We start from the raw sequence: 57,671 nt of genomic DNA, 5'->3' as shown, positions 1-57,671 counted from the left end.
AGGGTGTAGACCGGCAGGTACACCAGGTAGGTGTAGATCGGCCCAAGGTTGTCGAATGGCTGGAAGAACCGCACCACGTTCTCGCGCAGCACCAGCCCGAGTCCGCTTTCGCCATAGTTTGGCTCGCCGTATAGATGCGAGAGCACAAATGGCAGCATATAGAGTGCACCGGCCAACAGCAGCGCAGCCATCAGACGCAGGTTCAGGTGACGACGCCAGCGGCCCTCACGCAGCAAATGCGGCAGCAATACCAGGCCTGGCAGGATGAAGCCGATCAGGCCCTTGCATAGCGAGGTCAGCGCCAGCAGCCCGAAGAACCCGACGTAGCGCCAGAAGCGCGTATCGTCCGGCCCGCGGAAGTACCACCAGACCGCGGCCAGCACGCCGCACACGGTCAGGATGTCGGCGGTTGCGACCCGAGCCCAGAATACGAAGTAGAAGGTGGTGGCCAGCATCCAGCCAGCCACCAGCCCGGTACCCTTGCGCAGCAGGCGCTCGCCGAGCAGGTAGGTCAGCCAGACGCTCAGCCACGCGGCGACCACGGAGGACAGGCGCAGCGACCAAGGCCCCAGGCTACCGGTCAGCCAGGCGCTGGCCGTGATCAGCCAGTAGGACAGCAGTGGCTTGTCATAATAGGGCCCACCCTTGAGATAGGGGTCGAAGTAGTCTCCGCTTTGCAGCATCTGCAGGGAGATGTTGGCCCACCGGGTTTCTGCCCCCCACAACTCGCGACTGCCCAGGCCCAGCACCAATAACAAGGCGGTGACGGCCAGCAGCAACAGCAAGGCGCGTTGATCGGTTCTTTTCAGATTCATGACGGGCTCTAGGGGCAGGCTAATTGTCGGCGAATCCTAGGCAGGGAAAAGTGTGGGAGGCGTGAAGAATGGGTGAAAAAGTTGCGAGACAGTTGCCGTCACAGACTTGGGTAGAGGAGGCGGGGCCTCGGTGCCTTCCTCAGTTGGCAGTGTCCGGGCACTTGAAATTGTCGGAAGTAGGTACATTCAAGCCCTGCGAGCATATAACTAAACTAAATAGTCATTTAGTGTAGTTATAAAATCAAAGCATATATGTCAGCAGTGGCGGCGGGCGATCCATACTGTCTGGTTACCGCAGTCTGGGTCTTCAATGATGTGGTCCAATACCTCGAAACCGTGTTTGTGCAACTGTGCAGTGTATTCGTCTGAATCCAGGCTGGCGTGATACAAAGTCTCGCCCTGGAATGTTCCCAAGGCTTCACCCAACGACGGGCCGCTGGTGAACATCAGCAGCGCGCCGGGCGCAGCATGCAGCTGGAATACGGCGAACATCCTGCGCTGATCATCAGGCTTGAGATGAAAGAAACTGTTCCAGGCGAGGATGCCGGCGTACTGGCGATCAAGCGACAGCACACGCATATCTGCATGAATCCATGCGTGCTCAGAAAAACGGCTACGGCACAAGGAAAGCATCTGCTCAGAAGAATCCACACCGGTGACCGCCAGGCCAGCCTCGATCAAATAGCGCGCCACGGGCTGGCCAGAGCCACAGCCCAGGTCAAGTACAGTCGCAGCTGGCGACAGTAATGAATGGAAGCGTTCGATCCATTTACGTTCGGTCAGGCGATTGCCGCGTAATTCATTCCACGTGTGGGCGTGTCGGCTGTAGAGATCGATGATCTGGTCGGCCGAAGGATGGTAAGCCATGGTGCGTCCTTGAATCTGGAAATAGATCGTCCTCGGCGGTGCGCTTGGATGTCGGCATGAAGATAACGTGACCGACCAAGGTGAACAAGGATCGAGGAATGGGGGCTGGGCTGATTTGAAATCTGCCCAACCCACGGCACGGTAGCCGCATACGAATCTGCGCATAATGCATATTATGTTAAACGAGGTGCTATGTCAGAAATGTTCATTGACCTTGTAAGGCTCTGATTCGACGAACCAGCCTCTGACGTCCTGTAACCGTTGAAATCAAAGTGGAATCCGCTGAAGTGACCGGAATCTCAGTTCCCGTGCACCCTTACGTCCCGCGCTTAAGGTCAATTCTCCTTGAGGCCAGGTCAGCCGTTGAAATCAGATCGGACGGCAGATTTCGCTAACTCGTTGAACTGAGGACGCTTTTGCTGATTCCGTCGAAATTGCCGGATCCTGTGAGCGCCTTAACCTACCATTCGGAATAAAAACAGAAGAAAGATTCGTGGCGTCAGCCTACGGCCATCTAAACTGCTGAGTTTGCGGAATTCTTAGACGTAGCCATTCAATTCAAAAAAATCACCTGTCGGAATAAAATCGGAAAAATCATCGAACGTTCTTCGCGCCAGGCGGTGCTTACGCACTATTTGCAAGGCGGTGCCGATTTCGTTTGGATATGGCTCTTGCGCGGACTTGATTGCTGAGCTATTAATTCAAGTCTCCATCACTATTCCGCCTACGCATCTATTCTTATGAACCAGTCACCTAGATCGATCCTCAGCGAGTCTGGAGTTCCGTTTCAGTTCGCTTCTATAAATGCTAGCGATCCTGCTAGTGTCCTGGATGAGGAGCGGCTTGTGTGGGCGTATCTTGGCACTTTTCCCGAAGAAATTGATGCATTCGAGACCTATAGGCTGTTTGCCCAGCACATCAATCGTTTCTCACTCCATAACAGCGCCGGTGATGTAGCTGGTAGGTTCCTTGAAAAATACGTATTGTGGATATTATGCGTAGCGCAGAAATCCCTAAAAGAGTTAAGCCTATCCGATTTGAGAGAGTTTTCTGAATTTTGCAATTCCCCACCTCACGGTTGGTGTGGAGCGCGCGCCCCCAGGTTTACGGAAAGGCAATCAGCATTAGAGCACAACCCTGATTGGAGGCCATTTGTTCGACCGATAAACATCGCGTTAAGCAGTTATGTTTACAGGTTGAATAGATTCATGAGTGAAATTTCACCACAGCTAGAGTTTCAGCTGAGAATTAGTCCTTCCGAACACTGGGTAGAGTTACAGGATCCATATGTTGAGCAGGATGAGATAAATGCGGAGCGGTATTTAGAATATGTGGCCACCTTTCATAGGTCTAACGAGCGAATGGAACGAAGCCTGTTCCTTTATGCGACATGCTTCTATTTGAATATTCCCGCGCTGGAGCTTATTTCGAATTGCGAGATTTTTTGTATGGCCTGCTTCAGGTTTTCGGATACTGATAAAGCAAAATTCTTAATGCGAGGCGTTCAAAGCTCTTACAGCCTGGAAGTGCCGTCACCGCTAATATTCTATATAAAACGATATCGCACCTATATGCGACTTCCACTAATTCCATCATGCAGCGAGGTCGAGCCGCTGTGGTCAACTAATAATTTTAAGCGCTTCATTACAAGATTGCCTTGGATGCAAGAGTTACCTTACTCGCCAGCGATTATCCTTAAAAGAGCTATTAGATATCGGACAAATACCAACCCGCATGAGGCTCGGCGTAATCGTAATAGAGTCGAGGCGAATCGCTTGGGTAGAGTGCACTGGGAAAGAAAGTCGATTGCTCAAGCAAAGTTGCTGCCTGAATACTCAGGAGCCCGTGCATATCCTGAAAATGCGCCCTCACCTCCTCCCCTGTTCGCCTTGGACATACGTGAAACCCTGATAATATCGTCGGAACTCGCGGACAGCTATGTGGACAAAAACTTTCCATCTCACTTGAGGGGGCGGGCACTGGAGGCCTTAGATATGATCCGCTCGTACGCTCGATTGAATAAGGAGCGATTGAAGCTAGCCGCTCTGGAGAAGTGGCTACTTTGGGCGATTTACTTCACTGACAAACCTATTAGCGCTCTCACCAAGAATGATGCCAAAGACTTTTTGAGGTTCTGTATGAGTCCACCAGCATCATGGCGCGGCGGGAGTGCCCAACCCAGGTTTAACTCGATCTCACGATTGGCGATCAATAGTTATTGGACTCCCTTTCATGTGTTTGAGGATTCTTGGGAAAAGTCAATCTTACGAACAGCTAGAATAAGGGGCTGGTGTAAATCAGCTTACAGAAAATTGATTGAGAATAATCATAAGCTTCTTAATGTTTTCAATGATCACTAAATAAAGCGCGTGCGCACGTGTTTTTGCCCTTCGTCGAGTGGCTTGAGGTGATACTCAAGGATGGTCTTGGTGTACTTGTCAAAATAGAAGTAAATGTCAGGCAGTTTAAAGAAGCGGATAGACCAAGTGCCCCCTGCGACTTCCGTGCTGTCATGCAGTCCATATGCCGCAACGGTGCGTCGGCGATAGTACTGCAGTGAAAGCTGAAGTACAATCCGCTTTGGTGTTGTGCTGGCAAAACGAAATTCTTCACATTCTATAGTGGTTTTTTTCATTGATCGCTCTCTAAGTCGTTGAGAAAGAAATCAAAGCCCAAGTTCGAACTCGAGCGATGTTGCCGTCAGCGCCTCATCCGTAAGTCCGCGGGAAGTGATCAAAGCCAGCAATTCAAAAGTAAAACTCGACCAACTTACGCCTTGAGTAAAGTCGGGGATAGGCAAGGTGCCCTCGCGCTGGGCCAGCAACGTCTTGTGCAAAATTTCGCCTAAAATCCTAAAGGGGATGCACTTTTCTCCACCGTTCATCGTATCACGCTGACCCACCATGCTACGACCGGCCCATTCTAACCAACGTATGTCAGTGCGTATGGCCATGGAACTAAAAAGCTCGAAAAGCTTGACATTTTCAAGTTGGTCATCAGCCAATCGCCAAATACGGTCGATCTGCTCAAGCGAAACCCCTCTCTGATAAGCAGCATTGAACACGGCACTGCTAACGTTCGCAGTATCCAAAAGCGATATAAAGGTCGGTCGTAGTGCTACGGTTTCACATTCATCTATGACTAAACCTTTAACCTGTAATGAAGAAGCGATAGTTTTCAACATCAAAGAACTCCTCTTCTCGGCTTGACAGAATGACGCCCATTAACTTTATTCGGCTGGTGCATCGCTTTTGCCACCCTCCAACGCTCGAGGACTGTAGTGAATGGCACCCCGAAGTGGTCGGATCGTTTGCATGCTCGTAACAATCTACCTGGCCGGAGAACCACTCTAGAAACTCTTTCCGCGTCATCATTTTCATAATCCATCTCCTGTGTTTTTTTCGAGCGTAGTCATCCTCATTAATTTTGCTCGCAGCAAGCGACGAACGGTCGGCTCGCTTTACATATATATTGTTAAAAACCTTAGATTGCTTGCTCGTATTATTTTAAATGCTGGGCTAGAGAGCTAGAGAGCTAGAGGGCTAGGATGCGTGCGAATAATTAATATATCTTCTGCGGATGCGCCGAAATAAATTGATCAAGCATCGCATTTCCTGGTGGTGCATCGGCAGTAGATAAGGCATAGGGCTGCGAGTACTGCTGTTGTGTCGAGCTACACGACGGCTACAGCGCCTCGGGTCGGGGGCTGCAGCCCTACTGGAGTCGAGCTTTCTGGCGAGAATCACGCAGGGAGACCATCAAGTCCTCGGCAAATTATCAGCCTCGCTCTCGGTGACCAGCCCGACCCCATTCGAACAGCTCCTGGAAAACGGTTGCGGGCCGAGATTTTCACAACGCTGGCACGTCCGTGGAAGAGGTGCTTCCAAGGTGCTTCTAAGGTTAACCAAATAGTAGGAGTTGGCCCTGCGCACCCCCTCATCTTAGAAGCGCGCAGAGGCAACATTTGTACTCCTTTGACGTCCCCGCCCTCTCGCAAGCCGCTGGATCCCCCTTCCACTCGCAAGGGTTTACGGCTCGGTTCAGGCAGTAGCCTGGCTGGCAGTACATTTCTGCAGGTACCAGGTTGGCAACGGATGACGATGGATTCTGGCGGAGATAGCGATCAGCACATCCCACGGCGTGTTGTGCCACTCGAACTCATTGGGCGCCGCGCTGTGTGGCGGCAGGTGCAATGACGCGCTGACCTCCTCCTCCGGCGTATTGCGAAACTCTGAAATGGCCCGGGAAACGCCAACCGTATTTAGTGCCGTTCTTGAGCCTGTGAGTGTTTGCAATCCAATGCTTGGGTACCAGCGCTCCATGGTCACCCCCTTCAGTTGGGGAACAATTCGGGTCGACAGCTTGTGAAGGCTTTTCTGGTCGTCCAGCATTGCTGCAACGGTACCCAGAAGCGGTATCCAAGTCGTGGTTTTGAAGAAGCGACCGTGATGTCCTTCCTTACCATTGTGAAGCGCCATAGCGTCTTCCAGGTCATCAGTGTCGACCGGCATAAAGTGCCTCTCTCGGAGCGCCGCACTGAAGCGGTCGACGCATTCGCCCAAGACCGCTCTGATGTTTGCTGTATCGCCTTTAGCGAACAGAGCAGCCATTGCCAGTGACATGTCGATCGCCTGACCATCGTAGACCGGCATCCGACAGCCTTGATGTACGCTTATGAAGCTGATCAGTTGCGCATGAAGCAGGGCGCGCTCCGACTCGCCGGCATTAATCGCCTGGGCCAAGAGTGAGGCCGTACCCAAGCGCCCGAGCTCCTCGCACGCCAAATCCATGTACAGCACGTGATCTGGGCGGTACCGAAGAACCCTGCGAAGGTTGAGAAGCGAGGGGAATATGCGATCGTAATACCGATTCAGCGCGCTCAGGTGAAGCCTCGCAAGGGTCTCAAAGCGCTTGAGGAACTGTTTGTCCTGCTGGACATCGAGCGTTATCGCCTCGCTCCACAGCCGTAGCAGAAGATATTCGCCGGCGAGCACACCAGGCTTCTGATTATTTTCAGTCTGGCCCCACACCAGAAGCACAGCCCAGCCCATGGCCGCAGCGGCAGCGCGTTTCAGAAACCGTTTTTTTCGTGTGTTCGCTGAGCCCTCAGCGGCCCCCTCAGGCGCTGCTACACAGTCCTCAACAAACCTGATGAAGCGACTGAAGGACGCTTGCGTGTCTTCCAGACCAGCCAGGGCGGCTCTGAGATCGGATTTGCCCCTGTCTAGAAGCAAGGCATCATCAAACAGATGCTGCTCAATGAGCGGACTGAGTCGATTGATGCCCCAAAAATCCAGCGAGCACAGCGGGTTGATCTCGGCGACTTCTTTGGTGAGCGCGGCGTAGTCTGACTGTGCGTCTTGCTTAAGCTCACCATTGGACACAATGACGATCGTTTTCTTGCACCGTCGCAGTTTCGCCGGCAATCGATTCTGGATGTATTCCGAGGCAGCCTGGCGCACGCTGGGCTGGATCGCCTGTTGACCGCTGTAGAAGTCACTGCGGCTTACGTTGCCAAATTTGATCACGTACAGGAATGCTTCCACAGCTCCGTCAGCGTCGGTAAGGGTAGACAGAACATCGACCCCGCCCTGATTGACGCCAACCTGAGGGCTGCTTTCGACCCAGTGCCCCATGGCCATCAGTAGATCGGGCAGAAGCGCGTCCAGCTCTTCTCGCTCGCGAAGTCCAGAGAGGTAATGAGAGAGCACGAGCTGGATACTCATTCGTCAGATCCGTTCCAGAGAGCGTTCATCATCAGCGCGTAGCGCAGTGGGTCGGCGACCCATGTCTGCGGCAACTCGAAACTCATTTCGTGCGTGAACATTGGAATGGTCATGTCGCCAGCTTCGTCATTCCCTACGTACTCCATGGCGATCCTGGTTGCGTATTTGAAGTGTTTTGCTGTGACCGTGCCGAACAATGCATGCTCATGCGCCTGGTCTGTCACCGATCGGCTCTCGTCGCGGCGTAAATATCGGAAACTGCGCTCCATCGCAGGTGGCATCTCAAGCTCGGTCAGATAAGGAAGGTTATCCAGGGTGGCATCTGCAGCGACAAGCCGCTGCAAGGCTTCCTGCGCCACCCGTGACTGCGCGAACGGTGATTTTTCCGACTTAAGAAGGCGCATGCATGTGCCCGGATACTCAGAAGTCAGGAGCCCCACAACCATTCTGGTAATGCTGGTGAGCCGCGAACTGGCGGGTAGTTCTTCATTAAGGCTGAGAATCCAACCGAGGGATACAGGTACCGGCACACTCATTACGCACATGCGGCTGGCCGCCTTCAGGGCAGATTGCTCCGCCTCCTCAGGCAACAGAAACCTGAGCAATTCTGAGTGCTGCAGGTAGCGCACGCTCACATGATGAAGCAACGGCCTGCTGATGCCCTTATGCCCCAGCTCTCCGACCCACTTACAAACAGCTAACGGAAATAGCCGGGTTTCGGCGATACGATGGAAGCAGTCGTCGGCCTCTTCATTGAGGCTGTCCAGGTCAATCCCGCTCTCCTCTGCCTCGCTCCAAAGCGCAAAGAACTGGTCGAGCAATTCTTTGCCGTTAGCCTGAAGGTCTTCGGTGTACAGACGCAGATAAAGGTCGTGAAAACGCATCATATCCATCAGCCTTCATCTCCTGCGATATGGGCTCATAGTCCCTATAGGCTGCCCGGGGATTGATCGATGCGCTCATCCCGGGCGGCTCCCGGTTTGCTTACCCAAGCCTCCAATGGTGGCCAACCGCCTCATTTAACGACACAGGCTCAAGGTTCACTAGTGTAATGTAGTTCCGGTGGCTTTCTGGCTTTCCCGGCGGGCCGCCGAGACAGAGCTTGAATTTACCGCAACGTCCCACCCCGGTTGGCAGAAATCCAGACTAGGCCAATAGTTCTGGAAGGACTGGTAATCCAACGAGAGCGCCGCCTTCCTGGCATCCTCGTCCACAGCGTTCCATGCCGCGATCATCCGGTCTTCCCAGGTCTGAGCTCCGAGCACCAGGTCTATGACATCGTCCTCCCACCCTTCCCTGCTAAAAATTTCTCGGGCAACCACTACGGCTGAATGTTCGAGCCCCGCATCGAGCTGAGTGACTGAATCAATCATGTGATAAAGAAGACCTAAGGCCTGAAATTTGGAGAGCTCTTCAGTGTCGCGTTTCTCTATGGTATGCCGAACATTCAGCCTGTCACCGATAACTTCGATGAGGATTTTAAACTCGGGCATTTGGGCGCTCCTTTTTATTATTATTCTATTTCAGGATACTGTGGAGCTTGCGCCTGTACAACCGCATGACGATTGATATTGACCCATTACAGGTTAGAAACATTTACCGGGCTCGGACAACACAATCGCGCCTCGTTGTGTCTCCAAGTGCGTTAGAGGCTATCTTCTCGGCAACACGAATAAACCGCGCAGATCTCAAACCTGCCGAGATTGGCTAGCACCCTTTTCCAAGGCATCAGCCAGCTCATTAAGGGCTTGGCGCAAACGGATATCTTCCTGGGCGTCTCCAGAATGAGGCAGGAAGCTACGCGCATGCTTGAGAAGCGCCTCGAGATTTTTGCTACTGACTGCCAGCTCAAACGGCACGGGGAAGTCTAGTGCCAGCACACCAATACGATCAAAGAAAACAGGGACTACCCGAGTCTCAGTGTACCCTGCAATTTTTGGTGAACCTAACAGGTACCCATAGCAACAATCGCTTCTAACGGCCACTACCATCAGCAATTTATTGGATTCGCGGCTTTTCTCATCAACCCAATTCTCAAAGAAGCGGGGGCACCCGGTGGAATCAGAAATGAGCCCTTCTAGCTCCTGCAGTGACCTGGGCCACACATTGTCAGTCCATTCCATATCCTCAGATATAGGCACCAGCAAGCAATGCCCTCCCCTCAAATCCGCGATAGTCTTGCTCTGGGAAAATGTTACAGGGAGAGGATCGGCCACGCCCGGACGTACGAAAAACAGCGTACAACGCATTTGCTTGCCGCCAGTGAAACTGACCGCTACTCGAATTTGCGTAACCCCATCAACTTGGGGAAGCTCAGCATGGGTGCAGCCAATATCGAAGGCTTCTTCGATTCCCCGATGCCGCAAGCAAAATCGGGCCCAGTCATGGCTTCTAGCCCTGTCTTGCTCGTGAGAAAGCGTAACAAGGGCAGACTCAATAATTGGATCATTAGGCACGTCGGCTGGCCTCGTCTGCGAATTTTTCAATCCGTGGAAGTGTTACCTCATGGTGGATCATCGCGTGGCTCTGAGCCCAGCGGATCAAATAGCCCGAAAGCATCGTTTCCATCAGCAGCCATACCCGTGATCAATCCGGTCGAGCAAAGCCTTCACCTTCAGATATTCAGCCTCATTGCGTACATACTTCAGAGCTGTTAAACCACCGAATTCGACCCGTGGGTGAGTCAACCAAACGTCGGCTTTGGCTTTGCTACCAAGCACCTGCTCGGCTTGGTGTCGAATCATCTCCTCAAAATTCATTGCTGCTCCAAGGGCGCGTGCAGGCAAACAGTCGCTAGATCGTGAGCGCCCTAGTCTGCGCAACGAACCGGTTCCATCCAACCACGCCATCCCTATAAGTTCCACTCATTTGACTATACGATATCGTTTGGAACCTCGCAAACCTGGCCTAGAGTGGTTGAGTGGTTGAGCGCGTATCCACATTCAGCGTAGCGCTCATCGCTATGTAGATTCGCGCTCGCCAGTAACCCTAGGTATGGATCAGGCTGCTGTTCGGTGAACGGAGCGTCAGTACGAAACGTGGTGAACATCCCCTGTCAAAACTGCAACCTACCTACCCAGCACAGCAGCCAAGCTACCCAACAATGCAATCAAGCTACGCAACACTGCAACCAAGCTACGCAACCCGCGCGCGGGCCGTTAAAATGCCACCACCCTCATTGTCGCGAACCAGGTATGGCCAAGGCTCCAAGGAAACAGCCCGCAAGGGAAGCTGCCAGTGCACAGAAGACACAAGCCAAGGGGCGCCGTAAAAACGTGTCGAGCCCGGTCTCCTCGGGTGGCAGAGGCGATGCGTTCCAGTTACGTGTACAGGCGGTTCGCCTTCTATCGATGTGTCTGGGCCTCGAGTGCCCAGGTGCCCCCGCCGGCTTCTACATCACGCGCATGGTCTTTCAAGGGCGAGTATTCGGCCACAACACCGATGACCTCATCATCGACCTGATGAACCCGAAAACCGGCCAGACAGCCAAGCATCGCTTGCAGATGAAGCGGTCACTCAAACCTGGTGATAACGCGCAATTCAATGAATCCGTTGGCCTAGCCTGGGAGGATTTCAGCAAGCCTGATTTCCAGCGCGGACTGGATGAGTGCCAGATTGTCTTCAACAGCTCGTGCCATTCACAGATGCAAGGTGTAGTCGAGGTCGTTCGGTTCGCAATGGCCTCGGAAGCCGCGGCAGACTGGATCGTCCGGGTTTTTGAGGAGGGGTTTAGTAACGACAGCAACCGTAAAGCCTACGGAGCGCTGCGAAATGCTGTCGAGCTCCAAAAAGGATCGCCAGTGGACGCTGAGGAGCTCCATCTGTTTCTCTTGCATCTCAGGTTCATGTCGCACGACCTCGATTCCGACCATACCCAGGCAGTCGCGACCCAGAAACAGCTGATCAGTCAACGCTTGCCTAATCGCAAGAGCGCTGAGGTATGGGCATTACTGCAGGCAGCGTGCGTGGAGCTCAATAGCACTGCCGGCCAGATCACCCAGGAGAGCGCTGAGCGTCACTTGGGCGAGCTTGGTGCAGAGTTCAAGGAAACGCGTGAGCTCATGCGGGCGCTGCACGATCTACAGAGTGCCAGGCCTGGTGGCGTGAACCACCACGTGTCTGCTCAGCCGAACAGCGCCCTGCCCTTGAGTCCTGAAGCTCACGGCCATCTGCTGCCTCTGGCGCAGCTACTGCAACCGTTTTTCGCCTCGGCAGTGACACCACAGGGAGCCTCGATGACTGAGGCCCTCCCCGGCGCTCATTCGACCTCTACCAACTCGTTGGTAACTCGCCAGCTCGACCGCATCACTCAGATGCAAAAGGAGCATCGCTATCAGGAGTGCCTGAATCAGTTGGATCTCCTGCAGCCTGAGTTGGAGGATTTCGACGACCACCAAAAGGCTCGCTGGTACCTGCTTCATGGCTTATCGCTGTGGCATAGGGATGATGATGAGCTGGCCGCGAAGGACTTTGATACCGCAGCCAGTCTTTGCGACTCTGATGATCGGATCGCAGTGGCGTCGGTGCGTAGCCGCATCATCCGGGGCGACATAAAGGCCGCTGTTGAGGCCGGTCAAGCGCTGATGGTTCGATTCCCCGAGTCTTTCGCGGTGTGGGTAGCTCTCACGAACGCCAGAATCATCGCCGGCGAGCGCGTGGGTGAAGACGAGATCCCTGATGCATTCGCAGATAAGGCGCTCGCCTGGCAACTCGTGGCCAGCTCGCATGCGGCCTTCGACGACGACGAGAGCGCGGTTCGAGTCAACCGCATTGCGCTAGAGCAAGAAGACAGTTCAATTTTCATCTTCGAAAGCTATCTGCGCTTCGTGTTGCGATTGGTGACGCTGAACGCGGTTCGGGTGAATTGCAGGGCATTAGAAGCGGAACATGTGCAGCTTTTGACGGAAACAATGGCCCGCGACGAGATTCGAACGGGTTCGTTTTGGACGTGCCAGAGCCCGAAAACGTTGGGGGAGATCATCGCACACCTGGCTTACGGGATGATTTTGCTGGAGCGCACGGAGGCCGCATTAGAGCTGCTGCACCAAGCCAAGCTGAAGGGCGTCTACGAAAAGGCAGGCCTGATCCGCTTTGAAGTCGAAGCACTCTGCGACTTGAACAGATGGAGCGACTTGATTGCCCGCTTCGGGGAGTCGATCGGTACCTTGCCAGACGACTCACTACTTCGCTTCGGGCATGCATGCGTCCTACTGTCACGGGCAGATCTACTGCAGCGAGTTCGTGATGAAGCAGCACGGCGTCCGGAGTCCGATGTCATTTGCCATGTGTCCAGAAGGCTTCAGCACCTCCACTGGGATCAATTGCTCGATAAGGGTGAGCTGGTCATTGTGCAAAAAGAGTTGGAAGACGCAGGACTATCAGTGCGCAGCACATCATCACTTGTCGACCTGCAGTTTGTTGCACGAGCGTATGCGCAGGATAAGGTCGTAGCGAAGGCTGTAGAAGATCAGGTGGCCAAGCTTGCTCCTGACAGTACTGATCCCCACGAAATCGCGATGGGCGCGCGCGTGATGCTGCATGCCGAACGTTTCGACATTGGCGCTCAGCTTCTAGAAAGGCTGCTGCCGTTCGATATATACACGGAGCTGCATGATGAATTGCTGTACTGCTACATTCGAACAAGTCGACATGCAAAGGCCCGTGATCTGCTCGATGCCATGCCCATCGCCTGGTGTGACTCCGCCAAGGCACGTGAATTGGCGCTTTTCCTCTACGGCAACGCTGGAGACTGGGGGCGAATGCGCCCTATTGTTGAGCACCAGCTATCCCTGTCTCCGCAAAGCGCCAGCGAATGGATCAAGGTTATCCGGGTGGTCGCGTGTGAGGGCGCCGCAGATCTGAATGTGATCATCTCCTCGATGCCCGCCTGCCTCGAGGGCGCAGTGGAAGACTTGCTGCTCCTGGCCAACATTGAACTGCGGTACGGTCATATCGAGCGTGGATTGAATCGGGTTTGCGCTGCGATTCGCGCCAATCCAGGCAATTCGCAGGCAGCTGAGACGCACGTAAAAATGGTGCTGATGTTGCGCGAGGGATCCGACGTCTTTCAGCAGGAGCCTGCAGTCGTCGCACCTGGCACCTCAGTAGAGCTTGCCGATGCGCAGGGAGTGATCCGATACATCTCGATCGATGCTGAGGCAGGTGCCTTTGCGCCTGGCGCTGCGGAGTTCCTATCTCCTCAAGATGATTTTGCTCAGACGTTGATGGGGCTAGCCGTCGGCGAAAGCATCACTGTGCACGACATCTTTAATGCTCAGGTGTTCGAAGTGAAGCGGATCATCACCCTGCACCGCCGCTTGTTCGACCTCTCAAAAGCGCTGCTTTCGGAATCCATTGTCCCGGGCAAAACGCTCGTTTCGTTGAAATTCCCGCTAGATGCCAATGGCGAGATGGATTTCACGCGTCTTCAAGAGCAACACAATCTGTATCAGGCTCGCACGGCAGCGCTTTACGCGCTGTATGCACAGAAACCGGTACCTTTGGCCCTACTGGCGAAGCAGATGGGGCGAGATATCATCGACATGGTTCGCGATTGGCCCAGTGATGCTCCTTGCCTGGACGTGTCGATTGAAGATGACGACGCCGATAACAAACCAACGTTCTCGCTCGATGACCGGATCTGGGTGGTCGATCTCTCGATACTGGCTGAGCTCGCAACCCTTGGGTTGTTGGACATTCTTGAGCATTTGCCCAAGGTCTATATCAGCGCCGTATCGCGGCAGGCACTGGATGCCAAAATCGAGGTCTCTGCGTTCTTAGGCGGCGGCGTGGGGCTCTTGGAGGTTGGCCAGGAGAATGTGGTGTATGAAGATGAGCCGCCGATCGACCAGAGTGAGGGTTTCCTGGGCGCCATTGATATGGCGATTTCGAACTACTGCACCGTTGTCCCGGCGTACGGGTCACACGACCCCGGCCTTCCGCTTCAGCGATTCAACAAAATTCTAAGTGCTGAGGGTCGTGCGGCTCTGTCGCTGTGCCTAGAGTATCAGGCCAGCCTCATCTCTCTTGATGGGCGCCTGCTTCAGATCGCTCAAATGCACGACATACCATCCGCCACTGTGCAGATGCTTCTTACGGCAGTCACAAATAAGGGTGGCCTGAGGCCCGTTGAGGCGTCATGTGCACTCGTCAAGATGGTTATTGCGCGGCGCAGCTTCATTGCGATCCGCCCTGACGACCTTGTCGCGATGATGGATCAAGGGTTGCCTTTCGCGAATGTGGGCATCAACAGCCTTAGGCGCTACCTCGCAGATCCGAATTTAATCTTTGACTCCGCAGCGTCGACGGTCATCGACTTCATTTGCAAAATGTTCACCAGCGTTCGCTGTACGTTCAGCGTACTTTTGAAGCTGATCGAGCTTCTGCTGGAACCGCTATTCAGGCATGTGCACTGTCCTGGGGAGTGGGAAACAAAAGCGCTTCAAGCGTTTCGTCAACTGCAGCACCAGGGCGTCACTGAGAGCTATTTTACTTTCATAAGGCGCAGCGTTGCTGTTGCCAAGGACAATGCTCAGGGCCCTTGCATGCCGGCCTCCCTGGAGGCGCAGGTTACGTTCTCGCCAAGGACGCTGTTCTACTGGCGGTAAGCGCTCTTGATTAGGTGCTTCAAGGTGTTTTATTGCTGAGCGCGTCGCGCGACGCGGCAAGCGAGCCACCTTTGAGCAGGTTGGCGGCCTTGCGGCTGGCTTGGAGCTTCGCATGCTTTAAGTGATACGACACGAATGCATCTGTAACGCTGCAATCTACCAGCGCCAGCTTCATGCCGCTGCCGGTCGTCTGTAGCTGTGTCAGATCGACCTGGTGGTCTTTGCAGAAATGGGCGAGCAGCTTCCAGAATGGCGTTTCGTGATCCACATGCAGATCGTTGGGATGAACGATTGGCTCGCCGCTGATGGCGCAGTCGATTGGATAGGTCAGCTGCGCCCGGAATGCGTCGAGTTGAGGTCGGACAGCGAATCTAAGTGCTTCACACACCTTGCCGTGCGGCGACTGTGCGACGCCGGTAATGCACTTCCTGTAGGAGAAGCTTTCTTCAGTCCCATCCAGGCGCACCAAGTGAAACCCTCGACCTGATAGCTCATTTCTAGCCACCATGAAGTGGTCGACGCCGGCGCCGATCTTGCGCTTGGCGTCGGGGTGCAGCGCCAGCAACAAATGAAGCTTCTGAATCGCTACAGGATGGCTCACCCTTCCCATTGGCGCGGTGCGCAGGAAGGTCTTTAAGCCCTCTAGCAAGGCTTTCTTACTACGGTACTCAAATGGCCCTAGCCAGTACATACCACTCCCCTGTCCGTTCAAGTGGAGGCAGACCCTACGCCTTAACCCAGGGCTTTCAATTACGCGGTATGGGCACGAAGCGCAACGAGTACATTTGTACTCCATCCTTTCGTGCTCGCACCTTGTATCAGGTCACTCAGTCAAGCCACTCTAAAGTTTTCAAAGGCGGCATTTTGCAAGATAGCGGCGCCAGCGCGCCGGGCGGTCACACTAGCGTAGAGCGGCTTCAATGGGGTGCTTCCCCTGCTGCAAGTCTGGAGCGCAACGCTTCATTTTCAGCCTTGGCCTGATCTAACAACTGCTCCGTCTGCTTGTCGCGGATCTTCAGAGCGGTGAGGCTGGTGCGCAATTCATCTGAGGCAGCGGCAAGCGAAGCTACCTGCTGTTGAAGCAATTCCCGCGCGCCCTCGGCGCGAGCGGTTGCTGCATTGGCGATGCCAATATCTGTGCTCAGGCGCTCAATCTGATCCCTGTGCTGCGCCCTTTCCTTAAGCTGCTGGCGATTTTCACCAATGAGGCGCTCGTTGTCCCGGATCAGGCGCGTCACTTCATCCTGTTTGACCATAAGCGTCTGCTGGAGCAGCGTAAGCTCCTGCTGCTTTTGGTGAAGCTGAGACTCGTGGCGGGCCTGATCCTGATCGCGCTGCTCCCGGGATGCTGTTCGGTAGTGTTCGAGTGCATCCCGCGCATGCTGGTGTTTGTCCTCAAGCGACTTTATCTGCTCGTCCTTCTCACGAACGCGTACTTCCAGGTCTGCGCAGCTCTGGCTGATGCGTGCGTTGCGAGTCTGCTCGGCCTGAAGCGAAGATTGGCTCGTTTGCAGCGCTTGGTCTTGGGACTCCAGCGCCTGGCGCAGCGTAGCGACTTCCTGTCTCACAGCATTGAGCTCTGCTTCGATCGTACTGTGCGCTTCTCGCATACCTTTTTGCTCTCGCTCGAAGGAGGCGCGTTCATGTAGCAATGCTTCGTTACCCTCCTCCAATAGCCGCTCCAGCAGCTTCTCAACCAGTCCGCTCAGCTCATCGCTCAGTCGCGAGGGCGAGGCATTTGGCTGCGTATCGTGATTCTCGATCTCCTTCAAATATCGCTGAATGGTCGTTTTCGAGCCGGTATTTCCCAGCTCAATGCGTACTGCATCGATACTGGGGTTTTGACCTCTTGCCAGCAGTGCCTCGCGGGCTTTTCGCACAAGAACCAGGTTAACGCCGCCTCTAGCCATGTCAGCTCCTACAATTTCGTACTGTGTTACGTGTCATGTAATTACGTACTATCCTATCACTTAGAAATGCCTTCCTATTCAGTAATCTTGAAAAGATATAATCGAGTGTTATCTCTTGTCAGGCGCTCCTGCGCAGGTAAAATGCCTCGAAATGCGGTATTGAGGGGACGCGAGAGCGACGGCGCCCCCGCCGGGCCAAGAAGCAAAAAGGGCTGAATATGAGCAAGGCGGATCGATATCTAGATGCCAGCGTTCGGGTCAATACCTCCAAAAGCTATGCAGCTGCCATCAGTCACTTCGAAACCACCTGGGGCGGTTTCCTGCCCACCACGACTGAAGCCGTTGTTCGTTACATCGCCGAGTACGCCGATCAGTTGGCCATCAGCACGCTGAAGCAGCGTCTTGCGGCACTTGCAAACTGGCACCAGACCCATGGCTTTCCTGATCCCACCAAGGCGCCAAAGGTGCGCCAGCTCCTGAAGGGCATTCGGGTGCTCCATCCCGTCCAGCAGAAGCAGGCTGCTCCCCTGCCCTTAATGCAGCTTGAGAAGGCGGTTGCGTTTCTGCAGCAGGAAGCGAGCGATGCGCGCATCGCTGGCAACATGCAAGGTGTGTTGAAGTCGACCCGGGATATCGCGCTGCTCACGATCGGGTTCTGGCGAGGATTTCGCGGCGATGAGTTGTCTCGATTGACAGTCGAGAACACCCAGGCGGAGCGCTATGTGGGTATCAGGTTCTACCTGGCTCACAGCAAGGGTGATCGCCAGCATGTTGGTCGCGAATACAGGACGCCATCGCTCAATAAGCTCTGCCCTGTTGAGGCTTACCTGAACTGGATCGAGGCTGCTGGCATTGCTCGTGGCCCGGTGTTCAGGGGGATTGATCGTTGGGGTAATGTCAGCGGCCAGGCGCTTGCGGCCCACAGTTTGATTCCCCTGCTCAGGGGTACGCTGGAACGATGCGGGCTACCTTCTGAGATCTACAGCGCTCACTCGATGCGCAGGGGCTTTGCTACCTGGGCGGCCAGCTCTGGCTGGGACATCAAGACACTGATGGAGTACATTGGCTGGAGTGACCTGAAGTCGGCCCTGCGCTACGTCGAGCCGGCACAGCAGTTTGGGGGATTGGTACGAACGCTTGAGGGAAGCTCGTAGCTTGGCATTCAAATGCAAAGAAACTCACAGATCATCGATGTGGATGTCAGTGCGGGTTCATGAGGCAGCCGTTTCAAAAGAATCAAAGCTGAGCTTTGCTCGCTCAACTGGGTTTGCAAGGAGGCAACGTGGCTAAGCTGGATTTCATTTTTAGCGTTCACATGTGTGCGATGAGTCAGTCCATTTCGATTATGCGAATGCTCGCTGAGCAGGCAGAAAAAAATGTGGCGCTCGCGATCAAAGAGGCTAATGAGTCAGGGTCAGTAAAGGCGCATGAATTCGAAGAGGAAGCATGCGACCAGTATGGTGAAAGCTACGTCAGGATCCGAACGTGCTATTCGTGCGGCTCTTCTGTGGCTTATGACCCTGAAGAGGCTTTGGCCATGCACCAATTCTTGATCACTCAGCTCACGCGACGCTCAGCGTATCTCACCATCTTCGGCTTGTTCGAGCATCGTGTGAGCCAATGCCTGGAATTCATGATTGAGCTCACTGGACACGATGGAGAGGTCAAAGGTAAGGGCCCTGTAGAAAAGGCTCAGTACATGCTGCTCAATGTGGTGGGTGGCAACGAAATAAAGGATTTAGATCACCTCACAGTCCTTAGAAACATCATGATCCACAGCGACGGCGTTGCTGAGGGATATGAAGAGATGAGCACCCGTAAAACAAAAAAGACCCACGCAGAAAAAAGGGTCTTGTCAGCCATTCGTAGAGCAACGGGAGTGTCGGTCAACATGTTCGATGGCGTCATCATGGGTCAAACATTCCTGACATATGCCGTCGATGAGTTTGAAAGGTATGTTCGAGAGATGGAGGAGGCTGTGCAGAATTACCATAAAAACAGGGCGATCCCGAATGTCTAGCCGCTATGGCGAGGGTAACCCCGAGCGTAGTCAGCAGCATCGATCCTTCTGGCGTTGAATAAGGGCCAGCGGAGCTCAAGCCAGCACGATCAACCACGGAGCGCGCCTGAGGTACTCCATGCCACGAACCGATAATCAGCCTGGGAAACGTTGAGACTGAGGCTTGCTGTGAGGCGGCTTCGTCATGGCGCTCAATGATAGGAGTACATCTGTACTCCTATAAAAAGGCTCATTCAGCCGTCTTACGGGTGTCCATACCGGCTCGTTTACGAAGCAAATCGAGCTTTCTTTTTACCCCGATCTTGGGATTCAGGCTGAGCGCCTCCTCGTAGCATGCGATCGCCTCTGTGACCTGTGATAAGGCTTCGTGCGCCAGGCCTTGGACTTTGAGCGCTGTGGGTTTCCATGCAGGATTCATATCCGCGCCAATGCGCCGGGCGCGAATCAGAGCTTCTAGAATTTCCTGTCCCTTTTCGGGGGTTAGCAACGTCGAGTCGCCTTTCAACATGGATTCTGCAGAAAGGATCACGGCGGAGTAGTCGCTCGAATTCAGGAACGCATCATCAGCCGTGTGTTCATCCAGGATGGTGCCATCAGCACCGTAGCGGTACTCGCCACCGCCGGAAACCTTGAAGACCAGCTGGCAGTGCTTCTCGTCAAACTCGATCTTGTCAGCGCCAAAGCGTCGCGGCCTTACAGAGAAAAGCACATGCCCGGTCGTCAGGTCGAACAGGGTCAGTTTTCCGGCATCCTCTGTCGGGCTATTTGCCGTTATGCAGTAAGCCAGCTTCCCGTTTTTGGAGAGTCCACTTTCCAGGATGTTGGCTGTGAAGGTGCGCAGGACGATGGGCGTCCCATCGGCGGAAAAGACATGGAAAGTGCCGGACAGGTTGCTTCCAAAATGCCAGTCCTCTATGGAGAAGGTGCCGTTGTCGGCAACCTGACCCTGGTTTGGCCTAGGCAGGGATCCCTGAGCAGCAACGGCGCCAGTGGAAAGGTTGACCAGTAGATATCGACCCTCCCCGCTCTCCCGGTGGCCTCCCCTGGAGCCATCCGGGGTACTGTCGCGCCACGACACAGCCCACTTGCGGTTTGGAGATTTCTTGAACAAGCCGTGCCATTCGATTGCATCGATGCATAAGAAGGTTTTCGACAGCTCGACAATTGGTTGAGGAGCATCCTTGATCATCACTGCTGGGGGATTGGGCTTATCACGCTTGCCGAACAACCACGAAAGTAACCTCATCGGAGCGCTCTCTCTTGCTGTCTGATGATTGCTGAGCGCCAGCCAGGCCTAAGATCCAGCCATCGCCCGTCACGTGAAAGTAGTCCACCGTATGCACTCCGATGTGCAGGCAGGCTGGAAGGTATTGCTCACTGGCAGATCTGTCACCAGTTGAGCTCGCTGACGTTGAATTCGAACACCCGATTGCCTTCTTGGTAGAACTCCGCCTCTATGTAGACTTTGTTGACTTTCCTGACCTGCGCTATGAACTGCTTGTGATTGGTAATGAACAGGAGATTCGTGCTGTGATCGCTAGGCTCCGAAGCGCTGAGCCGCTGAGGTGCACCCTCTCCATAGCGCACTCGAAGGTTGCAGTTGTCGTAACCGCAGACGAACTGTCCTTTCTCCAGCGAGACGTATGCCGACTCGCCCCAGCGGGGATGCTTACGCAGGCTGAGCTTGCCGCGCTGAGAGCCGTTGTACGGGAAACCAAAATCCACGGAATTCGTCGAATCGACCACCGCGAATTTGATCTTTTTGCCCGTCATTGAGTCATCCGACTCCACGTAGTTCCATAGCAGGCCGGCATTGCGCTGCGTCTCTCGGGCCTCATGCTCGGCAGCCTTTTGCTTGGCAATAGCTTCCTGATCGGTAACGAGCTGGGCGAGGCGTTTAGCCTCTGAAATATAGCGAGCGTTGTCAGGCTCCAGGGCGGCCAGTTGGCGATAGGTGCTGGCGAGCTCTTGGTATTGCTGTGGTTTCAACGTTTTCAGCGTGGCTACAAGGGAAGCTTTGCGCTGTTGATCCAGGAGTGATTTTTCGCCCTCCAATGCAGTTTTTGCGATTGCATCCACTTCCGCATCTCCCAGCCCCTGGTACTTTCGGGCCAGCACCGCCGCTGCTTGATAATCCTTGTTCGCCACCTTGCCCTGCATCTCTTGCAGAATTTGCGGGCGATGAGCTGCCAAATACTCACGCTGCTCCTGGGCTTCCTTCTCCGCTTGTTGCTTCTGATCAGCAGCGGCCCTCACTTCTCGGTCTATGTTGTCCTGCTTCAACTGTGCGTTGAGCGCGGCGTTCGACAGAACGATAAGTCCTATGAGGCCCAGAAATCGAAAGGCTGGCGTTAGTGGTTTGCCTGTCTTGGCGGTAAACCAATCGTTGACTGGCGGCAGGAACAGCAGCGCAGCTATCAACATGGCCAAGCCTGCCAACAGGCTCGTCGTCGCCATCCCGATCGCCGCGATAAGCAGCATGCTGAAGAGGCAGTACATCACCAGCAGTGAAATCAACCTACGCATCCTTGCCTCGCTTGTCCTGGATTGGTTCCGTGCGCCACTACCGGCCTTGAGTGCAATATGAGGCGCGCCCTGGGTCACCATCGGTGGCTACAGGCCAGCATTTTTCGCACAGGCTCCGAGAGAACGCAATCAGTCACGGTTGCCCAGTGCGATACCTTGCAGCGTTTGACGCCGCGCCGGATCCAGATATGAGTTCAGTGGCTGATTGACGCCCCACGAAAAAGGCTATGGATAAAGCCGTTGATGAGTTTCCCCGCAACAGCTACCCGTCCACGTGTAGGCAAGTGCATTAGCAAAAAACACCTGCTCCGCCAGCGTGCGAGGTCAGCCAGGAGCCGCCGGCGACGGAGGCACTCAATCGCTAGTAGTGCCGATAGGCGCGCGTCATTGCGAAGGCCAATGGATGCGGGCGAAGGCCTGGACTCTGGCTTTTTTGGCAAGGTATGCAAATACGAACAGAGCAATCCTCTGGTCGCCCTCAGACATCAGTGGCGGCACTCATTTGAAGCGTACTGCATCCATGGAACTCGCCCCAAAGCCGGTCTATGCTCGACCGATCTCAAAATGCCTTCATGGAGTAGTCCATTATGGACGAGCAACTCGGACGCTTGCACGCTACAGCCTGCTTCAACTCAGCTTCTACCTTCAAGGAAACGACGCTGCGCAGCAAAGCGTATGCGAATGCCGCGTTAACTGAGTTTGTTAAGCTTCAGCGCGAGCAGCCCGAGATCCTGACCACCCTCCTCAAGGGCGGCAATCAGGGCGCCAAACGGTTGAATACCGACCCCTACCAAGGGCTTCGCGAGGTTATCCAGAATGCTGATGACCTTGATGCCACTGCCGTGCAGTTCGGGGTGCAAACGGTTCAAGGCAATAAGCAGCTGGTGATCGTCCATAACGGTCTGCCCGTTGAACTGCCCCACGTGCTACCGATGATCTACCCGTTCTATTCCACCAAGCAGCAGTCAGCGGTGCTTAAAGGGCGGTTCGGGATCGGCCTCAAAACCCTCACCCAGCTCGGCGACAACCTGACAGTCCACAGCGCCCCCTTCCATTTCGGCTCACGCGATGACCACGTGGCCATGGTGGAGGAAGCCGAGGCGATCAGGGGTTTTTACGACCCCAACGCCGGTCATACCATGGTGAGCGTCGATCTCTCTCCAGACTATGACATCGATTCTCTGGAAGCCTGGTTCGATGATTGGGCCCCCAGTGACTTGGTTTTCCTGGATAACGTCCGCGCGATCACCTTATTCGATCTGGATGAGGGCATTTCGCTCAAGCATCTTGCAATCCAGCAGACTCAACCCGATCGCCATTTCAAACTCGCACTTGGTAAGCAGCAGAGCCGTGTCACTCACTCAACCTTCCTGGTGGACGACAACCTTTGGGAGCGCTTCGTTTGTGACGTGAAGGTTCCAGCCGGTAAGGCACGCGCTGCCAAGGCGACCGGCGATTTCACGCCCATTGGTGTTGCGATACCGGTAGATGGTAGGGCTCATGGACGAATCCACATCGCGCTGCCCACCAAGATTCACACCAATGCGGCGTTTTCTCTGGACGCACAGTTTGACCCGTCCACCTCCCGAGAGGACATGATTCACGGCGCCTGGAACCAGTGGTTGACTGAGGCATCCGGGCAGTTTTTAGGTGAGCTGGCCATCTATCTAGCCCAGCAACGCAATACGCTTGCTTGGCTGGCCATCCCTGTCGGCGCGAAGACGGACAGCAGTTCGGACTGGCTCAACAAATTGTTCCATGAACAATGGAGCAAAGCGATTGAGGCTTTCAAAGCGTGTCCCACCCTCATTGATGGCCGCTATGCGCTGAGTCAGATTTCGTACTGCGATGAGTCGATCGACGGGATGCTGACGGAAGCTGACCACCTCGCGGTGAGCGGGTTGCCGATGCTGCCCGAGTGGATGCGGGACAGAGATGGACGTTGGCGTGTCGTCCTGAAAGCGCTCTCCATTTCACACGCTCTCGCGCTTGCGGATGTATTCGAACACTGTGACCAGGACGGATTCGAGCAAAAATCGCCGGCGTGGTTCCTGGACATGGCTATAAAATGCCTCGAACTGGACGAAGACTATCTGCTGCTGGGCGCTCAATGGGTGCCGCTTGCAAGCGGGCGGCGTACACAAGCCAAAGCCGAAGACGAAGCCGACTCGTGGCTAACGGGGCAGCCACCCGCAATTGGCTTTGCAGCTCGCCATCATCTGACGAATGTAGTTCACCCTCTTCTGCTTGCTACACCGTACGCCTCCCTCATCGAGTGGCTATCAGAGAACGCCAATTACAAGACAGCCGTAGCCGCCCAGGACGTGCTTGAAGCGTTTGCCAGGCGATTCGCGCAAGATCCCATCACAGCCGATAAACAAGACCTACTCGATCTGCGAGACCTGTTTGAGCACGTTGATACCAAGAACAGTGACTTGGGCTCGGAGGTAGGCGCGGCACTGCTGATTGACGCGTTCAGCTATGTTGCACTCGAGGATGGTCGATCAACAGTTTCGAAGGTGCTCGCCTCGCCGACCAGCGTATACCTGCCAGCCTCCATCGCTGATTCGCAAGATACGTGGTCGAAGGCAGCTGGAACCACCCCTGAGCTGCTATGGGCGTCCCCCAGCTATGCCGAGGTGTTCAAAATCAGCAGAGCAGAACAACGGGGCATCCAGGGCGATTCAGTTGCTACCAGTCGAAAGCGAGGTGTAAAGCGCTTTCTGTCACTGCTGGGCGCCGAGGTTTCTCCTCGCCTTGTTGAAGCCACGACGGACTCCGCACACATCGTGCTCCCGTCCCAATATGCAGCACGCCGTTTCCTGGGCCGAGCACGCGGCGGCCTGCGGCGTGATTTCGCCTCGCCTGATCTTGATGCCGTCATACGCCACATTCGCCAGAGCCCAGCCCAACCTGTATCGCGCAGAGGCGGAAAATCTCGTGCTTCGGCGCCAGTGGCCGCCCCCACCGCCGTTGAAAGAGCGATAGCCCTGTTTCGCTGTATCGACAGCAACTGGCTCTCCTTCGAGCCGTATAGCAGAACCTTCGCTTACCGAGAAAGCGGCAGGAGCGATAGCTCGCCGGTGCCCACCACGTGGCTCGGAAGGTTGATTGACAATGCGTGGTACCCCAACTACGCAGGTACACCGTGTAAACCTGGCACCCTCATCGTCGAGACGAAGGTCACACTCGCGATGTACGAGCATCACACGGATTTTGCCAGTGGCTTGACAGAAACCGACGCCAATAGCGAATTTGCGCGCGCGCTGGGAATGCGCGTCAATCCGCCCGTTTCACAGCTGGTAGCGGCTCTTGAGCGTGCCAGGAGCACGTCGTCATCTGATGACGTCAGCCTGATGAGGTTGTACAAGGCTCTGGCTGGTCATTGCCCACAGGGCGGTTCTACCGTCGCGCATGAAGCGATGATCGGCGACATGCAGGCGGGAAGCCTACGTGGCAAATTTGGCATTCAGCGCTCTCAAAAAGGGCTGATTGCGCCCTGCGTCACAACCTCCAGGGGCAGCAAGGAATGGTTCAGCATGCGAGCGGTCTTTGCCGGCAAAGACATCTTCCATGGCAGACAACCTTTCGTTCTGTATGACCGCAGCCTTACCCCTTTGTGGAACGCGTTGGGCATCAGTCATCCTGACTTGAAAAGCTGTATTCGTGAGCTGGAATCCCTAGCGAAAACCGCGTACGACCCGAAGCACGACGCATTGTTGCTGGACATCTATCGGCACATGGACAGGCAGCTGGACAAAGCGACTGCCGCAGATCGTCGAAGCCTGAGCCTGCTGCCATTACGGTCAGGCGATACCTGGACAACCAAGCGTCCTCTGTATTACTCACACTACTCAAATCTTCGATCCGAAAAGATCGCCTTGTGGACGCCACCCTGTGCGGCTGACACCATTTCTCGATTCGTGAACGCTGCGGGCCTGGAGCGACTCCCATTCGCTGCAGCTGCCCCGGCGAAAACGAATGTGACCAATGACGAGCTCGAATTCCGTTTCCAAGCTGCACTTCGCATACTGAAAGCTGATCTTGCGAGAGATGATGAGCGCTCTTACAAAGCGATGGAGCCTTGGAATCGGTTTGAAAACGCGACACTCAATATGCATCTGCCAGGACAGCTGATCGTTAACGCAGCCCCCCAGGGGGCGCGGCAAATTTCTATTCAGCTACATGCCTACTCCCACTTATCCGATCTCGCGGTGCATTTCGATGACGAGAAATTCATCGGCAGGAGCGAGTATGGGGGCGTCGCGATCGCGGGTCTGGGCGATGGTACGTGCATGCGTGAAATTGCGCTCGCGTGGGTTTCCGCCTGGGCTACCAGCCAAGACCGGGAATACTTCCCCGACATCAATCTGGCGACTGATGCTGAGGAGACCAGTCTTGACATGTTGATTGCCGAACAGGAGCGTTTGAAAGGCAGTAATCGTAAACGCATCATCAAGCGGGATGCCGGCGCTACGTCTATCACGGACAGTGCTGAGCGCCCCATCCAGACACGTAAGCTGAAGGCGCTGCCTCACGACTTCCAATTTACTGTCGAAACCGTAGATGGGAGCAGCCTTGCACATAAGGGGCCGCAGCCGCGCAAAACTGACCCTTTGTCAAAGCCGCCCGTTACACCCAAAAGAGCACCTTCTACGTCGGTGCCAGAAAGCGCCTACAAGCAGTACTCCTCCGCAGAATTGCAGACCAAAGCGTGGGCTTATCTGGAAGCTTCGTTGCAGCGGGACGATGCTGTGCTGGTTGATTTACAGTCCTGCAGAGGAATCGGTGCTGACGGAGCTTTGGATAAGAGCACATTCATCGAGATGAAGTCGTTCGCTCGCGGAGCGCCTGGTGAAATCACCCTCACCGAAGCCGAGTTCCGCCGCGCTGAAGAAAGCAAAACCAACTTCTACCTGGTCATCGTCTCTGGCCTGGAGGAAGGATATGAGACTGAGCTTCGCATCTATATCAATCCAACCAAAAACCTTCCCTGGACACCTAAAGGTCAGGTGGCTATAGGGGGGCTGGCCAAAGGGGCTGCCTTGGTGCTTAAAGAAACCGCGGATTGATCCGCGGGCGTGATGCTGGCTCCCGCGCCGACTCACAAAGAAGGCGCTGGTGCCTAAGGTAAGTGGGGGCTTTCGAAAACTGAGCTTCTCGCTTCGTGAGCGATTGTTCGTTCACAAGACGCCTCGGTGGCGCATTGGTTCAGGCATTGCCAGCGTTGCCGAGAACTGGATAGCCTGATGAAACCGACTGATCGAGCGCAATTCCATGCCCCACCATTATCCTCAAGAGAATATTCAGCAATGCATCAGCCGCTATCGGTACCTCTTCTGCGTAGACCTCGAAGCCACCTGCGATGATGTGGGGCAGGACGAGCCTGCCAGGCCGCTGATCGTAACGCCTGATGAAATGGAGACAATTGAGCTTGGTCTAGTGGTAGTGGATCAGCGAGAACACCGTGTGGTGGACAGCTTTCAGAGCTTCATCCGACCACGCCTGCACCCCCTCCTCACATCATTTTGCAAAGCACTCACCACGATCAACCAACGCGATATTGATACAGCGCCAGGGTTTGTCGAGGTCATGCAGCAGGTTGATGATTTCTCGAGGAGCTACGAAAACGCTGCCTGGGTATCCTGGGGTAAATACGACGCTACCCAGATTCGGCGCGATGGGAGAATCAATCAGAGCTCCAGCATTCTGGAGGCTCTCGCGCATTACAACGTCAAGGACTGGTTTGAGCAGGTCTATGCGAAGCGGCCAGGTGGCTTGAAGCCCAGCGTGGAGCAGTTGGGGTTGCCTTGGTCAGGAACGTACCATCGCGGAATCGATGATGCGAGAAACGTAGCGGCGATCGTTCTTCATTTGATCGAAAAGTCTGTCCGCTGAACGCGCCACCAGATCTTTTCCCTGAGACTGTAAGTGATGGCCGCGCTGGGATTGTGCCAGCGCGGAACAAGAGTCCCTAGTCAGCTCGCGAAGCCTTGCTGATCGAGGTGCTCACGCAGGAACTTCTCGTTGAGCACTTTAGGGAACGACACTGCGAGCTTCCACATGACGTAGACGAAGCCGATTGGCACGATGACCCCGAGATACCCTCCCATCAGCAGCCCCACGAAGCTAAGCGGTAAGAACAGTAAAAGGAGTACGAAGGCACTCAGGCGCATCTTTCTGATCCAGCTTGAGAATCCATTTTCCTCATAGATCTTCTGCCCGTCTGTAGTTTTCACCGCGAAGAGGATGTGCCCGAGGCGTCCCAGTTTGACGAAGAAAAATTGCCCTTCGATGCCCGGACGCAGGTAGGACTCAACCAACTGCCCTACCCCGACCTTCTTCATCAGTTTAGTAGCCCCGTTCTTTTGACTGAACCGGAGATAGGTGTACTCGGAGCCGTCAGGTTTGTCGCTTGAAGGGCCTACAACCTCGAGTTTCCCGGTGACGATGCTGACGTCGGACATGCTTCACTCCATTGGAAAGCGGCCTGATCTGGCATGTTCAATCACGCCCAGGCGAGCCCCAGCGTGCCGTGGTAGCTGTTACGCACGATCTGCTAGGGGCTTTTGAAGGGGTCTATTGATCATGCGGTCAGCGCCAGACATTAGGGGGGCGCTGTTACCGACCAGACGACAGCCCTTTAATCTGGAAGGCACATGGCATATGGCGCTTCGCCATACGCTAACAGGAACTATATTGCATAGTTCCGTAGGTGGCAATGTGGCTACATCCTCAGTTTTCGAGGATTACCCATGTCGCTCATGCGCCCGTTGGCTGCCGTGCTTCGGCTCGTTCGTGTCGCGCGAGGCCTGTCTCAAGAGCAGTTTTCCGGCGCAGTCGAGGCCAGACACATCCATAACCTGGAAAATGCGAAGGCAAGCGCGACGCTCGTCACGCTGGAAACTTTGGCTGGTCGACTCGGGATCGACCCGGTTGCACTGCTGGCGTACGCCTCGCGCTTGGAGCAAGGCGTGACGCCTGCTCAATATGTTGATTACTTGAATTCGGAGCTACAGAAAATCTCAGATCTGGGGATCGATGCCCAAATAGCTGACCATTATCGAGACGGCGATGTCGTCATCCAAACCCCTGGGCGTCGCACCGATCCTGCCAAGGTTCAAGCTGTTCTAGAGGCAAAAGCTGCTGGAAAATCCAAGCGAGAAATTTCCGAGAGCCTGGGGATTGCGCGGTCAACTGTTAATGACATTTGGAAAAAGTCAGACCTCTAAACCCTCGATTTTCTGATTTATTGCTGAGGATTTGCCCAGGCGAGTTCGCTAGCTACGGGAGGGCCATAATCCGTTAGCCTGCAGCAGTTGTGCTGTCGATACGCCATCGAGAAAACAGATACGGCAGGGCGCAACGAGATTTTGGGTGAACGCCAGTGCCAAGGCCTGTTTGCGCACCGCAGCGCCGATCTTGTGGCAGTGTTGAATTACATAGATCTGAGCGGGAATATTGAAGAGCCGGTAGAGCTGATCAGCATTTTTTCCCAGATCAGAGGGCTTCATTTCATGAAACCTGGCCGGCCCCTTCAGAAGGAACGCTCCGAGCTGGCGCTGGCCTCCAACGAGAAGGTTATTGGAGAGAAGATCACATTCTTCCCCTCCCCAGTCAGCCGGCACGTCGGGCTCCTCTAACAGGCTGCACAACAGCGCCTTCACGGTGCGTTCGGGCACTTCCTTCATTCTCTGAAATTCCGCTCCTCTTGGCATCCCGGAGCCATTAATGCTCGCGAACTGCTGGATTTCCTGAGGGCGCAACTCCAAGGTGGTGATGATGGGGGCGGGAAATGCAGGTGCTGCCTTGACCAGATCCCCTATGACGTACGGAACAGCACGGATGGTGTAGTCGTCAATTTGAGTGACATATCCAAAGATGAATAGGCGGGTCAGACCTTGCATGCGTGTGTAGGCGGTGTCGTTGATGAGTCCATTTTTCGTGAAATCGACGATCAGCTTTTTACCCGCCAAGGCATACTCAAGTCTGCCCGTGAGACACAGAGCGGGCGTCTTGTTGGCCCAGGAAAATCCTTTACCCGACACTTGGCCGTAGTGCATGAACAACGATCCTTCTGCGAGCTGGCCATCTCGCTCTAACTGGTCAAGCGTCTTGATCGAGCTCGTGGTTATCGCATCCAGAACGTAGGCGCCAAGCTCATTAGACAAGATGGCAGAGGCCATCGAGACATTCTGCCCCTGAAGCGCCATCCTCACGTATGAGGGCAGTTGTTGATTGTGGAGCAACGCTAGCACCCGATCACGACTGAGGTAGAAGCTCATCAGCTTCATACTACTGGTTGCGTGTTCTGCGAAGCGGGACGAAGGGATCATGGCAATTCCCGGTGGTTGAGGGTTGATAGATCATTCGATGGTTGTGTGGGGGAAAAAACAGGCTCGTCTACCGGGCGCCTGATCCTTCGAGGAATTGATCCCAGAGCGCTATGCAGTCACGCCCCAGCTGCAGGGCATCCATTGCGACGCCGTTGCTCATGACGACGTAGCTGCACTTCAGACCCTCGCCACCACCATCCCTTGCGTACCAGGTGGAGTACTCCACTCCACCGTTGGCAATTGACGGCTGACAGCCAGTCCGTGGTGCGCGCGTAAGCTTGCAGTGCTTTGAGCCGTTGGCCAGATCCGTGCAAATCTTCAAGGATTCATGACTGTTGATGAATGCGTCGATCTATCGGCTGTGCAGTGCTGCGCCGTGAATAGCCCAGTCTCGAACGTGGTAGCAGTGGATGAAAAAGGAGAGCATATCGTCAAGGTAGGCGTCCTCGTCATGACAGGCCGATGAGATCACCCCACTGTAAAAGCGCTCTATTTTTCCCAGGTAGCGCTTGGCTCTGTTCAGCTGCTCCATGACTGCGATCCTTTGCTCACTTTCATCTTTAGCCTCCGGTCAAAGGGTGCGAGACCGCTGCTCAGGCTCGAGCATTCTGCCACGGCGCTCACAGCGGCGTCGTGCGAACTCGTTAAGAGTACAAATGTACTCCTCCAGGCGTAAAAGGTATGATGAACGCGTAACAGCATGATGATCTGACCAGTAATCTCATTTTGGGAAAGATGGATGTCACTGAAATCTGCGTTTGCAAGCGTGCTTCGAGCGTTGCGTACGACGCGCAATATGAGTCAGCGGGGATTCGCTGAAGTCAGCAGCCGCACCTACTTGTCCAAGCTCGAAACCGGTAAATCCAGCATCACGTTGGACAAGCTCGAGCAATTGAGCCAGCACCTGGACTTAAGTCCCCTCACATTGCTCACGCTGACATTGAGTGAGAGTTCGGGTGAGTCGGTAGGGGAGCTGATCAGAAAATTGGAGTCTGAGCTGTCATCGCTCCACCAGGGTGACGGTCTTACCGGATTGCGGGTATCTGGAATGGAAAGCCCTACGATCAGCCAGAGAAATATGCCAGCGCGCCCCGCCACTCACCGATCGACCGGCTCCTCGGGCATGCAAACCGAGTTGGCGTTTGTGGATTAACGAAATACAGAGCCCGCAACACCTGATCGGGTCGACGTGGTGTCTGACCACATCGCAGGTAGGTGCCGCATCCTTATCGTGGCTAAAGGGCCCTTTCCATCACTCATCAAAAAGCTGGCTGTACGCAGTGCTGAGTTCTTGCTGGCTGAAGTCACTTGCAATGAGGCGGGCTTTGATGCCTGTGAGGCATGAGCCAAATGGCCTGGAACCGCAGCACGGGCACATCTTTGTGTCAGCCGCTGCAGCATCCATGAGGAGTAGCTTCAGCAGGGGCTCGAGTTGTGCCCGCTCTTCAAGTTGGAAAATATCCTGATAGTCCTCAGCCAGCCCAGCTGCCCCATGCTCAAGCTCTCCAAATGGAAAGACGTGCATGCCTTGCTCGCGCAGAACTCGTGTGTAGAGAAAAGGCACCACACAGCTTTCTGCGAAGGATTGCAGTGTCGTACTACCGCACATAGCAAGACGTTGGCGCAGTGGAGAACCCAGGCACAGCGAGTCGTCCGGATTTATATGGTTGGCTGCAATCCTGGGTATCCGTCCGCCCTCCTCGAAAACCTCTGGAAGCGCCGTTTTCAGCGGGGCACTGAGACTAATACGCAGCCAAAACTCATCTTCAATGTAAGAGAGGCGGCTCGACCGGGCTCGAAATCTGAAAAGTCCCGAGATGTGTTGGACGCCTCGGCTTACAGGGCCATATCCCATACCTGGGTTAGTCAGGAGAAAATCTTCAACGGAAGGGTCAATCACCGGCCTATCCCCCATGGCCGTGGAGGCGCTGTCACAAACGTGGTCGGCAGCGCGGCATAGGGCTCGTCCGTCCCGCCAAGACCCTCAAAAGGTAACAACTCACTCAGCTCAACCCCAAATTTTACTCTGACCCTACTCATCGCCTCCTGCTCGCTTTGCGCGGCTTTGATAAAGTCTGGGCCTGCCCCGTGACAGCGGACGCCAAGAAGCTTGCTACAGAGCCAACTGCCTTAAGCCTTTTGCGTATTCGTTAGGTGAACGGTAACCCAGTGCTGAATGCAGTCGACAGCTGTTGTAAAACCCATGGATGTAGCTGGCAATTGCCAGGTGAGCCTGTTTCTTTGTGGGGTAGACCGCGCAGGCTTCCTCTCTCTTCAATGTAGCGAAGAAACTTTCAGCTACGGCGTTATCCCAGCAGTTTCCTCTCCGACTCATGCTTTGCGCGAAGCCCTTCTTGGCCAAAGCGAGACGAAACCTGCTGCTCGCGTACTGGCGCCCTTGATCGGAATGGAAAATCACTCCGTAGACGCCCAAACATGCGTTCCAGGCGTTCATAAAAGCGCGCTCGACCAAGTCGTCAGGCATCCTGTCCGCCAGGCTGTAACCTAGCACCTGGCGGGTTTGGATGCTCAGTACCACTGCCAGATAAAGCCAGCCCTCTTTCGTAGCGATGTAAGTGATATCACTGACCCAGGCTGGGGTGGAGCTTTGAACGGAGAACTGACGACCCAATAAATTGCTCGCCACTGGCAGCGCATGGTGACTGTCGGTGGTGCACGGCCTGAAACCGCCCTTGGATCGGCCTTGTATGTGCTCTTCATGCATCAGCCGATCAACGCGCTTATGACCTACCGCATAGGCCTGCTGCCTTAGCGCCTCGACTAGCCGTGGTCGGCCATAAGTCTTGCGGCTAGCCGCGTAAACCTTGTGTAGATCGATGCGTATTTGTGCATCCGGATCTGGACGGCCTTGGCGATGCTGATAGTCGTAAAACCCTGAAACCGAGACACCCATTACCCGGCACAACAGACGCACCGGGAACTGAGCCCGTTCTTCAGCGACGAAGGCGTATCTCACCTGGACTCTTTGGCAAAGAATACCGCCGCCTTTTTTAGGATTTCACGCTCCAGTTTCAGCTCGGCGTTCTCGGCTCGCAATCGTGCTAACTCGCTGTCCTCTCTGGTGATTGCGCGACGGTCAGGAGAGCTCAACGGCTGGCCGTTGCGGGAAGCGTTGACCCAGTTGTCCAACGTCTTCACAGACATCTCCAGCTGGCGAGCAGCTTCCGTCCTGCCAAGCGTTTCAGCCAGCGCAACGGCCTGAATCTTGAACTCATCGGTGTAATTGCGGCGAGTGGTTGGGTACATGACAACCTCCAAGATAGCGATGTAAGTATCGCTTCTTGGCGTCCGTTGTCACGGGGCAGGCCCAGTCGATGTCCTTTCCCAGCTGTATGACCCAATTGTGGAAATTCTGCTTGAGTTGAAGGTCAGCGTAGCGAGGATCATCCCAGCGGTCGGCGAAGTTCTCATTGGGGTCGACTGGATTCCTCAGGACATGCACATTGCTCCCAATGAAGCTGCGTAGCCCCGCCATTGCCATTTCCAACGTCTGCTCCAGAGATTGTGCAGGTTGGTATGCCTGTGCAGCGATCGTTGTAATGATCACAGAAATGGGCTTGCTGTCGGGTTCGAGTTTGAACATTACGTCGCGATGTCGCTTGAGTAGCTGGATAACACGCTGCAGGTTGGTGGATTGACTGAAATAGGGAACAGCTTCGACAAACGCCTCAGCCGAATACACTGAGTTGAGGTTCTGTGACCGGGCCGCAAACCATCGAGCGTACCCATCAGGGTTACTCACCAGCCAGTTCCTATCAATCTGCTCAAACGTGGCACTTTCATTGTCCGTGATCAGAACGGCCAACGACGCAATGCTTTGAGCCTCCTCGGTTGCGGTACCAATGCTCTCCATCGAGGCGACCAACAGGCTTCGCTGCTTTTCGTGAGCGGGAATGCAAGGCACGATATCCAAATGAAAGCTTGGGTATAGAAGTCGCCAGCAGCGATGCTTCTCCTCAAGGGGCTCTGCTATACCGGTGTGGAGGCGATAGAGCTCCAACTCGCGCTCAAGCATCAGCTTGATCTGCTTCTGGGTATGCGTGTCGATCGAAACGTCCTTGCGGAATTTGAACGCAAAGTCGAGATCGTAGCTATCTGCAGGATTTACCGGTGAAACTGCGGTTCCCAAAGCAAATGATCCCTGAGGGAACGCGTGTATATCATTGTCCTTAAGAGGGGAATCGTCCCGCTCGAGCCACTTTCCAAACCCCTGGTAGCGATCCACTGCGGTTTCATATGCATCCAGCGGCAGGGCTGAGTGGGCGACGATGTTGGTCAGTATGCTTTCAAAGCGAGACATGGGGGTCATCCTGGATAACGGTTACAGCGCAGGACGTCCTAGCCGACCGCGCACTTGGTGTGTGAGCCTATCTTCAGTCCACGACGTGCTCGGCCCTCCAGAGCGTGGAGCCGTCATGCACCCAGACAGCAAGCCCCTGGGGAAAAGGAGCGTTACCTATGATCACGAAAAGCAATCCCGCGAAGTCATCAATGCCGGCACGGGCCTGATCCGCAGCCATGGCAAGGTCTGGTTGCGACGGGCGTGGCTGGGCCTCGGGATGGGAATGCCAGAAACCCAGGCAGTGCAGCCCCTCTTGAAACAAGCGCTCGCGCTCCTTCTTCACAACCTTGAGATCCAGTTTCACCCCGGCATAGCGAGCCCATCGTGAAACGGGATTGGTAACCCTCTCGACGCGTATCACTGGGCCATTGACGTCCCTGGTGTAGAGCTGCCCTGCTGCCTCAGCGGTTTTAAAATCGTGTTGGACATGCTGCTTCAGTATCAGTACAGATTCAGCGGGGAACTCGATCTGCCATTGAGCGCCTGGAATTCGGTACCGCAGGCTGTGCTCATGCATGGCTGAGTGTCTCCGGAAAGTCCCTGATGATCTGAACCGCATGAAACGGATCATCAGAGTGAGGCACGAGATCACTCAGCCTGGTGGCGGCGCCAGTACGCTCAAAAAAGCTCGAGGCCCTCACCCAGCTCCAAATCTGAGAGGGTGAATCCGGCGCATCCAGAATCGACAACGCGCGCTCAGTGACGAACCCAGCAGCTTGCCAGGCATCGGCAGCGCCATAGGTGCTGAAACTGGTGCTACATGCAGGAAGCTTTATCACCCCGTTAGCCCCCCAGCTCGCTACATTCACCCGTTCAACTGGGTCATCAGCGGGCCATGTATCCTTGGCTGAAACGTGGACGACATGGGCTGCAGCGCAGAAGGGTTCCATCCACGCATACACCGTTGCGCATTCCCCCAGCAGCGTTTCGCGAAGAAGAGATAGGACGGTTCTAGTCGTGCTTTCACCCGTGCAGTCAATCACGAGGTCATAGGCGTCTGTCTCACAGTGCTCAGCTAGCCATTGGGTGACAGTCTCATGGAAGGGATTGATCTTCACTTGAGGTATGAGTGCGGTAAGCCTCTGGCTGACCGAGTCAGCTTTGGCCTGGCCAATGGCATTGGCCCCTAATACGTGGCGAGCGCAATTAGCTGCCTCGAAAACTTCCTTGTCGACGATATCGATCGTGCCGACCCCCGCCCGCGCCAGTAGCTCGGCTACAGGGGAACCCAGCGACCCACAACCCAATAGCAAGGCCCGCGAGCTTCGTCGTTTGTGCACAATCGCCAATCCAGTATCTCGAGCCAATGCCCAGTCTGCGTCGACACGCTCTGCCCTGAAGGGAGTGACCCTGGGTGGCATGAGTCGATCAATCATGGACGGCGAAATCAGATAGCCGTAGCAGACTGTGGCTTCGGCGAAGATGACGGTCAGTGATTGCTGCCTGTTCTTGCCATCACGGACTTTGGTGATCCATTTGGTGAACCGCCCCGGCTCATCTGCGAGGTAGTCGACCAAGGCCGAAAGGCCCACGAAGTCGGTGGGCCAGACTACAGGCGTCCAGAGACTACCATCTGGGAGAGGTACGAATAGCGCGCAACCACGCGCTAACGTGCCGAAGTCCCATCTGTGCCGTTGGGCCAGCTGATGAGGGTCTTCACTGCCCTGGGTGACCACCAAAGCGGATGTCCCAGCGTTCTGCCCCTTAGGGAAGTAGCCAGCCACTGTGCCTTCAGTCACCTGTGACAGCGGGTGCATCATTACTCGGGTCGTCGCCGGCGGCTGATAACCCAATACTTTTTGGCGTATTGAGCAAAAACGCAGCCAGTAAGACAGACGCTCTGCTTGAAATTCGCTTTCAAGCCAAGCCTGATTCTGCGTGTTAACCCAGAACTGCGCTAGCCTGTCGAGGACATCTTCAACCACTTGAATCGGTGATGCGAAGTCCCCGGGAGCAGGTTCAACGCCGTGACAGAACTTCCCATCCTCCTCAATATGTGGCCACACCAAGCAGAGTGATGGATCGACATGAATCAAGGGAGGAGTAACCGGGAAGTCCGATAGGATCGACAGTTGCACCGATTGTTTCCCCACTGCTGGATGATCCAGTTCGATCACCCAAGCGTCCATTTTGACGCGCTGGGGTTTAGTTGAGCGCTTGGCAAACACGGCGCCGTTTCCATCCAGCCACTGCCTGACAATCGCGGCAGCGGCTTCAAAGGGCGTCACCGCTACAGTCCCGTCAGGCAAGGGTATCCCTCGATCCAGTTTTCCGCGGCTGCACTGGCTGGCCAGAGCTGGATGTCGGGGACGACGCCTTTAGGCCGGCCAGAATCGCAGGGGCAGTGACCGCGGGAGCTGCTGCCGCTTGGCTGCCTTTCCATGCACGAACCCCAGTCTCACCGAAGATCGCCCTTACCCGCTCTTCTGCAGCTTTGCTTTGCCCAACGGAGAACAGCGCTTCAAGGTCTTGGGTCAGACGCTCATGCCACTCGTTGAAACTCTTGTTGCGAGCCCCTCCGTCGGTATTCCACCGATCCGCGAAGTTCTCTTTCACGAAGCCGGGCATAGCCGGGTTGTTAACTCGTATCCCATGGCTGCGATCAATGAAGTCAGGCATCCGGGCAATGATTTCCATCACCACCTCAATCGAGGAATGCAGGCCATAAGGGTGGTTTTGCAGGAGATCGTCGTAAGCCTGGCCCGCCAGTGTCACCAAGATGATCGAGATTGGACTGGTTTCGCGGATGTGATCCGGCTGACGCTTGAAATGGTAATCGCGGTGCAGCTTCATCAGTTGAACAAGCCGGCGCAAAATGTCATCAAGTGCCACTGGCGCGTTGGGTATCGGATCCACCTGGGTACGCATGTTGATCGCTTCATCCATTGCGATCATCTGGAACGGGAAGCGCTTCGCCGCGATTGCACAGAACCAGTTGGCGAAATCTTCGGGGTTGGACGGGCTCCATACGCTTGTTTTATCGCGCACGCGTAGGTCTGTACCCGTGATATGTGCTGACAGAGGAATGGCTGGTGTCACGTCGAAGTAGAACGGCTCCCCCGGGTACGGGAGGCGCCAGCAACGATTTTTTGGCTCTGGCTCCCCTGCTCCATCAATGCCTTCCAGTGCTGCCCCGAACAGCTGGAAGAACCCTTCTGACTGCGTCAGGTTCGTGAACCGGGAACCGCTGAGCTTCACGACCACGTCGAGGTCAAAATTTTCACGCCCATCGCCAGCGATGGTGGTCTGGGTGCGCATCGAGCCTTGCACCACGACGTGGACATCATCGGTGGACATGCCGAGCTTGTGCGCAATGTGAAGGCCGAATCGCTTGTAGCTGCGTTCCGCCGCCTGCCGCTTGGCTTCAGGAAGCTCCAGCTTCTTCAGCATCGATACGATGAAGCTCTCCCACTGCCTGGCCTCGCTTTTTTCCCGCAAGCCTGGGAGCACTTTGGAACGCCGTTGCGACTGGACAGCCATGTTCACCTCACTTGGTGGCATCAAATTCGGGAAGGAAGTGTTGGACGTACTTGCCAGGCTGCTCAGGTGCGGATGGCATCTCTACGGCCCAGGGGTATGGATTTTCTTCGGCACGCTGCCATTGATAGCAACGAAGCGGGGGCATGTTGTGCGGGTCATATCGGCGGCCAAAGTTGATACAGATGCTGGCTGGCGCCGCCAGGATAAGGTGCACCATGGAAACCTTCAGGCCTTCCAATTGGCCAAGGGTCTGCAGGAATTGATTCTGCAACGCGGCGTTCTCGCCCGCGTACCACAGCTGATTCGGCAGTGCCTTGGGATGGCGCAGGTGCACCAGTGGAACGCCAGGAAATGCTTTTTCGATATCGGGGAGCGATGCCACGTAGCTCGCAGACACTGCCACCACCACTTCACCGCCCGGCTGAACGTTTTCCAGGCCGGTGATGGCGAAGCGATCGCCGGAGTCAGCTTCGGCAAGTTCGCCCCACCGAGAGTTGATGCGATCCCACTCCATGACCAGGATATTACCCTCGTCTTCGAGCACAACGCCTGTGAAGAACAGCAGCGGTACCTGCATGATGCCGCCGGCGACTACTTGGACATCCCCCCGGGCGTTTTCTTCCCGGATGCTTCTTAGGAAGCGAGGCATCAGATAGATCTCATCCAGCACCTGGGCAACCTGAGGCGGGTTTGATGAGAGCTTCTGCCTGACATCCAGCAGTAGACTGCGACGCTGACCGACAAGACTTTCGGGGACTGCTTCCAGCAATGGATGATCAGAGGTATCCACCAGGCCTCGCAGTTCTACTACCACTACGCGCTTTCTTTCGCGCTCCTTGCGCTCATTGCGCCAGTCGCTATACGCCATGGAGACACCGATGGCGATGATCAGAAGTCCAAAGTACGCACAGAGGGTGCTGAGGAAGTCGCTCAGTCCGCCCTCGTTTGAAAACTTGAACGCTTCGATGACCCCGAAGAACTGATGGAATTCCAGGGTGAAGCTGCCCGCCCCCACGATGGCGATGATGCCGACACCAACCGCCGCAATGCCCAAGCCAATGTTGCGCTTTCGGGTTAGGAAATTGACGAGTTTAGTGCCGATCCCCATCAGGTAAGACAGCAATGCCTGCATGATCAAACGCTCCTCTTGCACGGCAGGTTGCTGCGTGCTTGGCCCGGTACAACAGCAATCACTCAGTTCCTGTCAGCCAGCGACATGCGAAGCATTGACGATGCCTTCAAGAGGCCATCACTGTACGTTTGACCATGAAAAAATACAAGATTGGATCCAGCCCTTTTCATTCAGCCCATGATGGTCACCGGTCAATGGGCGCGCGCGTCGCTTGCGCGAGCAGCCTTTACGCATGCTGGAAGGGGGTCTTTGCCTGATGCGAGATATGGAAATTCGTCTCGACAGTCAGGGCTTCTTTGCCCATGGGGGATATTTTCCGTTCCTGAGCATGAGCTTGTCTCGCTGACACCACCTCATGAACCAAGAACGATACATGCCGGTCAAGCTGTAACAGCAGATTGCGAAAGTGGGGTATATAGGATGTTCATTTTCGGTAGAAACCGCCGCCAAGCTCGAAAAATATCTTAGCTTCCTTGAGGGAAAGCGACCTTGAAGGTTGTGCCGTCTTCATCGCTTGACATCACGTCTATCGTGCCTCCATGGCTCGTGACAATTTCATTGGCGATGAACAACCCCAGCCCCAATCCATGGGTGTTTTCTGAGTCATCCGTGGCCCGCGCCAAGCGAGCCTCGGGGTTGAATAGGTAGGGCAACTCATCGGGCGAAATTGGGCTCCCCCAGTTGTGAACGTCAATCTGCGCTACGCCGTGGGATCCAGTAAGCCGCAGCTGAATAGGCTTTTTCACATCCCCATGTCGTATAGCATTGATGACTAGGTTGGAAATCACCTGCCCCATACGTTGCGGATCGAAGCTGGCAGACAGAGAAGAGATGCCTTCGAAGACGATGGTCGCCTCTGGGTGAGCCAGGCTGACCTCCTTTACGAACGAAGTACACAATTCCCTCAGCTCAAAAGTTTGTCGCTGTATGGGTATCCCTGTGCTGAGGTTGCATCGGGCAAGATCGAGCAGGTCGTTGACCATGTCGTTGGCCCGCTCGACGCTTACGGAAATCTGGCCGACCACTTTCTGTTCCCTCACCCCCATCTGATGGGCGTTGGCGAGCAGACCAGCCCCCATGGTTATAGCCGTCAGGGGCGCCCGCATATCATGGCCGAGAACACCCAGGACGAGCTTACGCGTGGTTTCGACAGCTTTGCCATACGCGGCAATAGACTCCATCAACGCCTGGTCAATGGCCTCGTTGAAGCGAATGATCTCAGCAACGCGCTCGGGATGCTCAACCGAAGTCTCCTGTGCCAGCCACAGCCTCAATACACTGGAGCGTAGGGCTCGGTATTCGGAGACCATTTGGTCAAGGCTGAATCCATCCCGCAAACGCAACACTGCATGTGTTTCGGCGGCACTTACTACGTTGGGCCTGTCGATCCCGTCCGTGAGGAAGTGGTAGGCCCTGCAGGGCCTACTACGTCGACTCGGATGGACAAGTTCACGCCGCGCCTTCTGAGCGAGACGGGTCTGCTCGGCATGATTGGTAAATCGGAACGTGGCCCCATCGCTATCGAGGCAATCAGCCAACACGGTGCAGTCTACCTGATGGCTGTCGGCGGCGCGGCTTACCTGGTATCCCAGGCAATTACGAATGCCCGCGTGGTCGCATTTGCAGACCTGGGGATGGAAGCAATCTATGAGTTTGAACTTAAAGACATGCCGACCACGGTAGCGGTTTCTTCCCAAGGCGAGTCTGTCCACACTACGGGGCCCATCCATTGGGCGCCTACCAGTAAGCTGGTTTGGAAGACAGACTCCGTCGACTGATATTTCTTCTCTTGGGCAACGATAATGCGCTTCCTGTAAGCGTGTATCAGAGCCTAAGGGCTACAGAGTCCAGCCCAGGCGTGCGTTCAACGCATTTCTGGGATTTGATCGGCGGGTGAGGCTGAGGCTCACGAGGCCAACTCCTCGCCACTGATCGGACAGGTGCTGTTCTGACGGCTTTCAGCACCTTGAAGCCACCACCCCCACGCGGGTGGTGGCTTTTTTATGCTCGCAAGATGTCTGCGCTGCTCGCCCCACGGAACCCAGGGCACTTGGACTTCTTCGTCGACACCGATCCGCTGGCTTGCTGGCGGGCATACGTGCGACGATCGCGCCGCCCCTAGGGAACAAGCCATCTCGACTCTGGACGAGGTGATACTTGAAGGAAGGGGCAACGCTGAATACTACTTTGGTGATGAGATGAACGATCGCGTATTTTACTCTTGGCAATCTGACAGCCCCGGCAACATCAATCGAAATTTCATTCAGCAGGCACTGGAAACGGCGATTGCCGACATACACAAAGACGACACGACCGACGTTGAGCCGGTCATCGACCGAGACACACTTGGCCTGGCTGGCTCACCGGACATCAGCCACTCCATTTTCGACAAGATCGATGCCGCCTCGGTGTTCGTGTGCGATGTCTCAATCATCGACCCCTCGGCAGCAAGGCCGACACCGAATCCTAATGTGCTAATCGAACTGGGGTACGCGATCAAGGCTCTGGGCTGGAACCGCATCATCATGGTGATGAACACCACATTCGGCCTCCCAGAGAAGCTGCCCTTCGACCTCAGATCCAAGCGCATTACGACATACGCTATTGCAAGCGACGCGGCAGAAAAAGCGCCCACGAGAAGAGCGCTGGCAAGTACGTTTGTGGTGGCACTGAACACGATCTTTGAATCCCATGGGTCACGGACGCACGCGACTGAAACCAGCGACGCTAGAGGCAATGAGGCTCAACCCCGCGCAGCGGATACCGAGCTGTTCGAGCGCTTCAGAACCGAGTTACCTACCAAGGGCAGCATCAGTTTCATAAACGAACAAAATATGGCCGGTTTTTCCTGGCGCCTCTCCCAGCTCGACCAGCTCAGGCATTTCTACTATGAGTGGGATAACGTCGAGCACGAATTCATCGATGCGCAAATGGAAACAATGCGCGCGCAGCTGCATCAGTTGGTCGGCGACTACCTGGAGCAGATCGCCACCTACACCTTCCCCACTCATAATCCGGACAGACAAACCGTCCCTCCAGAATGGGAAATCGATAAGCCAGAGCTATTCGCTTCAGTCGTCAAAGGCCTTCACGAGACCGCCGGAAAAATCGTCAAGCTGCACGGTGAACTCTTCCGTACGGGCCGGCAAAAATTTGATCGCTGAACACTCAGGCGATTAGTTCAACGGCCCTGCGCTAAAAAACCCGTATGAAGCCACCGCGCTGTGAGGCGGTGGCTCTGCCAAGCTTCGAGAAGCGTTCCTCAGTTGAGGATGGGTCAGGAATTTGCGTTGACATTCGCCAAGCGTCTGTTGCTAAAGACGCGCGCACTCACTTTATCGAATACCCAATTGTAAATAATATCGTGTAGGGCAGAATGAAAACAAAGAAGCCCAACTCAACCATCAGTGCTTTAAGGAGCGTGATGAAGGCGCTAGCAGGCTGATTACTGGAGGGGTGCAGAAGCCACACCCATCGCACGCAGCTGATATGCGGATACCGCTTGAAACAGGCTTTCTGCGTGCACTCGTAGCACCCTGATCTACTCAGCCGGGTGGCCTGCCGCTTCAGCCTCATGCAGACGTCGCAATGCTTCGATCGCCTGGTTGATAAGCGGCAGGCTGTCTTCGTAGATTTTGACAAAATCCTTTTTCATGCCTGCCTCCAGCAGTGCAGTGATGACCACGCTATCGAGTGGGCTCCGGTCAGCGAAACATAGCGCTGCAAGGTCGTTACACAATTACCACCTGTCAGGAAGTCCTCACCTCGAGGACGACAGTACCCACTGGGAGCTTTCTGCTAGGCGCTTTTTGCAGTTCACGTGATTGGATCAGGCGAACCGCCCGATCTGTTGCCTTGCGGTTATGCCTATATTGATCCAGCCTTCATAACCCAGCAGTAATAACGTGCAGAGCACGATGCTCCGCAGAGCCAGATGCTTCCAGATCAAGGGGGGCTTATGAACTCAGTGGATAGCGACGCCCAACGCTTGCTCAGCTTGATTGTAAGAGCTGCACAGCTGGACGCCAGTCAACATGGGGCACGCCACGATCTTCTTCGACAGGTCAGCGCTTTACTCTGGTGGCTGGAGCCTGACGCCCCGCCTCGCACGATCGCCAACCTGCTCGCATGCTTGAGCTTGCCGCTTGAGCAGTGGCTCGATAGTCGCCTCAGACAAGGGTATGAAGGTGCGCTGAAGTTCGCTGACGAGCCCAGCATGCTGTGCAACGCCATTGCCCTGGAGTCCAACCCCCGGGTGGGCTGGGAACGTATTCAGCAGATCGTTAAGAACGTTCGTGACCTGTGCAGGACGCGTCCTCACGGGGCTGATGAGTACCGTCTGTTTCGCATGTTTCTGATCGACCACGGGGTAGTCGACGCTGACCGAAGCCTCGACTTCCTGATACCCCTTCAAGTCAGCTTCAACTCCCTGTACGAACCCATCCCTGAGCATCTGATCCGGGCGGGTCAGGTTTACCTATGTCCCAGCTGTGGGTGGCCGATGGAGATACACCGCCATGCCGTGTCATGTGGTGCTCACTGGTGCGAACAAACATTCGGGATCGCGCAGTGGATGGGAGAGGAACTGGTAAGCGTCAAAACCTCGAAGGTCATACCCCCGCAGCCCGCGCAGAACAAATACAGACTCACGCCTGCACTGTGGAAATTCACGTTGATTCCGGGCTTACTGGAGCGGCGTCTGCGTGACGGTATTACGCGCCTAGGCGTGCCGGTCGAACTGTGGCCGGATGTGGATGACGCCGACCTGCGATTTAGCGTTGCCGGTGAAAGCTACTCGCTGGATGCCAAGGTATGGCACTCCCCCGGCCATCTTGGGCACCACCTGCAGAACACCGCACACGCCGATGCCATGATCGTAATTCCCGATTACCAGGTGCAGTACGTATCCATGCTGAATGAGCAGTGCTACCCCAGGCAGATCATGTCTGAGACACAGTGCCTGCGCTGGGTGAAGATCCATGCCAACCCTAACTGAAAATGCCACCACGCTTGCATTGGCTTTAGCCATCAAGAATATCAGCAAGGAACCTATGCTGGCCGATGCCGAGATTTTTCTGGTGGGGCGACCACACCTGTGGAATGGCTGGAATGATGCCCCGCAGGAACATCGCGACCAGATCATCACGCTCATCAAGTATCGCCCAGGTGACCTGAATCAGACGGGTCGTTTCATGGAGGAAGCAGTACGAATCCTGCTGTCAGACAATGCGCCATTTCGCGTGGCCGGTGCTGACCTCTGGGGTGAACTGGAGTCCCCGCCTCGCCTTAAGGAAACCGACTTTTACTTTTTCAAAAAGGGCTTTGACCTCGAAGGTTTGATCGAAGAGAAACTCCTGGCTATCAAGTCCGATCCCGCTGAAGCTTCACAAACCAAGTGGCCTGCCCAAGGCCCGATCATCCTTCGCGAAACGCTCTCTGAAGGCTACCGCACGTTCGTGATACCGGAGGAGCATCGCTCACGCCTGCAGTTGGAAGACGATCCGTTACCTCTGCAGGTGGCCCCTGATGTCACGACCTTTTGCTGGGATAAAGCCATCCTTTTCGACATCGCCAGAACGCTGGATGAAGCAGGTGCCGATCCGGCCAACCATTTGCACCGGAGTCATCGAGACTGCCTGAATGCTGTCTTGCGCAACGATGGATGCGTAAAGGCTGACGCGGGTAATTTTTATCGGGTGAACGCACCGACGGGCGTCGGGAAGACAGTCGTCATGGGAATGATGGGAATCAGCTCCGCCCTGGAGGGCCACCGCGTTGTGATTGCGGTGCCGAATCTGACCGATGTGCGCAATATGGTGGAGCAGCTAAAGCGAGCGAGCAAGGTCGTTGCACCGCACCTTAGGATCGCACCCTTGCACTCTCAGCGACGAATTGCCAAGGCAGCCGACTACTACGTCGCTCGCGGTAGAGAGGATCATCCATACGACTATCGATGCCTTTTGGATGCTTGTGCCACCGACGGCAGCGTGAGCCCCAGTGATGCAGAGCCCTGCTTTAACTTGCAGCTTCCAGGCGAGCGCAAGGGGCAAGAGGTCTTCAAGCGCATACGCAGCTGTCCCTTCATGAATCAGTGTGGCAAGCGCACCATGCTCGAGCAGGCATTGGCCGCTGACATTGTCGTGGTAAACCACCATGCACTCATCTCAGGCACTTCTCGCATCGCAGTCGAAGGAGGTGGTGGCGAGTCGCGCAGCCTGCTTGAGTTGCTGCTGCGATCGGCTTCGTTGTTCATGGTCGACGAAATTGACGGGCTGCTGCTGAGCGCAATCGATACCAGTGTCTTCGAACTTCCTCTGAGCAACCACATTGAGCACAGCAGCCTCGCCGAATTGCATATCGAAATTTTCCAGCGTGACAGAATCCCCGATGTCGATTCTTCTACCCTCTATCGCGCGCAGCGCGCCTGTACCGCTGTCATTCATCACACCACTCGCTTACTGCAGCTTGCCCTTGAGCACATCGTCTGGCCAGACCGCGAAACGGTGTGGGAGCGTGCCGACGACAAAAAAATCAGCGACGACCTGGGCGTCGAAGCCAGTATTCTCGATGGGGTGTGCGGCTACGGTGTACAGGCCATACCGCCTCACCTTGATCCGTTGCGCAAGCTTCTCCAATCCTTTGCACACAATGACCCGATACCCAGTCCAAGCGACGTAGTCGTCGAGATCGGCAGGCTTCTCCTTACGCTTGCCAAGCAACGGAAACTAAGCGGTCGCTTCACGGAGAAGAAACTCGAAAAGCTGAAGTCGTCGCTGGTCATACGGACGAGTTTGCACTACATCGAAACCAGACTTCGCACGCTGTATGCCGATGTTCCTGTCCTGGCACGTGCCAAGGTCGCAGCAGCACTCAGGGTGCAGCAGGATCTATCAGGATCCGCGCCCTTCAGCCCAACCCCTCTCGGCCCTCTGCAGCGCGTCGTTTACGGATTCAAACGCAAACAAGCGGGTCACGACACATGGGCTCTTCAGGTCGTGGCCATGTCTGGCGATCCCCACCGTACCCTGCAGTTTCTGCCCAACCTTACCTCCAAGATTCACGCTGGCGTAAACAGGACATTTATCGGCTTCAGTGCCACAGCCTATTTTCCAGGGGCCAGTTGCTTCGATCTGAATGCGAAAACCTTGATCGACGTGCCCGACGCCAAAGGCAACATCCGCTTTGAGAACGTAAATGTGTCCGTTCACGTTTCGGGTACGCCGATCGATGGCCGTCTGCTGCATGTCAGAGATCTGGCCTTCGAGCTGTGGCCGTGGTTATCGGGCCGCTTGGCAGCGCTTGAGCAGGATCCAGTCACGCGACATCGCGCTCGTTTACTTCTCGTCACTGGCAGCGATGCTGAAGCAGAGCAGCTGGCGTCAACACTTTACGAAATTGCTGCCGGCCAACGGAAAGTCGCTTGGATCCGGGGTGGAAAGAAGGCCGATCGCCAACACCGCCTACCCATGCCCAATCGCTTGACCTATGACGATCTGGTTGAGTTCGCCGACAGCCCTCATGCGGATGTCGAGCTGCTGGTGAGTTCCATCTACCCTATGGCGCGGGGCCATAACATCGTCACCAAAGACGCCAAGTCAGCCTTGGGCGGCGTTGTGGTTTGCGTGCGGCCATTGCCCTCCTCCGATCAGCCCGGCAACAACCTGGCCCACCTGTGCTACAGCGTGGGCGAGCAGGTGCATGCGTCGGCGACGCCAGGCCTGGCATTGCTGCAAGAGCGTGCCAAGGCCAACCGTATCCTCAATGGCATACGCCTGGCGCCCCCCTACTTTTGCAGCCAACCCGAGGACATACGTTTTTACACCGTGATGAACGTCCTGGTCACGCTGACTCAGTTGGTAGGGCGGGCAAGGCGCGGAGGAACGCCTGTCACCTGCTACTTGGCCGACGCGGCGTTCTTTGACGGACAGAACACGTGGGCGAAGCTTTTGAACCGAACCATAGAAAAGCTCAGGAATGATGGCCACTGGAACGAATTCTCCACCCACCATGCAGGCTTGGTGGAGGCCATGATGCTGTACATCGGATCTGCAGGCACCGAGGATGAGGGACTACCTGATGACGATTTCCCTGAGGACTAACCTGTTCAGGTTCGATCCAGACGAGCTACCAGCTGCCGTGCAATATGCAGCATCGCCGGCGTTCAAGAACGGCTGGCAACTGCTCACCAATCACTTTGGTAGACCTTACCTGCCCACAGAAGCGCTTGAGGAGATGCTCAGTTACATCACGGGTGGCCCTGTTTGGATAAATGCCCAGCTGTTGAAGGGCGGGCCTGCCATTGCTTCGCTGAAAGAGATCCAGACCGATAAGCTGAACCGGGCCGTCAACGTCTGGGCCCAGCACATAATGCGCAAAGCACCACTTGAGGCGCAGGAATTCATCAAGCTACTGATACCTGAACGTGCAGCCCCGCTGTATGCACGCGATGTGATGAACGACCCCCGCCAGTCTGCGTCGGCCTACAAGGTTGTCCCTTGGATGCTCGCCCAGCAGCTGGCCAGCCAACCCATGGAATCATCCGTCCCGTTAAACCTCGAAGTGTCCAGTGATGGAAACCTACTTGCCTGGGACAGCCCGCTGCTCTACAGCTACGGTGAGCGTCGGGCAGTGGCAATGCACTCGGTCTCAACCAGTTTGTTACTGTTGCACAAAGTTCCCAGCCAGTACGCGTCAGTCACAGTGCATCTGAGCCATATCTTGCCCGAATGGCGTCACACCACGCATTCCACCTGGCTAAAGACCGAGCGCGGGATCTCCAAATTCCAGATTCGCACATTGCCCCTGGTCGATGGTCAATTCCGGACGATCTATACCAGCCCTTCGGCGGAGCTCCTGGAGCTCATGGGGGAAGGGACGCTGCCGGCGCTAGGCGGGAATGAAATCTCACTGACCGGTGCACTGCGTCCAATCCATGCGCACACACCGATTGGCTCTCCTATCGGCAGCGGCGTGGGTACGGTGATTCTCGACCAGGCGAGCTTCCACCTGCAGAAGACGCTTACCTCTGCCAAACCCATGCTGACCCGTTATGTAGGACGGCTGATAGCCCAGCGTGACAAGACGGGGAATGATTCGGTGCGACCCATCCGCATCGCTGTAGTAACTGCGCACACGGACATCATGATGCGTATCAACCATGCCTATGAACACCTGAGTGCGCTCTCCCCGGTCTTCAAAGGCAAGCCCAAGCCCCAGGTCACCTTTCAACAGATTCAATGCAAGGACGCCCAACGGGTGCTCACCACCAAGACAACGTCAACTGATATCCAACAGTGGTTCACCAACGTAACCGTCCGGCCAACTCACCTTCCTGACCCCGACGCCAAAGGCGATGGTGTCCACCTAATTTAAGTGGACACCATTTCTAGCCTTTTAAGCGGGTCTTTCCATGCAGTCACAACGCCGTTCCTATTCAAAATCCTTCAAGGCCCAAGTTGTCCAAGAGTGCGCCCAGCCCGGCGCATCGATTGCCAGCGTCGCGCAGAAGCACAGCCTTAACGCGAACCTCGTACATAAATGGATTAGGGTACTCACGAACAAAACTATGGCGCTGCAACCTGCTTTCATTCCAGTGCCCTTGCCGCTAGCCGGAGGACATTCGCAGGCAGCTTCATCAAGTATCTGCATTGAAATCCAGCACCCGCGTGGCACCGTCAAAGTGAACTGGCCGACCGAAAGCGCTGTCGCCTGTGCCACCTTTCTGCGAGACCTGTTGGAATGATTCGGATCGATGCCATCTGGCTTGCCACCGAGCCTATGGACATGCGCGCCGGTACCGAGACCGCGCTGGCCAGGGTGATCGCGGTGTTCGGTGTGGCGAAGCCGCACTGCGCATACCTCTTCGCTAATCGCCGTGCCAACCGAATGAAAGTCTTGGTGCATGACGGTGTGGGCATTTGGCTGGCAGCGCGACGATTGAACCAAGGCAAGTTTCATTGGCCCGGCATCCGTCACGGATCGGAAGTCGAACTCGATAACGAGCAACTTCAAGCCTTGGTACTGGGTTTGCCGTGGCAGCGGGTCGGCGCAGGCAGCGCGATCACAGTGCTTTAGCCCCTGCCATTAGCCCATCGGTTTATCGCTGTTGACGACCTGCTCTGACACAATCAGCGGCATGACTTCCTCGCCCAATCTCGACCAGATGACACCGGAACAGCTGCGCGGCTTGGCCGAACAGGCTATGCAGTTGCTGTCCCAGGTCGACTCCATGAGCCAGAAAATCCAACGCCTCGAAACGGTCAACGAGCAACTGGCTCATGAAATCGCCATCCTCAAGCGACACAAGTTCGCCAAGCGCAGCGAGCAACTGAGCCCCGACCAAGGCAGTCTGCTTGATGATCTGCTCGATACCGATATCGCAGCTATCGAAGCCGAGCTGAAGGCAGCCAATCCGCCGGCCGCACCGGCCGAGCCACGTCATAAGCCCAAGCGTGCACCACTGCCGCCGCAGTTTCCGCGAACCGTGATCCGTCACGAACCAGAGAATACTCAGTGCGTGTGCGGCTGCCAGCTTCAGCGAATCGGCGAAGACGTCAGCGAGAAGCTCGATTACACTCCGGGCGTGTTCACAGTTGAGCGGCATGTGCGTGGAAAATGGACGTGCCGTCAGTGTGAAACACTGATCCAGGCGCCTGTACCGGCCCAAGTGATCGACAAGGGCATCCCGACCGCAGGCCTTTTGGCCCACGTGATGGTGGCGAAGTTCGCCGACCATTTACCGCTGTACCGGCAGGAGAAGATTTTTGGTCGGGCCGGACTGCCCATCGCCCGTTCGACACTGGCGCAATGGATCGGACAGACCGGTGTGCAGCTCCAGCCTCTGGTCGATGCGCTGCGTGAGCATGTGTTGGCCCAGGGCGTGATCCACGCCGATGAGACCCCGGTTCAGATGCTCGCACCAGGCGAAAAGAAAACCCACCGCGCTTACGTGTGGGCCTATAGCACCACGCCTTTCTCGGCCCTAAAGGCCGTGGTCTACGACTTCAGCCCCAGCCGTGCCGGCGAACATGCGCGTAACTTCCTGGGCACGTGGAACGGTAAGCTGGTCTGCGATGACTTCGCCGGCTACAAGGCCAGCTTCGAGCTGGGCATCACCGAAATCGGCTGCATGGCCCATGCACGCCGCAAATTCTTCGACCTGCATGCAGCCAATAAAAGCCAGTTGGCGGAGCAGGCGCTTCACTCGATTGGCGGGTTGTATGAAGTCGAGCGACACGCCAAGGAAATGAGCGACGAAGCCCGCTGGCGATTACGTCAGGAAACAGCGGTGCCCATCGCTGAAAAACTGCATGAGTGGATGTTGGCCCAACGCGAACTTGTGCCCGAGGGTTCGGCCACGGCCAAGGCCCTGGATTACAGCCTTAAACGCTGGGTAGCGCTGACGCGCTACCTGGAAGATGGTGCTGTGCCCATCGACAATAACCAGATCGAGAATTTGATCCGGCCGTGGGCGCTTGGGCGCTCGAACTGGTTATTTGCCGGGTCGCTGCGCAGTGGAAAAAGGGCGGCGGCAATCATGAGCCTGATCCAGTCGGCGCGTATGAATGGGCACGATCCGTATGCCTATCTCAAGGATGTACTGATGCGGCTTCCGACACAGCGGGCGAGCGAAATCACGCAATTACTCCCGCAGCATTGGATGCTTGCCTGAGGCAGGCTAAGTGGACTTCGCCAAATAGTCAGCTCAAAGGCTGATTGGCATCAACAATTCGGAAGCGACTTTTCTCAGCATGTAGGTTTCGCGCAGAATTGACTGCCCCATCGAAGACTCGTGACGCTGCATGACGGCTTCATTGTGTGCGATGGCTTCATGCAGGTTGATCCAGACAGGCCGCATACCATTAGCGATTTCGTGGCTTTCCATTCTCACCGGCTCTAGCTGGGGCGCTACTTCGCATTGATAAAAATGCGAGGTCATGTGCATCAGATCGTACTGTGGCTTTTGGTAGGGCCGGTACTCCTCGATGTAACCGTAGTGCTGGAGCACCTGTATTTCACGAGCACCAGTCTCTTCCTCAAGCTCACGCTTCAGGCCTGCGACAATGTCCTCGTCACCATCAAGGCCGCCTCCAGGAAAGCTGAAATCGTTATAGCGCTCGGTGAACAGCAACAGGATCTGTTCACCCCGCATCACGATGCCGCGAGCTGCATGTCGACGGAATACTCTGCCCTGCTTGGATTTCAGCTCGGGGTGAACAATTTCAGTTATGAGTTGCATGTGGTCTCGTAGCGGCAAGATCAGTTAGTCATCGTCCAGGGTGGCCACGGTATTTCCTCAGTTCTGGAAATACTGTGGCCAGTGGAACTGGCTCAGCGAAGCAGCAATAAGGGTACAGTGGATGTACGCAGCATCGTCGTGGTCGTGCTGCCTATCAGAAACTGCCTGATGCGTGAGTGCCCGTACGCCCCCATGACCAAGAGGTCAATGCCGTGCTCTGCCTGATACGCATGCAGTGTGGACTCTACTTCGCCTGGGCGGATCTCGGAATGCACCAGCGAGCCGGAAGACGCAAGCGTGGTTCGTGCCTTCTCCAGCGCGTTCTGGTTGTCTTCAGAATCCGTTCCAACCATGACGATATGAATTGGCAGGCCTTCGCACAGCGGGCTTGAAGCAAGCATCTGTAAGGTCTTGTGGCCTGTTGCGCTGCCGTCAAATGCCACCATGACCGTTTCAGGTTTCCTGAAATGGCTGGTTGTAATCAGGGTGGGGCGGTGGATAGTTCGGACTATCGCTTCAATCTGGCTGCCAAGACTTTGGGCACTGCGCGTGCTGTCCTCACCGACTCTTCCAATCACCAGTAACCGAATATCGTCTTGGAGATCGCTCAGGCTCTCGACGAGATGGCCATGGCGCTGCTTCATATCAGGTGACATGGCGCCAGAGTGAACTGTTCGCTCGCGAGCTTTTTCAAGCATGTGCTGCCCATGCTCCAACGCCAGTTTTGCCCGCTGCGCATCCAGCATGGCCAACTCTTCCAGCAGATGTTCTCTGCTACCGAGACCGATATTGCCGCTGAGGTCAGCGGATGCAGGATATTTCTCCTTATCCAGCACATGAAGCAAGGTCAGGGGAGCGCTGAGTCGTTGCGAGGCCCATGCTGCGTAATCGCAGACCGCCAATGAGGATTGTGAGTTATCAATGCATGCCATTACGCGGGTCATTGTCGTTCTCCTTAGTGGCTCATGAGCTTGTCGATGGCACCGGGTTTGTCATGCACGCCGAAGCGGTCAACGATTGTCGCGCTGGCTTCATTGAGACCGAGCACTTCAACCTCAGCGCCTTCGCGTCGGAACTTGATCACGACCTTATCCAGCGCTGCGACGGCGGTGATATCCCAGAAATGCGCCTGTGTGAGATCGATGGTGACCTTGTTGAGCGCCTCCTTGAAGTCAAAAACCTCAGTGAACTTGTCCGCAGAGCTAAAGAACACCTGGCCCACGACGCGGTAAGTCCGATGCGATTTCGTCTCTTCAAGAGTGCTCTTGATATCCAGGTAGTGCCCGACCTTGTTTGCGAAGAACAGGGAGGCCAGCAGCACACCTACCAGTACGCCGTAAGCCAGATTGTGAGTGGCCACGACGACCACGACGGTCGCCACCATGACGAGGTTGGTCGACAGCGGATGCTCTTTCAGATTACGCAAGGAATCCCAGCTAAAGGTGCCGATGGACACCATGATCATCACAGCCACGAGTGCCGCCATAGGGATTTTGGAGAGCCACTCGCCAAGAAATACCACCATCAGCAGCAGGAAAACGCCGGCACACAATGTCGAGAGACGGGTGCGGCCACCAGATTTCACGTTGATGATCGACTGGCCGATCATGGCGCAACCTGCCATGCCGCCAAGCATGCCGGCAGCGATGTTGGCCACACCCTGGCCTTTGCACTCGCGGTTTTTGTTGCTGGTGGTGTCGGTAAGGTCGTCGACGATGGTCGCGGTCATCATTGATTCGAGTAGACCCACTACTGCCAACGCAGCCGAGTACGGGAAAATGATGCGCAGGGTTTCAAAATTCAGCGGAACTTCAGGCCAGAGGAAGATCGGGAGCGTATCAGGCAGTTGGCCCATGTCACCGACGGTGCGGATATCCAAACCGAGGTAAATGGCGATGGCAGTCAGCGTCAGAATGCACACCAATGGAGAGGGAATCACCTTGCCGATTTTCGGTACATACGGGAACAGGTAGATGATTCCCAGGCCCGCAGCGGTCATGGCATAGACATGCCAGGTGACATTGGTCAGCTCAGGCAATTGCGCCATAAAAATCAGAATCGCTAATGCGTTTACGAAGCCGGTGACTACCGAGCGTGAAACAAAGCGCATCAACGAGCCGAGCTTCAGGTAGCCGGCAAGGATTTGAAGTACGCCACATAGTAGCGTCGCGGCCAGCAGGTACTGGAGTCCATGCTCTTTTACCAGCGTAACCATCAGCAGTGCCATGGCGCCTGTCGCCGCCGAGATCATTCCGGGGCGCCCGCCGACAAAGGCGATGACAGCACAGATACAGAAGGAGGCGTAGAGACCGACTTTGGGATCTACCCCGGCGATGATGGAAAAGGCGATGGCTTCCGGGATCAGCGCGAGTGCGACCACCAGCCCCGCGAGCACGTCGGCACGGACGTTGGAAAACCACGTTTGTCTAAGTTTTTGCAGCATATAAATATCCAAGGCAAAGCATCGCGCACGCCAAGGGAGTGGCGAGCGAATCGATACAAATTCAAATTTTGAGGATTTTTTGCTGTGTGCTTAAGGTGTAAAACCAGGCGTACAGCAGTGAGCACCCGCGAGCGAGGCTAGCGGAAGCAGGTTGTTGCGAGGGGGCGTAGCGCTAAGGCGGCGTAGGCTGCCAGTAGATCGTTTGGAGTACAGTCATGCTGATGTTCCTGTAGCTCAAGGGGTATGCGGAGCCGAAGTATACAATGAAGCCATCGTCGATTGCGACCCGCTGGCAGGCTCTGCATGACCTACGTCAGATACAGGCTTATTCAATGGGTATACCTGCGGGCAAGGCTTTGTTTTCCACCCGTTCTTGTCCGAGCTGGTCTGTGTGCTGAGGGGTGAGTTGGCCAGACGGTTACTCACCAACGAGTTGCTTCCACGGTTAAGTGCATTCGCACCTGACGCCGCGATCATTGAAACGGCGCCTGAGGTAGCCACCAAGGACGACCATGACCCAAAGCATCTGTTACGAGCACTATGCGCCAAACACGGCATCTCGACCCAGTTCATCTTTCATCTCGCACCACCAGGAGAAGGAGCCGATACAAAGAAAGCGATGCCAGCGGGGGTAAAAAGTCGGATGCGCAAAACCAAATCGATAGAATCCGATCCTCCCGAGGATTGGCCTGCCATCAACAGCCTCATCGATGGATTGCGCGGTACCGGCTACCTCCCCCTTCCACTGGATCGTACTGCCGGGATTCCCGCAAATACGACAGTGGTATCGGTGTACGTTGACCACCTCAGCAAACTGAACGTCTATTTGCCCGTCATCACGCGTACAGTGGTCAACACACGAGATTTGCAGGTGTACGTCCAAGGCGCGGATGGCCACCCTGGCCAATGGAAAAGCTACAGCGAAGGCTTATGTGCTATCCATGCTTCCCCTGGATTGCTGAATGAAGACGATGCGAAGCTGATGATCAGGCAAGCACTTCTGGCACCCACACCCGTTGCGAATACTCCTCTGATCGTACTGATCAATGCCGGCGGCAAGCGTCTATACCCCGGCATGAACGATGGCGCGGGGAGCGGGCTACCACCAGTACCGGAAAATGCCTGGCTGATTCGTACCCGGTCTGACTCTCAGACGGCCCAAATGACCGGCGTGCACTCACTTTCGCCTCTGGCTCCCATGTACATCGGCAACCGGATCGGTGTTCATCAGGCCGAGCACCAGGAGCTCGTTTACTACTTCACCTCATACTCCAAAACCTTCAACAGGACGCGCTCACACCGCTACCACACGCGCTATGACGTGAGGCAATCCGAGCTGAAGGATTCATGGCAGCAACTGGGCGTGACGGAATTCGTGATGATCCAGAAAGGCGACTTTGCCTGCAACGATCAGCTGGCACTGCAGACAGGTTACTGGTGCAAGAATGCTCCACTGTGGGATGGCTTCTTGCGCCTTCCCTCCCCGCTTCATGCAGCGCGTCAGATTGCAGAGGATCACCCGGTTGCGGAAAAGCTAAGGAAAGGAAGGTTTTGATAGGCGGCCCAGAAAGGGGCCGCAAGTGACCCAGCGCATATACTACTCAGCGCTTCATTTGGGGCGTGTAAGGCTCAATATGCGTGCTGTTGCAGTTAGTTCTGGCACCCCAGCAGCAAGGATAGGCCCGAGCGCGCTCCTGGTCATCGGAGCGGAAAACAATCACGCGGCTGCCACGATGCTCGCCTTTTGTGGTGATGCGTGCCTGAACCGTAAAGGGCGTGGAGTTCCCGCCAGTATGATACTGGCGGTCAGGCTCTTGAGTAGCCAGGTCGTAGGCCTGATCAAACGTCAGGGCATTAACAACCGCCCCGCTGTGTGGGCCGATGCTTTCCTTTACCACCATGTTGATCTCATCCTTTGTGTAGATGTGAGTAGAGTCAGGGTTCACAACCATCCTGCCTGAGACGGGCTAGAGGCCCTCTCACCTGAGTAGGTGCTTTTCTTTCGGCAGGCGATAATTAATGCATCGAAGATTTTGGCACGAACGAAACCACGTCGCTGAAGGGCTTTGATCAATCGCACGTTCTCAACCTCCGCGGCCAGTCTGATCGGGCGCCGCTGCCCAGCAAGGGCTGAGAACTCATCCCCCAAATGTGGCAATACGGCTGCAACGCTCAGCCAGTCGCAGCCCATGATCAACAAGTGGATCATGATGTCGGCACGGTTTCCCTGGCTGAGGAATGGGCTCTTGGTCAACTCAAACAACACCGGGAGGTAGCTCTCAGAAAACGGCATCCATTCCTGATTTCCTCGTGCACACGCGTTTGCGAGCCCAACAGCTGCTTCGGAATTTTTCATAAAGACATCAGCTGGCACCGTCGACCATAGCTGCATGACCTCTCCCATGGAGGGCACTTGAGAATTGCTCAGTGCGACAGTCATGGAGATCGGCAGAGCACTAAAGTTGAGCTTCAGCCTCGCCTCTTCCCAGCGGTTGAGCAGGTAAGCCAACTCCAGATGGGGTGCATGAACCCTGAAGATGTCCAGCCCCACTTGGCTATAAGGCACGCAATCAGCTTCAGAGATGAATGCCCACCTCGAAGCAGGTATCGACGAATCCAGGAGGGCGAAATCTATCTTTATCGGGGCAAACAGATGCGCCAGAGTTTCGTCCTGCACACGCTCATTGCAAAGAAGGTACCGTTGCAGCTTGATTTGCTGGTCGGATTCGCTCCATAGCTCATGAGCCAGGACTTCGGCCTTGCTCTGGATGTAGTCCAGGAATACAGCCTCTGCATTGCGGTCTTGGACGGCGGCTGATACCCCCTCACCGTCATTCAAGACCTCCCTGAATACCATCCAAACTGCACCGGGCATACCGTTGGCATCGATACGATCCTCATCCATTGCCAGCAGCCAAACCTCCCGCAGAGGTTCATCGAGGCTGGGCAATGAACACTGGGTGCGGCTGAACAACTCGCGCATCTTGTCTGGCTGTGTACTGAGCAGCTCTAACAGAGCCCGTAATGTATCGGACGACTCATCCAACATCCCTTCCTGTTGCAGGAGCTGCTCGACGACAGCAACGATGTCCTCGTCGAGTTGCTCTTTGAGATTCGGAACGTCCAGCTGAACGAGCCTTTCGTAACTGACAGCGTCGTCCTCAACATTCCCATCAGCCACCTGGCAAAGCAGCCGTAGCATGCGAAGATCCAGTTTCAAGCAGCGCCACGTGACCACGGCCTTGAGGTCGTCCGGGCTGATCTGCTTGCTAATATTCGAAAACTTGATGGGTTTGCTGCGCAACCATTGCCAACCTCTCTCACTCGCGCTCATGCGCGGGATCCAGGCTGACACGTCCTCGAGCTGTTCAACCCATGTTGAGAGTGTACCGTCCTCGTCCAATCTGGCCGTCTCATCCGCTGTCAGGGTATCCAGAACGTGGTAGATCCACCGGGCTCGTGACGCATCTGTTTGAAAACGCCGAGTGCTCAATACGCTGAAAATCAGGTCGGAATCAGCGCTGTGCAACGCTCGCACCAGCTCGTTACCTTTTTCAAATTCGACGAAGTACTCAGTTGCTTCTCCCAGCAGCTCAGGCTCCTGATGCCCCCCCTTGAGTATTACCGCCAACTTCTCTGCCCGTTCTTCACTCTCCTCTCGCTCCAGAAGCCTTGGCTTGAGCAGTTCGTTCATCAGGCCGAGCAAGATCCCGCGCCCCTGGCTCAAGGACTCATGATCGAGCGCTCTAATCACGCGTTCTGGTTTTTCAACCTTGGTATTAAAACCAGCCATTTCATCACGACCGAGCGCAAGAATGAGGTTCTTATCCGATTGGGTCAGCGAGCCTTCGTAGAAATAGCCGAGGTAATCGACAAAATCGGTGTCGAGATAGCCCTTGAGCACCAGGAAGATCACCATCTTGAAGTCAGTTAGCCTCTCCCTGACCACACCACCATAGGCTTTTCTGACAGCAACCCTGAAAGGTACCGCTTTGAGGTGACGAATCTCACGCTCCAGTTTGGCAATCTGGGCATCAAGCTCGGGCAACGAATCAGCCAGCACCTTGGCGCGTGCCTCGTAATTCACTTCCTTGAGGATCATTTCCGTTTTCTGAGGATTCCATATGACGTCAGGTCGTTTTTGAATCGATGGCCGGGCGTTGTTAGCCGCTTTGAAGCGCGCAAACCCATCATCTTCGGCGATGTCC

The 57,671-nt window shown here is 55.4% G+C and carries 46 protein-coding genes and 2 pseudogenes (1 of these 48 running past the window's edge); 17 read left to right on the top strand and 31 right to left on the bottom strand.

Going from position 1 to position 57,671, the window contains the following annotated elements; genetic code table 11:
* Together APH28_RS00225 and APH28_RS00220 are read right to left on the bottom strand one after the other, a co-directional pair.
* A protein-coding gene (locus APH28_RS00225) for a glycosyltransferase family 39 protein (protein WP_060507011.1) crosses the window boundary here: on the bottom strand, positions 1-815 show its 5' portion. 700 nt of this gene lie to the left of the window's left edge; 815 of the gene's 1,515 nt are visible here — the first part of the coding sequence; it begins with the start codon at positions 813-815; the stop codon falls past the left edge of the window.
* Positions 816-1,070: 255 nt separating this feature from the next.
* Entirely contained in the window at positions 1,071-1,682 is a 612-nt protein-coding gene (locus APH28_RS00220; protein ID WP_060507009.1) for a class I SAM-dependent methyltransferase, read from the bottom strand.
* A gap of 845 nt (positions 1,683-2,527) precedes the next feature.
* Between APH28_RS00220 and APH28_RS28515 the strand changes: the two genes are divergently transcribed.
* Entirely contained in the window at positions 2,528-4,042 is a 1,515-nt protein-coding gene (locus APH28_RS28515; protein WP_156340843.1) for a hypothetical protein, read from the top strand.
* Here the strand turns inward: APH28_RS28515 and APH28_RS00215 are convergent.
* The 7 genes from APH28_RS00215 to APH28_RS00190 form a co-directional block, all read right to left on the bottom strand.
* Positions 4,039-4,317: a hypothetical protein gene (locus APH28_RS00215; protein WP_060507007.1), complete on the bottom strand. Its 279-nt coding sequence runs from the start codon at positions 4,315-4,317 to the stop codon at positions 4,039-4,041. The genes APH28_RS28515 and APH28_RS00215 overlap by 4 nt on opposite strands.
* A 30-nt stretch (positions 4,318-4,347) precedes the next feature.
* Positions 4,348-4,866, bottom strand: a complete 519-nt coding sequence (locus tag APH28_RS00210; RefSeq protein WP_060507005.1) for a hypothetical protein — start codon at positions 4,864-4,866, stop codon at positions 4,348-4,350.
* A gap of 856 nt (positions 4,867-5,722) precedes the next feature.
* Positions 5,723-7,408 carry a hypothetical protein gene (locus tag APH28_RS00205; RefSeq protein WP_060507003.1) on the bottom strand — a complete coding sequence of 562 codons (1,686 nt, stop codon included), beginning with the start codon at positions 7,406-7,408 and terminating at the stop codon, positions 5,723-5,725.
* Positions 7,405-8,301 carry a hypothetical protein gene (locus APH28_RS00200; RefSeq protein WP_060507000.1) on the bottom strand — a complete coding sequence of 299 codons (897 nt, stop codon included), beginning with the start codon at positions 8,299-8,301 and terminating at the stop codon, positions 7,405-7,407. Before APH28_RS00200 ends, APH28_RS00205 begins: the two co-directional genes overlap by 4 nt.
* 150 nt (positions 8,302-8,451) lie before the next feature.
* Positions 8,452-8,901, bottom strand: a complete 450-nt coding sequence (locus tag APH28_RS00195) for a hypothetical protein (protein ID WP_060506998.1) — start codon at positions 8,899-8,901, stop codon at positions 8,452-8,454.
* A 195-nt stretch (positions 8,902-9,096) separates the two neighbouring features.
* Positions 9,097-9,864, bottom strand: a complete 768-nt coding sequence (locus tag APH28_RS28510) for a hypothetical protein (protein ID WP_156340842.1) — start codon at positions 9,862-9,864, stop codon at positions 9,097-9,099.
* 111 nt (positions 9,865-9,975) lie between these two features.
* A complete protein-coding gene (locus tag APH28_RS00190) occupies positions 9,976-10,167 on the bottom strand; it encodes an MbcA/ParS/Xre antitoxin family protein (protein WP_060506996.1) in 192 nt (63 codons plus the stop codon).
* 435 nt (positions 10,168-10,602) lie between these two features.
* Between APH28_RS00190 and APH28_RS00185 the strand changes: the two genes are divergently transcribed.
* Complete coding sequence (locus APH28_RS00185) at positions 10,603-15,015, top strand: hypothetical protein (RefSeq protein WP_156340841.1); 4,413 nt, start codon at positions 10,603-10,605, stop codon at positions 15,013-15,015.
* 19 nt (positions 15,016-15,034) lie between these two features.
* On the opposite strand, the gene APH28_RS00180 is transcribed toward APH28_RS00185, so the two are convergent.
* Entirely contained in the window at positions 15,035-15,706 is a 672-nt protein-coding gene (locus APH28_RS00180) for a DCL family protein (RefSeq protein ID WP_060506992.1), read from the bottom strand.
* 226 nt (positions 15,707-15,932) lie between these two features.
* Entirely contained in the window at positions 15,933-16,925 is a 993-nt protein-coding gene (locus APH28_RS00175; RefSeq protein WP_060506989.1) for a DNA-binding protein, read from the bottom strand.
* A 218-nt stretch (positions 16,926-17,143) separates the two neighbouring features.
* Here APH28_RS00175 and APH28_RS00170 point away from each other — a divergent pair, with 218 nt between their 5' ends.
* Positions 17,144-18,079 carry a tyrosine-type recombinase/integrase gene (locus APH28_RS00170; protein ID WP_060506987.1) on the top strand — a complete coding sequence of 312 codons (936 nt, stop codon included), beginning with the start codon at positions 17,144-17,146 and terminating at the stop codon, positions 18,077-18,079.
* A gap of 128 nt (positions 18,080-18,207) precedes the next feature.
* Positions 18,208-18,945 carry a hypothetical protein gene (locus APH28_RS00165; protein WP_060506985.1) on the top strand — a complete coding sequence of 246 codons (738 nt, stop codon included), beginning with the start codon at positions 18,208-18,210 and terminating at the stop codon, positions 18,943-18,945.
* 229 nt (positions 18,946-19,174) lie between these two features.
* Here APH28_RS00165 and APH28_RS29025 read toward each other — a convergent pair whose 3' ends face one another.
* Both APH28_RS29025 and APH28_RS00150 read right to left on the bottom strand, forming a co-directional pair.
* Entirely contained in the window at positions 19,175-20,191 is a 1,017-nt protein-coding gene (locus APH28_RS29025; protein ID WP_235575276.1) for a tetratricopeptide repeat protein, read from the bottom strand.
* A 143-nt stretch (positions 20,192-20,334) separates the two neighbouring features.
* Entirely contained in the window at positions 20,335-21,462 is a 1,128-nt protein-coding gene (locus APH28_RS00150; RefSeq protein WP_060506983.1) for a hypothetical protein, read from the bottom strand.
* Positions 21,463-22,058: 596 nt separating this feature from the next.
* On the opposite strand from APH28_RS00150, the gene APH28_RS00145 reads away from it, so the two are divergent.
* Both APH28_RS00145 and APH28_RS00140 read left to right on the top strand, forming a co-directional pair.
* Entirely contained in the window at positions 22,059-26,543 is a 4,485-nt protein-coding gene (locus APH28_RS00145; protein WP_060506981.1) for a protein NO VEIN domain-containing protein, read from the top strand.
* Between the two features lie 205 nt (positions 26,544-26,748).
* On the top strand, positions 26,749-27,369 hold the full coding sequence (locus APH28_RS00140) for a 3'-5' exonuclease (protein WP_060506979.1): 621 nt from the start codon (positions 26,749-26,751) through the stop codon (positions 27,367-27,369).
* 80 nt (positions 27,370-27,449) lie between these two features.
* Here the strand turns inward: APH28_RS00140 and APH28_RS00135 are convergent, their stop codons facing one another.
* Positions 27,450-27,938 (bottom strand): hypothetical protein, encoded by a 489-nt coding sequence (locus APH28_RS00135; protein ID WP_060506977.1) that lies wholly within the window; start codon positions 27,936-27,938, stop codon positions 27,450-27,452.
* Positions 27,939-28,226: 288 nt separating this feature from the next.
* On the opposite strand from APH28_RS00135, the gene APH28_RS00130 reads away from it, so the two are divergent.
* Complete coding sequence (locus APH28_RS00130; protein WP_060506975.1) at positions 28,227-28,703, top strand: helix-turn-helix domain-containing protein; 477 nt, start codon at positions 28,227-28,229, stop codon at positions 28,701-28,703.
* Between the two features lie 48 nt (positions 28,704-28,751).
* On the opposite strand, the gene APH28_RS00125 is transcribed toward APH28_RS00130, so the two are convergent.
* A complete protein-coding gene (locus APH28_RS00125) occupies positions 28,752-29,807 on the bottom strand; it encodes a methyltransferase (RefSeq protein ID WP_256248176.1) in 1,056 nt (351 codons plus the stop codon).
* Between the two features lie 352 nt (positions 29,808-30,159).
* Positions 30,160-30,339 (bottom strand): hypothetical protein, encoded by a 180-nt coding sequence (locus tag APH28_RS00120; protein ID WP_060506973.1) that lies wholly within the window; start codon positions 30,337-30,339, stop codon positions 30,160-30,162.
* A gap of 207 nt (positions 30,340-30,546) precedes the next feature.
* Here APH28_RS00120 and APH28_RS00115 point away from each other — a divergent pair, with 207 nt between their 5' ends.
* Positions 30,547-30,960, top strand: a complete 414-nt coding sequence (locus APH28_RS00115; protein ID WP_082432227.1) for a helix-turn-helix domain-containing protein — start codon at positions 30,547-30,549, stop codon at positions 30,958-30,960.
* Between the two features lie 99 nt (positions 30,961-31,059).
* On the opposite strand, the gene APH28_RS28505 is transcribed toward APH28_RS00115, so the two are convergent.
* The 9 genes from APH28_RS28505 to APH28_RS00070 all read right to left on the bottom strand — a co-directional run bounded on the left by APH28_RS28505 (position 31,060) and on the right by APH28_RS00070 (position 40,092).
* Positions 31,060-31,707, bottom strand: coding sequence for a hypothetical protein (locus APH28_RS28505; RefSeq protein ID WP_156340840.1), 648 nt, complete (start codon positions 31,705-31,707; stop codon positions 31,060-31,062).
* 213 nt (positions 31,708-31,920) lie between these two features.
* Complete coding sequence (locus APH28_RS00105; RefSeq protein ID WP_004577668.1) at positions 31,921-32,784, bottom strand: IS3 family transposase; 864 nt, start codon at positions 32,782-32,784, stop codon at positions 31,921-31,923.
* Positions 32,781-33,074 (bottom strand): IS3 family transposase, encoded by a 294-nt coding sequence (locus tag APH28_RS00100; RefSeq protein ID WP_023661668.1) that lies wholly within the window; start codon positions 33,072-33,074, stop codon positions 32,781-32,783. Before APH28_RS00100 ends, APH28_RS00105 begins: the two co-directional genes overlap by 4 nt.
* A complete protein-coding gene (locus tag APH28_RS00095; RefSeq protein ID WP_060506969.1) occupies positions 33,040-34,128 on the bottom strand; it encodes a nucleotidyltransferase in 1,089 nt (362 codons plus the stop codon). The genes APH28_RS00100 and APH28_RS00095 overlap by 35 nt, the downstream gene beginning before the upstream one ends.
* 73 nt (positions 34,129-34,201) lie before the next feature.
* A complete protein-coding gene (locus APH28_RS00090) occupies positions 34,202-34,687 on the bottom strand; it encodes a Mov34/MPN/PAD-1 family protein (RefSeq protein WP_060506967.1) in 486 nt (161 codons plus the stop codon).
* Positions 34,680-36,419, bottom strand: a complete 1,740-nt coding sequence (locus tag APH28_RS00085) for a ThiF family adenylyltransferase (RefSeq protein ID WP_060506965.1) — start codon at positions 36,417-36,419, stop codon at positions 34,680-34,682. Before APH28_RS00085 ends, APH28_RS00090 begins: the two co-directional genes overlap by 8 nt.
* Positions 36,412-37,650 (bottom strand): nucleotidyltransferase, encoded by a 1,239-nt coding sequence (locus APH28_RS00080; protein WP_060506963.1) that lies wholly within the window; start codon positions 37,648-37,650, stop codon positions 36,412-36,414. The genes APH28_RS00085 and APH28_RS00080 overlap by 8 nt, the downstream gene beginning before the upstream one ends.
* A gap of 7 nt (positions 37,651-37,657) precedes the next feature.
* Positions 37,658-38,782: an SAVED domain-containing protein gene (locus tag APH28_RS00075; RefSeq protein ID WP_060506960.1), complete on the bottom strand. Its 1,125-nt coding sequence runs from the start codon at positions 38,780-38,782 to the stop codon at positions 37,658-37,660.
* Positions 38,783-39,246: 464 nt separating this feature from the next.
* A complete protein-coding gene (locus APH28_RS00070; protein ID WP_060506958.1) occupies positions 39,247-40,092 on the bottom strand; it encodes a sensor histidine kinase KdpD in 846 nt (281 codons plus the stop codon).
* A 57-nt stretch (positions 40,093-40,149) separates the two neighbouring features.
* On the opposite strand from APH28_RS00070, the pseudogene APH28_RS00065 reads away from it, so the two are divergent.
* Both APH28_RS00065 and APH28_RS27675 read left to right on the top strand, forming a co-directional pair.
* Positions 40,150-40,560: pseudogene (locus tag APH28_RS00065) on the top strand (fumarate hydratase C-terminal domain-containing protein); the annotation flags it as partial.
* 420 nt (positions 40,561-40,980) lie between these two features.
* Entirely contained in the window at positions 40,981-41,946 is a 966-nt protein-coding gene (locus APH28_RS27675) for a hypothetical protein (RefSeq protein ID WP_082432225.1), read from the top strand.
* A gap of 113 nt (positions 41,947-42,059) precedes the next feature.
* Here the strand turns inward: APH28_RS27675 and APH28_RS29325 are convergent.
* Positions 42,060-42,208: pseudogene (locus APH28_RS29325) on the bottom strand (chlorhexidine efflux transporter); the annotation flags it as partial.
* Positions 42,209-42,740: 532 nt separating this feature from the next.
* Here APH28_RS29325 and APH28_RS00055 point away from each other — a divergent pair.
* The 6 genes from APH28_RS00055 to APH28_RS00035 all read left to right on the top strand — a co-directional run bounded on the left by APH28_RS00055 (position 42,741) and on the right by APH28_RS00035 (position 50,453).
* Entirely contained in the window at positions 42,741-43,778 is a 1,038-nt protein-coding gene (locus tag APH28_RS00055; protein ID WP_060506954.1) for a hypothetical protein, read from the top strand.
* Positions 43,762-46,881, top strand: a complete 3,120-nt coding sequence (locus APH28_RS00050) for a hypothetical protein (protein ID WP_156340838.1) — start codon at positions 43,762-43,764, stop codon at positions 46,879-46,881. Before APH28_RS00055 ends, APH28_RS00050 begins: the two co-directional genes overlap by 17 nt.
* Entirely contained in the window at positions 46,859-48,154 is a 1,296-nt protein-coding gene (locus tag APH28_RS00045) for a pPIWI_RE module domain-containing protein (RefSeq protein WP_156340837.1), read from the top strand. The genes APH28_RS00050 and APH28_RS00045 overlap by 23 nt, the downstream gene beginning before the upstream one ends.
* Before the next feature lie 37 nt (positions 48,155-48,191).
* On the top strand, positions 48,192-48,524 hold the full coding sequence (locus APH28_RS29365) for a transposase (RefSeq protein WP_009684096.1): 333 nt from the start codon (positions 48,192-48,194) through the stop codon (positions 48,522-48,524).
* A complete protein-coding gene (gene tnpB, locus APH28_RS29020; protein WP_009684097.1) occupies positions 48,521-48,856 on the top strand; it encodes an IS66 family insertion sequence element accessory protein TnpB in 336 nt (111 codons plus the stop codon). Before APH28_RS29365 ends, tnpB begins: the two co-directional genes overlap by 4 nt.
* 61 nt (positions 48,857-48,917) lie before the next feature.
* On the top strand, positions 48,918-50,453 hold the full coding sequence (locus APH28_RS00035; RefSeq protein WP_009684098.1) for an IS66 family transposase: 1,536 nt from the start codon (positions 48,918-48,920) through the stop codon (positions 50,451-50,453).
* A gap of 33 nt (positions 50,454-50,486) precedes the next feature.
* Here APH28_RS00035 and APH28_RS00030 read toward each other — a convergent pair whose 3' ends face one another.
* The 3 genes from APH28_RS00030 to APH28_RS00020 all read right to left on the bottom strand — a co-directional run bounded on the left by APH28_RS00030 (position 50,487) and on the right by APH28_RS00020 (position 53,463).
* A complete protein-coding gene (locus tag APH28_RS00030) occupies positions 50,487-51,020 on the bottom strand; it encodes an NUDIX hydrolase (RefSeq protein WP_009684099.1) in 534 nt (177 codons plus the stop codon).
* Between the two features lie 92 nt (positions 51,021-51,112).
* Positions 51,113-51,964 (bottom strand): universal stress protein, encoded by an 852-nt coding sequence (locus tag APH28_RS00025; protein ID WP_012316922.1) that lies wholly within the window; start codon positions 51,962-51,964, stop codon positions 51,113-51,115.
* An 11-nt stretch (positions 51,965-51,975) separates the two neighbouring features.
* Positions 51,976-53,463 (bottom strand): SulP family inorganic anion transporter, encoded by a 1,488-nt coding sequence (locus APH28_RS00020; protein WP_009684101.1) that lies wholly within the window; start codon positions 53,461-53,463, stop codon positions 51,976-51,978.
* Positions 53,464-53,836: 373 nt separating this feature from the next.
* Between APH28_RS00020 and APH28_RS28780 the strand changes: the two genes are divergently transcribed.
* Positions 53,837-55,018 carry an RNaseH domain-containing protein gene (locus APH28_RS28780; protein WP_177334200.1) on the top strand — a complete coding sequence of 394 codons (1,182 nt, stop codon included), beginning with the start codon at positions 53,837-53,839 and terminating at the stop codon, positions 55,016-55,018.
* A gap of 46 nt (positions 55,019-55,064) precedes the next feature.
* Here APH28_RS28780 and APH28_RS00010 read toward each other — a convergent pair whose 3' ends face one another.
* Together APH28_RS00010 and APH28_RS28775 are read right to left on the bottom strand one after the other, a co-directional pair.
* Positions 55,065-55,409: a hypothetical protein gene (locus APH28_RS00010; RefSeq protein WP_156340836.1), complete on the bottom strand. Its 345-nt coding sequence runs from the start codon at positions 55,407-55,409 to the stop codon at positions 55,065-55,067.
* Positions 55,406-57,671, bottom strand: a 2,266-nt coding sequence (locus APH28_RS28775; protein ID WP_177334199.1) for a hypothetical protein, incomplete at its 5' end; no start/stop codon positions are given. The genes APH28_RS28775 and APH28_RS00010, both read right to left, overlap by 4 nt.

Source organism: Pseudomonas sp. NBRC 111124 (genome assembly GCF_001320245.1).
In the GTDB taxonomy this organism is placed as follows: domain Bacteria; phylum Pseudomonadota; class Gammaproteobacteria; order Pseudomonadales; family Pseudomonadaceae; genus Aquipseudomonas.
This window is presented reverse-complemented; position numbering and strand designations above follow the sequence as displayed.

Coding starts and splice junctions, on each gene's coding strand:
- APH28_RS00125 (WP_256248176.1), bottom strand. CDS start 29,807: ATGATCCCTTCGTCCCGCTTCGCAGAACACGCAACCAGTAGTATGAAG.
- APH28_RS27675 (WP_082432225.1), top strand. CDS start 40,981: ATGAACGATCGCGTATTTTACTCTTGGCAATCTGACAGCCCCGGCAAC.
- APH28_RS00190 (WP_060506996.1), bottom strand. CDS start 10,167: ATGAATTTTGAGGAGATGATTCGACACCAAGCCGAGCAGGTGCTTGGT.
- APH28_RS00180 (WP_060506992.1), bottom strand. CDS start 15,706: ATGTACTGGCTAGGGCCATTTGAGTACCGTAGTAAGAAAGCCTTGCTA.
- APH28_RS29025 (WP_235575276.1), bottom strand. CDS start 20,191: ATGAGGTTACTTTCGTGGTTGTTCGGCAAGCGTGATAAGCCCAATCCC.
- APH28_RS00130 (WP_060506975.1), top strand. CDS start 28,227: ATGTCGCTCATGCGCCCGTTGGCTGCCGTGCTTCGGCTCGTTCGTGTC.
- APH28_RS00100 (WP_023661668.1), bottom strand. CDS start 33,074: ATGTACCCAACCACTCGCCGCAATTACACCGATGAGTTCAAGATTCAG.
- APH28_RS00205 (WP_060507003.1), bottom strand. CDS start 7,408: ATGAGTATCCAGCTCGTGCTCTCTCATTACCTCTCTGGACTTCGCGAG.
- tnpB (WP_009684097.1), top strand. CDS start 48,521: ATGATTCGGATCGATGCCATCTGGCTTGCCACCGAGCCTATGGACATG.
- APH28_RS00045 (WP_156340837.1), top strand. CDS start 46,859: ATGACGATTTCCCTGAGGACTAACCTGTTCAGGTTCGATCCAGACGAG.
- APH28_RS00215 (WP_060507007.1), bottom strand. CDS start 4,317: ATGAAAAAAACCACTATAGAATGTGAAGAATTTCGTTTTGCCAGCACA.
- APH28_RS00095 (WP_060506969.1), bottom strand. CDS start 34,128: ATGTCTCGCTTTGAAAGCATACTGACCAACATCGTCGCCCACTCAGCC.
- APH28_RS00120 (WP_060506973.1), bottom strand. CDS start 30,339: ATGGAGCAGCTGAACAGAGCCAAGCGCTACCTGGGAAAAATAGAGCGC.
- APH28_RS00210 (WP_060507005.1), bottom strand. CDS start 4,866: ATGTTGAAAACTATCGCTTCTTCATTACAGGTTAAAGGTTTAGTCATA.
- APH28_RS00220 (WP_060507009.1), bottom strand. CDS start 1,682: ATGGCTTACCATCCTTCGGCCGACCAGATCATCGATCTCTACAGCCGA.
- APH28_RS00175 (WP_060506989.1), bottom strand. CDS start 16,925: ATGGCTAGAGGCGGCGTTAACCTGGTTCTTGTGCGAAAAGCCCGCGAG.
- APH28_RS29365 (WP_009684096.1), top strand. CDS start 48,192: ATGCAGTCACAACGCCGTTCCTATTCAAAATCCTTCAAGGCCCAAGTT.
- APH28_RS00200 (WP_060507000.1), bottom strand. CDS start 8,301: ATGGATATGATGCGTTTTCACGACCTTTATCTGCGTCTGTACACCGAA.
- APH28_RS00030 (WP_009684099.1), bottom strand. CDS start 51,020: ATGCAACTCATAACTGAAATTGTTCACCCCGAGCTGAAATCCAAGCAG.
- APH28_RS00170 (WP_060506987.1), top strand. CDS start 17,144: ATGAGCAAGGCGGATCGATATCTAGATGCCAGCGTTCGGGTCAATACC.
- APH28_RS00020 (WP_009684101.1), bottom strand. CDS start 53,463: ATGCTGCAAAAACTTAGACAAACGTGGTTTTCCAACGTCCGTGCCGAC.
- APH28_RS00055 (WP_060506954.1), top strand. CDS start 42,741: ATGAACTCAGTGGATAGCGACGCCCAACGCTTGCTCAGCTTGATTGTA.
- APH28_RS00090 (WP_060506967.1), bottom strand. CDS start 34,687: ATGCATGAGCACAGCCTGCGGTACCGAATTCCAGGCGCTCAATGGCAG.
- APH28_RS00025 (WP_012316922.1), bottom strand. CDS start 51,964: ATGACCCGCGTAATGGCATGCATTGATAACTCACAATCCTCATTGGCG.
- APH28_RS00075 (WP_060506960.1), bottom strand. CDS start 38,782: ATGCAGGCATTGCTGTCTTACCTGATGGGGATCGGCACTAAACTCGTC.
- APH28_RS00070 (WP_060506958.1), bottom strand. CDS start 40,092: ATGGTCTCCGAATACCGAGCCCTACGCTCCAGTGTATTGAGGCTGTGG.
- APH28_RS00035 (WP_009684098.1), top strand. CDS start 48,918: ATGACTTCCTCGCCCAATCTCGACCAGATGACACCGGAACAGCTGCGC.
- APH28_RS00080 (WP_060506963.1), bottom strand. CDS start 37,650: ATGGCTGTCCAGTCGCAACGGCGTTCCAAAGTGCTCCCAGGCTTGCGG.
- APH28_RS00050 (WP_156340838.1), top strand. CDS start 43,762: ATGCCAACCCTAACTGAAAATGCCACCACGCTTGCATTGGCTTTAGCC.
- APH28_RS00140 (WP_060506979.1), top strand. CDS start 26,749: ATGCCCCACCATTATCCTCAAGAGAATATTCAGCAATGCATCAGCCGC.
- APH28_RS00115 (WP_082432227.1), top strand. CDS start 30,547: ATGTCACTGAAATCTGCGTTTGCAAGCGTGCTTCGAGCGTTGCGTACG.
- APH28_RS00145 (WP_060506981.1), top strand. CDS start 22,059: ATGGACGAGCAACTCGGACGCTTGCACGCTACAGCCTGCTTCAACTCA.
- APH28_RS00195 (WP_060506998.1), bottom strand. CDS start 8,901: ATGCCCGAGTTTAAAATCCTCATCGAAGTTATCGGTGACAGGCTGAAT.
- APH28_RS00185 (WP_156340841.1), top strand. CDS start 10,603: ATGGCCAAGGCTCCAAGGAAACAGCCCGCAAGGGAAGCTGCCAGTGCA.
- APH28_RS00135 (WP_060506977.1), bottom strand. CDS start 27,938: ATGTCCGACGTCAGCATCGTCACCGGGAAACTCGAGGTTGTAGGCCCT.